Raw genomic sequence first — 57671 nt, forward strand, 5'->3', positions numbered from 1 at the left:
TGGTTCATCCGACATTTCGCGTGATAGTTTATTAAAGAAGAAAAACCGCTGAACAAATTGTATATTTGAATAAGCACAAACAAATGTACAGTAATGAACAGCAGTTTTCTATATCATGCTTGGGGGTTATATAACCACAAATGCACTCGTGAGGAATACAAAGGTAATACAATTATCTTACATATTGAAGCAAAAGAGCGGAAGAAAGAATGTCCTAAGTGCGGGCATCGCCAATTGGTCAAGAACGGTTTTCGAGTTCGTGACTTTATAGGACTCCCGATAGGCGGCAAAAAGGTGATAATCCGCATGAAAGTCCAACGCTATAAGTGCAAGAATCAGGATTGTGATTATGACCGTCAGGAGAGCATACCCTTTGCCACGGGTAGTTGCGGTTACACCCATCGTTTCGCAAAATATGTAGTCGACCTGTTAAGGAGCATGACCTTGAAAGACGCAGCCAATCTCCTGGGCGTATCCTGGGATACCGTCAAGGATATCCATACGCGTCATCTTGAATACCATTACGCGCCTCCCTCCCTTGAAGGAGTGGACAGCATTGGCATAGATGAATTTGCGGTCAGGAAAGGACATGTGTACAAGACAATCGTGGTTGACCTAAAGAGTGGCCGTATTCTCTATGTCGGTAACGGCAAAGGAGCAGACGCCCTGGATGGCTTTTGGAAACGGATCAGAAGAAAAGGCGTTGGCATCAAGTATATTGCAACAGATCTCTCCGCCGCCTTCATCTCCTCTGTATATGAGAATTGCCCGAATGCGGTGCACGTGTTTGACCATTTCCATGTGGTAAAGCTTATGAACGAGAAACTGGATGAAATACGTAGGGTGCAATACCACATGGAAAAAGACATCAACAAACGCAAGGTGTTGAAAGGTACGCGATACCTGTTACTGAGTAATGGGGCGGATATCTTCGACAAGGAGTATAAGACACGGCTTGACAACGCGCTGGATATGAACAAGCCCCTGTCGCAGGCATACTACCTGAAAGAACAGCTCAGGGAAATCTGGATGCAGGTCAATAAGGACGATGCCGAAAGGGGCATGACGGATTGGGTAAAGCAAGCCCGGGAGAGCAAAGTGCCGCAATTGGTGAAGATGGCAACTACGGTAACGGCACACAGGACAGGCATACTCGCATGGTATGACTGCCATATATCAACCGGAAAGGTAGAAGGCATCAACAACAAGATAAAGGTCATGAAGAGAACGGCATATGGATTTAGGGATGAACGATACTTTGAATTGAGGCTATATGCACTGCATGATTGCCGCATCACGCGAAATGTCGGATGAACCAGAGTTTTCATGAGAGTGAGCTTGGCAGGCTTCATTCCGTGTTCCCATTTGACCGTATGGCAAAGACTATGGGCCTGTCGGAACAGCGACTGGGACGCAGGAACATCTTCAGTCCTTCGGCTAAGATTGCCCTCATGGTCCTGAAGGCGTACACCGGCTTCTCTGACAGACAGCTGGTGGAACATCTTAACGGAAACATACACTACCAGATGTTCTGCGGAATCATGATAAATCCGTCTTTCCCCATAACCAACTACAAGATAGTCAGTGCCATCCGCAATGAAATAGCATCCCGTCTTGACATTGATTCCCTCCAGGAAGTGCTGTCCTCACACTGGAAACCTTATCTTGAGAACCTTCATGTGTGTATGACCGATGCCACATGCTATGAGAGCCATATGCGTTTTCCTACGGATATGAAACTCCTTTGGGAAAGCCTGGAATGGCTCTACAGGCATATCTGCCTTCATTGCAGGGATCTGGGTATAAGGCGTCCGCGCAACAAGTATGCGGATGTGGCGAAGTCCTATCTGTCCTACTGCAAGAAAAGAAAGAGGAAGGCTTCAAGGACAAGGATGCTCAGGCGTCGTATGATCAGACTCCTTGAAAAGCTTCTCATACAGAGGGATGAAATCCATAGAGAACATGGGACCTCACTCCGATATACCCGGGATTACCGGAAGCGTCTTTCCATCATCAGAAAGGTTCTTGTACAGGAAAAGGATTTGTTTGAAGGCAGGAAGGTCAGTGACCGTATTGTCAGCATTGACCGTCATTATGTACGTCCCATTGTAAGAGGTAAGGAAACAAAGTCCGTCGAGTTCGGTGCGAAGGTCAACAACATACAGATAGACGGCATATCGTTCATCGAACACCTCTCCTTCAAGGCTTTCAACGAAGGCATACGCCTGAAGGACTGCATCCGCATGCAGCAGAAGCTCATGAATGTGAGAGTAAGATGCGTGGCTGCCGATTCCATATACGCCAATAATGCCAACAGAAAGTTCTGTACAAAATATGGAATATCCACCTCCTTTGTACGCAAGGGAAGGGCGGCCAGGGATGAATCCTTGAGAAAGGTTCTCAGAAGTGAACTCTCAAAAGAAAGAGCTACCCGGCTTGAAGGCAGCTTCGGCACACAGAAGCAGCATTACTCACTCTCAAGGATAAAGGCACGGAACAGAAAGACGGAAATCCTATGGATTTTCTTTGGAATACATACGGCAAATGCCGTACTGATGATTGACAAGATCAGAAACAGAGCAGTTAAAGCGGCATGACATGATTTTACTGACAGAATCAGAAGAGGTCATCTGACTTCTTCCGGAACGTCATGTCCTGCTGATAAGAGTATATGAGAAAATACAGAAGAATGACAATAAAAATGGCATATGAAGTGATTATATTTTGTCATCTTCATATGCCATTGTATTTTATAGGGGCATTTACTGAATATCCCTACATCAAACGGGAAGAAAGCTGTCGTCTCCTTCCCGTTTAAAACATCTGGATAGAAAGTTTGAAAGGAAGTGCACATGCACACTCCTTTTAATAACCATGCAGAGAATAAGCTCTACAGAATCAATCGTTATCAGTCAGTTGAACAAAGAGTTCTCCGTCTTTCTCTGTCACTACCACTTTATCCTCTCTTAGTAACCAGCCTAAGCCAAGAAAAAAATCTTTATCCAACAATTTTGAAGTTGCAGCTTTCTTGATTTGCTTTTGTGTAAGACCTTCTGTCCCATTAAGGGCATTCCAAATGATACCAGCCACGTTTCCAGCTTTTTCTTTCAACATAATTATACCTTTTAGTTATACATAAAGAAGCTCCTTAGGCTTCTCATTAATTGCCTTTTCTCTAAAATCGCCTCAAAATTAGATATTTCAACACTAATAACCTAATATTGGAATAACAAAAACAGCCTATCCCCTATTATCTATCTTGTTTTTTCATGTTTTCGTAACATTCTGCCCATAAACGAGCTGCCAATTCTACCATCCGCACACAAGGACGCTTGGCATAATATTCCGAAGTGCGTTCTTCTGGAGTTGATACGATAGGAGTATCCTTACGCAAGCGAAGCATCTCAGCACAGCAGATGGAACCGGTGCGTGACTTAAACTCCGCAGCCAATTGTTGGACCAAGGCATAGTTTGCTCCTTTACCTTCCCGGTCATGAGGGTCCGTAGCTCCAGTCTCCAGTCCGGCAAGCATAAACATTCCACATGCTGCTCCACACGTCAGTCGCATACGCCCTATTCCTCCACCAAAAGAGGCAGACATACGCATGGCTTGTTCCTGGGTAAAACCATAGATATCTGCAAATGCACCAACTACCGATTGCGAACAATTGAATCCCGACAGAAATAAGCTTTTTGCACGTTCTATGCGTGCTTCCTTATCAAATACCATAGTGTAAACAAAAATAAAGCAGATGACCTCAAGACAAAGGAAATAATCCTGCATCAGTCATTGCAACCAAATGATTTTACAGTTGCAAAATTACTCATTTTTGTGGATGTACATATCAAAAAACACTGTATCTTAGCCATTCCTTATACATATCATAGAAAATAATTATGAAAATATTACCATTCTTCATGCTAGGCTGCCTGACATTTATGTTTGCAGCATGTAAGGAAAGCCCGCAAGAGCGTTGCGCACGTTCTGTAGATGAGGTCAACCGAGGCTGTCCCAAAACCATTGATGCATATACGCAGTTGGACAGTGTAGCCTATTGGGTACATGAAAATGCAATCCACTATTACTATTCTTTACACGGGGCCCCTGACAGTGTGTTGAGAAGTGGTGTGGATGATAGTCCGGAAGGTTGTCGCCGAATGGCGGAACAAATAGCCAATACTCCTGATATGCGCTATTTTGTAGAGCACAATGTTTCCTTCCGTTACCATTATGTATCTAAAGAAACGGGAAAGCAATTGGGAACTATCGTGGTGGACAATTGACTATAAACATTCAAAAGAGAGAAAAAGACTCATGCATTTATGAGACTATAAATGTATGCTAAATACAAATTTTACAACGAACTGACGAGATGTATTACAACAACATTCTGGAAACTATCGGACAAACTCCGATGGTACGAATCAATAGGCTTTCACCCAATCCAAATGTCTCGATATTTGCTAAGTTGGAAGGATTTAATCCTACAGGGAGTATCAAGGACCGGATTGCTCTGAAAATGATTGAAGATGCAGAGCGCAATGGACTGCTCACTCCAGGGAAAACAATTATTGAACCGACTTCGGGCAACACCGGTATCGGCTTGGCTATCATAGGTGTCATAAAAGGATATCCCGTAGAAATAGTCATGAGTAGTGCTGTTTCTGTCGAACGGAGACAGATTATTCGTGCTTATGGTGCCACAGTCCGCCTTACACCGGCTGAAGAAGGCACCGATGGAGCCATCCGCATGGCCCGACGATTGGTACAGGAACAACCGGATAAATATTTTATGCCTGACCAATTCTCCAATGCATGCAACTATCAGGCACATTATGAAAGCACTGCCTTAGAGATCTGGCAACAGATGAACGGACAAATTGATTATCTGGTATGCGCATTGGGAACTTCAGGTACCATCATGGGACTCTCACGCTTCCTGAAAATGATGAAACCAGATATCCAGACTGTGTGCGCCCATCCGGTAAAGGGACACTATATCCAAGGGCTGAAGAACATGGAAGAAGCAATCGTTCCTGCCATTTATGACCCTTCAAAGATTGATATTCAGGAAATGATTGAAAGTGAAGAAGCGATAGCCACAGCACGCCGCATTATTATCAGTGAAGGAATATTTGCAGGAATGAGTAGCGGCGCAGCCATGCTGGCTGCCATGCGTACTGCTGAGAGGATTGATCGCGGCAATATCGTTGTCGTATTTCCCGATCGTGCAGAGAAGTATTTGAGCACCCGTATGTTTCAGGATTTTAAAGGCTAGAACCTTGCCCCCTACTCTAACACATCTTTTGACGGAAAAAGAGATACACAATAAAAGCAGGAATATGAATTGCAGCCTGATTTCAACCATGAAATCACCTTCAATTCGATATTCCTGCTTTTATACATTAGTTCATTGAACCACCAATAATGTCAAGCAATTCGCTGGTAATAGCTTGCTGACGTCCCTTATTGTACATCAGATTAAGCTCTTGTAACAACTCGTTTGCATTATCGGTAGCCTGTTGCATTGCCACTGTACGCGCTGCATGCTCTGAAGCATTTGAATCCAACAAGATTGTATAAATCTTCATTCTCAAAGTCTTAGGCAGCAATCGTGCAACCAGTTCTTCCGGAGAAGGCTCAACAATATAATCTTGAGCCGAAGCACTCTCCTCCCCTTCACTACCGGAATTGAGAGCTAATGGAAGAAACGTTTCATGGGTCACGATTTGTGTAGAAGTTGATTTATAATGCGTATAGATAAGCTCAACCCTGTCTATTTCTTTTTGAAGAAAAAGATTCATCAGGTGTTCGGCCAATTCCGAAGCTTGTTTATAAGCCGGCTTATCACCAATCATCTTGAAATCTTCGCTCAAATCAAAACGTTTACCCAGTGCCTGAGCAACCTTACGTCCGACAGGAAATACCAGCAGCCGGTCTTTCCCCAACTTATGCACGTAATCAGCCAGCACACTGTCAGCTTTGCGGATAATATTGCTGTTAAATCCGCCACAGAGACTGGAATTCGACGCTACCACCACCACAGCCACACGTTCGACAGGACGTTCTTCGGTGAAAGGAGATTCCACCGTCACGCCACTTGCCAGGAAGTTATGCAGGATGGTGCTCAGCTGTCGGTCGTAAGGAAGCATATTCTCAATAGCAGTCTGTGCCCGTCGCAGTTTGGTCGACGCGACAAGCTTCATTGCAGATGTTATCTTCAACGTACTCTGCACTGATCCTATTCTTCCTTTTATCTCTTTCAGTGAAGCCATAACTTATCGTTTTAATTTCAGACAAATGGCTGCTGCAACGTCTGTGATAATCTTGGTTACATCATCATTTATTACACCTGTTGCAAGCACATCCAGCACATCTTTCTGGTGGGCTGCCCGCAAATTCTCCAGGAAGGCATCCTGGAATTCATGAACCTGACTAACCTCAATATCCTTCATCAGACCCTTCGTTCCGCAGTAAAGGATGGCAATCTGTTCAGACACTGGCATCGGTGAATACTGAGGCTGAATAAGCAATTGATTATTCTTACGTCCCCGATCGAGTGCCATTGCTGTTACCGGATCGACATCACTACTGAATTTGGAGAATGCTTCCAATTCACGATACTGAGCCTGGTCTATTTTCAAGGTTCCGGCTACTTTCTTCATTGCTTTGATCTGAGCACTACCACCCACACGAGATACAGATATACCGGCATTGATCGCAGGACGGAAACCTTGGTTGAACAAGTCAGTCTCCAAGAATATCTGACCATCGGTAATAGAGATGACGTTAGTCGGGATATATGCCGAGACGTCTCCTGCCTGTGTTTCGATAATAGGCAATGCGGTTAGTGAACCGCCTCCTTTGACACGTCCCTTCAAACTTGCCGGAAGGTCGTTCATCTGTTCTGCCACTTCCTGCTGTTGGATTACTTTCGCAGCACGCTCCAACAGACGGGAGTGCAGGTAGAAGATATCTCCCGGATAAGCTTCACGTCCGGAGGGACGACGCAGAATCAATGAAACTTCACGATAGGCAACCGCTTGTTTGGACAAGTCATCGTAGACAACCAGTGCGTGTCGGCCTGTATCACGGAAGTATTCACCGATGGCGGCACCGGCAAAGGGTGCAAAATACTGCAATGCAGCAGGGTCAGCAGCTGTAGCCGAAACCACCACTGTATAAGGCATGGCGCCTTTTTCGCGCAAAACGTTTACAATATTGGCCACGGTGGAGCCTTTTTGACCTACTGCCACATAGATGCAATAAACAGGTTTCCCGGCTTCATAGTTGGCACGTTGGTTGATGATCGTGTCAATTGCAATAGATGTTTTTCCTGTCTGGCGGTCGCCAATGATCAGCTCACGCTGCCCACGACCAATAGGAATCATGGAGTCTACTGCTTTCAAGCCAGTCTGCAAGGGTTCAGTTACAGGCTGACGAAAAATGACACCAGGCGATTTACGCTCAAGCGGCATTTCAATCATCTCGCCACCAATCTCACCCTCGCCATCAAGGGGTTCGCCCAAAGGATTCACAACGCGGCCCAACATGTTCTCGCTCACCAGAATGGAAGAAATACGTCCGGTACGCTTCACAACCATACCTTCCTTAATCTTATCAGTCGGTCCGAGCAACACGGCGCCCACATTGTCCTCCTCCAAGTTCATCACGATGGCTTTTACTCCATTTTCAAACTCAAGTAGTTCTTCAGCCTCGGCGTTACGAAGTCCATAGATACGGACTACGCCATCGCTTACCTGAAGCACCGTACCCACCTCCTCAAACCGAAGGCTGGTATCAATGCCTTTCAACTGCTCAAGCAAGACACTGGAGACTTCGCTGGGTTTTATATTTTCAGACATGTTTACTTGTTTAATTATACAATTCTTCTATTCTTCTCCATAAACTGCCGATGAACACGCTTGAACTGTGTAGCCACACTGGCATCCAGTCTGTTGAAGTCTACATCAAGGATGAATCCACCTTCGATGGAAGGCTCCACCTGTGTCTCAAATTCGACAGTTGCTTGAGTACCTTTTACAATCATGGCTCTCATGCGGTCTTCGATTTCTTTGCTAACCGGTATCGCCGTAATCAACCGTCCGATAAGGATGTTGTGTTTCTTGCGATAAAGGTCTATGTAAGCAACAGCCATGAACTGCATGAACTTCTCACGGTGCTCTGTAAGGACCAACATGAAAAAACGCTTGGTCTGCGGACTGACTTTGCCTCCACAGGCATTGCAAAGCAAATCAGTCTTTTCAGCCACCGAAAGCAAAGGATTATCCAGCGCCTTACGCAAAGCGGGTACTTGCAGATAGCTGTCAGCCAAAGTCATCATTTCACGATAGACTTGTTTCTCACATTGACCTTCAGCGGCATACTGATACAATGCTTTTGCATAGCGGTTTGAGATTACTCCTATGTTCATAGCTCATTACTTTTTAGAATCGGAAACTTCATCGAGCATGCGTTCGATCATTCCATTTTGTTCCACCTCGCTCGAGAGTTGTTTACGAAGAACCTTTTGAGCAACTTCTACTGACAACTCTGCCACCTGTTTACGGATATCGCGGATGGCATCATCTTTTTCTTTCTGGATTTGTTTACGCGCTTCTTCCAACAAACGCCCTCCTTCAGCCTTGGCCTTGTCACGCGCTTCGTTGACGATTTGCGTACGAGTGTCCATGGCTTCCTTCAGGATACGTGCTTGCTCTTTGCGGGCTTCAACCAAAATGGATTCACTTTCTTCTTTGATATGCGATAGTTTCTCATTGGCTTCACGTGCCGACTTCAACGAATCGTCAATGTATTGCTTACGCTCATTTACCATATTGACCAATGCGGGAAAGCCGAATTTAGCCAATATGACAAAGACGATGATGAAGGACACCAGCATCCAAAAGAACGTACCGAAATCCGGTGTAAGTAGTTCCATAAACTAAGCCTCGTTTAGAGTTATGCGTAGAGAGCCAACAGACAGATGATAACGGCAAACAATGCTACACCTTCAACCAAGGCACCAATAATAATCATATTCATACGGATGTCGCCGGCTGCTTCCGGTTGGCGACCGATGGCTTCCATGGCAGAACCACCGATTTTACCAATACCAATACCAGCACCAATAGCAGCTAAACCTGCGCCGATTGCGGCACCCAATTGTGAAAGACCTGCAGCTGCAGCTTGCAACATAATTAAAGACAACATAATTTTCAGTTTTTAAGTTTATTACTAAGTTTTATTTCTCTAATGCTTTAAATGATTTAATCAGGCATGTTCTTCATGACGTACTCTTGAAAGACCGATAAATACGGCTGACAACATCGTAAAGACATAAGCTTGAATGAAGGCAACCAGTATTTCCAGACAAGACATAAAGATGGAGAACAGCACAGATACAATGGTCATCGAAGTACTTAACACGGCACCCAAAGATGCAGTGATAAAGATGATGGACACCAATGACAGGATGATGGCATGACCGGCCATGATGTTAGCAAACAGACGGACTGTCAATGCAAAAGGTTTTGTAAAGACACCGAACAACTCGATAACAGGCATGAAGGGAACAGGCACTTTCAGCCACGTGGGAACATCAGGCCAGAATATCTCTTTCCAATATTCCTTTGTTCCGAAGATATTTACAGCCAGGAAAGTCATCAAGGCCAGGAACAAGGTAATGGCTATATTGCCTGTTACGTTGCCGCCGCCCGGAAAAATCGGCACCAGTCCCATAAGGTTGTTGATGAAGATAAAGAAGAAGGCTGTGAGCAGATAAGGAGCATAGCGTTTGTAATCCTTTCCTACACAACTCACAATCACATCGTCATGAATCATCATCACAAACATTTCCATGAAGCCTACAAAACCTTTTGGGGCTTCGGAACTGGGTTTGCGGTTCTTGTACCAACGCGCAACACCGACCATGATAAGAACCAGCAACAAGCTGTTAATCATCAAAGACAAAGCAGTCTTGGTAATTGAGATATCCAATGGGCGGACTTCCTGCCCGTCAGGAGTAGTCTCAACGACCTTACCGGCATAGCTACCTTCAGACGCTATATGGAAACCTTCATATTCAGCTCCGTGTCCTAACCTTGAAGATGAAAAGGCATGCCATCCTGTGGTCTGACTGTAGACAATCACAGGAAGAGGAATGGACACATGCTTTTCGCCCAAAGTAAACAAATGCCACTCATAGGCATCACGAATGTGACCAAAGACGATTTCCTGTACGTCTACCGTACTTTTTTCTCCGGCTACCTCCTCTCCTGCAGCATGCAATGGCATGACACCCAGGAGACAGGCTAACAGAAATAGTCCAAAATGGCGTAATAGTTTCATTGTTTCTTATTCACTTTTTTCATTTCCATCTCAAAACGGAGGAAAAAACAACTTTCAAATATCAGATATATGACATAATAGATAAGGAATGTCCATAAGTAAGCTTTCGTGTGAATGCCTATAAACATTCCATAAAGCACCATGAACACCAGTCCAATAAGTAATTTGGCTCCCTTATTAATGACATATACCATCAAAGATTTGTCAGGCATGTGCTTGTGCATATATTCGAACAGATAAATAAAAATAAGTCCGAACACATAAAAGAACAAGGGAATCAGCGGATAATAGGGCGAATAGGATTCCTCAAAGAAATGATGGAATATCATGGCTCCACCCCATCCGAATGCCAGCATCAGCAAAGTCAAAGAAATGATAAATATTCTTTTTACTTTTGACAACATAGCACTCGCCGATTATTGTTCCACACAAACTGACACCTCATTTTTCCTTACTTCCACGAAACCTCCTGTAATTTCCAGTGACTGTTCGCCTTCCGCTGTAGTATAAGTGAGCGTACCTTTCTCAAGCGACGAAATCAGAGGTGCATGCTTGGGCAATACCATAAATATTCCTTGTGAGCCCGGCAATGTCACATCAGTAACTTCACCTTTGAACAATGTCTTTTCAGGCGAAACAATCACTAAATGCAAGTTTTTCGTTTCCATAATCAGTCATTACTTTGCTTGGCAGCAGCCAACAAACGGTTTCCTTTCTCAATAGCATCCTCAATTGTACCGACATTCAAGAATGCCTGTTCAGGCAAGTGATCAACTTCACCATCAAGAATCATCTTGAATCCCTTGATTGTATCGGCAATAGGCACCATTACACCTGGAACGCCCGTAAATTTCTCAGCCACAGTAAATGGTTGCGACAGGAAACGTTGTACACGACGAGCGCGGTTAACCGTGATGCGGTCTTCTTCAGACAATTCATCCATACCCAAAATAGAAATGATATCCTGAAGTTCCTTGTTACGCTGCAAAATCTGCTTTACACGTTGTGCAGTTTCGTAATGCTCATTTCCGACTACAAGCGGGTCAAGAATACGGGAAGTTGATTCCAACGGATCTACAGCCGGATAAATTCCCAATTCTGTAATCTTACGGCTTAACACAGTGGTTGCATCCAAGTGGGTAAATGTTGTGGCCGGAGCAGGGTCTGTCAAGTCGTCGGCAGGCACATACACAGCCTGCACAGATGTGATAGAACCATTCTTTGTAGAAGTGATACGCTCCTGCATCTGTCCCATTTCTGTAGCCAAAGTCGGTTGATAACCCACGGCGGAAGGCATACGACCCAACAAAGCCGACACCTCAGAACCGGCCTGAGTGAAACGGAAGATGTTATCAATAAAGAGGAGGATATCACTGGACTTGCCATCCTTTCCACCTTGATCACGGAAAGATTCGGCGATGGTCAGTCCGGACAGAGCCACAGAGGAACGTGCACCGGGGGGCTCATTCATCTGGCCATACACCAATGTTGCCTGTGACTTGTTCACCTCCGAATAATCTACCTTCGAAAGATCCCACTCGCCACGTTCCATTCCTTCTTCGAACTCCTTACCATAGCGGATAACGCCTGACTCAATCATTTCCCGCAACAAGTCGTTACCTTCACGGGTACGTTCACCGACACCGGCAAACACTGAGAAACCGTTATGTCCTTTGGCAATGTTGTTGATGAGCTCCATAATAAGTACCGTCTTACCCACGCCGGCACCTCCGAACAGACCAATCTTACCACCTTTTGCATAAGGTTCAAGAAGGTCGATGACTTTGATACCTGTGTAGAGCACTTCACGGCTCGTTGACAGCTCTTCAAACTTAGGAGGCTCGCGGTGAATAGGATAAGCACCATGACGATCCAGCTCTTTCATACCGTCGATAGGGTCACCGGTGACGTTCATCATACGTCCTTTCACCTGCTCACCCACCGGCATTGTAATAGGCTGTCCTGTGGGGACAACCTCCATACCTCTTCGCAAGCCGTCGGTACGGTCCATTGCGACAGTACGCACCGTGTCTTCTCCGATGTGTTGTTGTACTTCAACCACCAAGATACGACCATCGGGACGCTTAATCTCCAAAGCATCATGGATGCGTGGGAGACGCAATTCGGCATCCACATCTTTTCCTTCAAAAAGGACATCGACTACCGGACCGATAACTTGCGAAATATGTCCTACTAGTTGTGACATAAGCAATCTTTTATTGTTAATGAATCAATTTTTCGTTATCGAGTTCAAAGATAGAAAAAATTTCTCCCATAAAGCTACCTTAAGCAAACCATTTTTAGAAAAAATAAACATGAAGTATATGCCCTTAACTTTCATTTTTCCACTTGCTATATATACTTACCTTTAGGGCATGAATAAAGTATATTCAACTAACACTTTGCTATATACCTTATTATTTTAGTGACTTTTATCTATTAATATATCCTAAGTTTTTCCACGTATTAAAGCTAGTTTTTCTTTCGCTTTTAACATATAAAAGGATATTCCCTCCACGATTCGACACTTGTATTGCGTTTTCTCTTCTTCCCCTCCCTATTTCTCTCATGAACCCGAGTATCCGTGTTTTACAATAACATGACAAGAAATGAAACGGAGGATAAAGAACTCAAGATATATTCCTGTACCTGATGAAGAAATAGCAAAATGTCAAATGGGATGTTACTAACATTCCGTCCACATGCCTAGGAACGAATTGGTGAGTAAAGCGGGGCTCTTTACTTGAGTGCCTATCTACATATTGAAAGTTATAATTTCCCTTTCCAGCTCCTGTAGTCAGCTTTGAGTTGACAGAGGTACATTGGCGACACACCTGCCCGCTTGAGGATATCATTTTATCAGTTTTCAGGATTCATAGTCCACGCAGCTTCCAGAAGAGAAAACCCACTCAGACCATCTTCGCTCTGCCTTTTTTGCCTCTTCCTGATATCATTTTTGGCATTACACAGGCAAAAACTCATCCATTCGTCGTCGCATTTTTTAATTTCGTGCCGGGGGATCATCGAATTCGTCCCTACTATTTCGACTTTTTATGGCTATAAATTATTAAGTTTTCTGAAATAATATATCCAAAAAGAAGAAAGCAACTAATATAAGTTAATATCCCATTTACACTTTGTCCTGAGTTTTCCTATTACCTGCTAGCAGAAATAGACTATTCGGATAACCCTGTCAAGCAGAATCAGCCAAATCCAAGCTTTCTGCCAATATCTTGTTTTTCGCTTGAACTCGACGCCCACTACGTCTTCAGCAAAACGAGTGACACAAGTATCCATATATCTACTTATGTCACTCGTACAGTTCCAGAATTCATACGCCTGTCATGCAGATGCTGCCTGATAAGCCGTATAATTTATCAGAATACTTTCACCTTTGCGGCTGTCGCCTTACATTTCTCCCGCAAATCAGTCAGATTGCTTCCAAGGGGAGCATAACAAAGTGCCACTCCCATACGGCGATTAAGCTTGGTGTACGGCTTACCGAAGATACGTAAGTCCGTACAAGGTTCTGACAGAGCATCAGCCTCTCCTTCATAACGCGGTTTCTCTTTTGAAGCTATCGGCGACAGGATAACAGCACTTGCTCCCATACGTTCTTGAGTTATCGCCGGAATAGGCAATCCCAGTACGGCACGACAATGCAATTCAAATTCATTCAGATTTTGTGTACCGGCAAGCGTAACCATTCCTGTGTCGTGTGGTCGCGGCGATAATTCAGAGAAATAGACGCCCTTGTCATGACTCAGGAAAAATTCCACGCCCCACAAACCGGCGCCTCCTAAGGCACGGGTCACTTTATCAGCCATCTCTTCAGCTTCTTTCAGATGCTCAGATGAGATGGGTGCCGGTTGAAAACTCTCCCGATAGTCCCCTCCCTTCTGGACGTGTCCAATGGGGGCACAGAAAAGCGTACGTCCCTCGCGTTGGGTCACAGTAAGCAAAGTGATTTCGCTATCAAAACGGATAAATTCTTCAATAATAAGCTCCTTGATGTCGCCACGGCTTCCATTACAACCATATTCCCATGCATGTTCTAGTTCATCCGCACTCTTCACTATGGATTGTCCTTTACCAGATGAAGACATCAATGGTTTTACAACACACGGGAATCCGATCTTGGCGGCAGCCTCACGTAATTCTTCGAGACTCTTCGCGTAAAAATAACGGGCAGTACGTAGTCCTAATTCCTGGGCTGCAAGGTCACGGATTGCCTTACGGTTCATGGTAAAGTTGACAGCGCGGGCACTGGGAACCACCTGTATGCCTTCCTTTTCACAATCATAAAGACGTTCTGTACGTATCGCTTCAATTTCAGGAACAATGATATCCGGTTTATGTCTGTTGACTACTTCCATGAGGCTGTCACCATCGAGCATATCAAAGACTTCACACTCATCTGCCACTTGCATGGCGGGTGCACCGGCATAGGAATCACAGGCAATGACGTACTGGCCGAGCCGTTGAGCTGCAATCACAAACTCTTTACCCAGCTCTCCAGAGCCTAACAAAAGGATTTTCTTTGTCATAATGATTTGTATTTTGATGAATTGATGTTACAAAAGTAGAACTTTTTGAAAGAAGAATAAAAGATTGGAGCCGACTTCATGAGGGACAACGTATAAATAACAGAGGCGGACACCATGGCCCGCCCCCGAAGTTCATAGTTAAGTATCTGTCCTTACAGGTTGTCATCAGAAAAGACGGCTAACCTCTATCTAGTCCTTTTTCGTAGTAGTCTTCCGAGTGGAAGCTTTGCGCGGCTTTTTAGCTGCCGGTTTTTCAGCCGTCTCTTCAGTCGACGGGACCGGCTGTTCAGCCTTAGTCAGCTTCATCTGCAAATTCTCTACCTCCTTCTTCAATGCGGAGATTTCTTCATCTTGGTTACGGATGGTTGTCAACAGAGCATTGAGTTCCTCGTTATCCATATCAGCCGGATAGAGAGCATTGACGCGACGGATAAAGTCACCCAGAATATTCATGTAGTTAGTAAATGCATCATAGGGAGAATCATAAATACCACGGTTCATCGTCAAGCCCGTATGCTTGGTTGTCATGAAGCGGAAGTTGTTGCTTGCTTGCAGATAATCCCAGTCCTGCTTAATGCGACGGTCATCGCACAAATGTACCCGTTCTGCTACACTGTACAATTTGTTGAAAGCTTCACGTTGCATGACATTACCCAGCCAGCAACTGATATCACGCTCTTCATCCACCCAAGACATCGGATAAGCGACATCAAGAGGAGCTACAGAGTGCAACTTGGTGCAAAGTTCTGTCGGTGTCGAGAAGGTAATACCCCGCTCTTTAGCCACTGCCGGAAGCGCCTTGATAAAGTCAAGTATATTTGATGACAACGGCTGGTAGATGCCCAAAGCGCACAGTTCCATAAAGATATTGATGACTTGTTCTTCTTCGGGCAGTGCTTCAATCCAGTTCATATAAGTATCTGCAAACAACGGATACTCATTCCACTCGGAATTAGAGAAACGCAGGCTGATATCATCTGAAAGTTTATAGTCACGCAACAGAAGTTTCAGATTCGGATTCATATTGCAGTGGTAGAGATAGTGAGGACTCTTCCAACCCAAAATATGACGTGCTCCTTCTGTCAACATGCCCTTGAATCCCATATCGGCAACAATAGCACCAATCTCATCCGAATAAATCAAACTGGAATTGCGGCATACTTTAGGCGTCTGTCCGAAAAGCTGACGCACTTTCTTGCGCATACGTTCCAAATCGGCCCGGAAACACTCTTCATTAGCCAGTGAAGACAAACCATGCGAATAAGGCTCCGCCAGGAACTCACAGCATCCGGTCCCGTTGAGCTGGTGCAAAAGTTCGATGACCATGGGCGCATGAATTTCCAATTGTTCCAAAGCTACACCGGAAATTGAAATTGCAACTTTGAAATAGTCGCCGTGCTCACGCGCCATCTCAATGAGCGTCTTCAAGGCCGGGATGTAAGAACGTTCAGCTACTTCTGTAATGGAACGTTCGTTTTCATAATCATCGTAGTAATAATGGTCGGTACCAATATTAAAAAAACGGTACCGTTTTAAATGGATAATCTGATGTATTTCGAAATAAAGGCAAATTGTTTTCATAATCTTCGTGTGTTTTTGATATGTGTTGTCAGCTATTTCTTATCACTTGTTCGTAGATTCCACGAATCTTCACTCCCACTTTCTCCCAAGTAATGGCATCGACTTCTTTCTTCCCTTCGTCCTTAAGATATTCATAGAGTGACTGGTTGGTACAAAGTGAATAAATGGCATCTGCCATGGCATGAATATCCCAATAGTCCACTTTAATACACTTATCAAGAATCTCAGCACAACCCGACTGCTTGGAGATGATTGAGGGCACACCACATTGCATGGCTTCCAACGGTGAGATACCAAATGGCTCCGATACGGAAGGCATTATATACACATCGCTTGCCTTCAGACATTCATAAACCTGTTTCCCCTTCTGGAAACCCGGGAAATGGAAACGATCCGCAATGCCACGTTCAGCTACCAGCTGTATCATGGCATTCATCATGTCTCCGCTACCCGCCATAACAAAACGAATATTATGTGTACGCTGAAGAACCATGTTCGCTGCCTCCACAAAATATTCCGGTCCCTTCTGCATTGTGATACGGCCCAGGAAAGTCACCAGCTTCTCATGTGGGAACTTCTGCGGAACAATAGCCTGGATTTCATCCGACAAAGGAGAAACTGCATTATGTACGGTAGATACTTTACGCGGATCCTGGAAGTATTTATTGATAACAGTCTGTCGCGTCAGTTCGCTCACACACATAATGTGGTCTGCATGATCCATACCATTCTTCTCAATGGCATATACAGTCGGATTCACATTACCACGGCTTCGGTCGAAATCAGTTGCATGTACATGGATGACAAGAGGCTTCCCCGATACCTGCTTGGCATGAATACCTGCCGGATAAGTCAGCCAATCGTGCGAGTGAATGATATCAAACTGCTGTTGACGTGCCACAACACCTGCCACGATGGAATAGTTATTAATCTCCTCGTGCAAATTATCCGGGTAGCGTCCGGAGAATTCCAAACAGCCCAAGTCGTTGGTGTTCATATAATTGAAGTCGGCATAAATATGGTCTCGCAAATCATAATACAACTGCGGATCCATATAGGAACCTACACGGCCTTTTACATAGTCCCATTGTACATCACGCCATACAATAGGGACACTGTTCATACCTATGATACGTAAAAAGCTTTGATCTTCATCCCCCCACGGTTTAGGGATGCAGAAGGTGATTTCCATGTCAGATTGTTGGGCCAGTCCCTTTGTCAGACCATAACTTGCTGTACCCAGTCCTCCAAGGATGTGAGGAGGAAATTCCCAACCAAACATTAATACTTTCATAGTTCTATTCCTCCTTTAATGATTCGTTATACATTTGGTTATATTTAGTCAACAGCTTGAGGATACGCAACAGTTCAGCCACATTCATGGCAAAGGACACAGCGCCTCGACCTTTAAAAGGAGGATTCCCGTCAAATAATTCGGGTATTGTACCAATACAATGAAGGTTCATCTCATCCTCATAGGCTATGAGTTGTCGTTCTATAAAGGAGATGGCGCTCATCTTATGTATCTTCATGTAAGCTTCCAGATAGAAACCTTCCAACCAGGGCCAAGCTGTACCTTGATGATAAGCATAATCACGTTGTGTCTGTGGTCCCACATAGTTAGGATTATAACCCCCACTCTTAGGACTCAGAGAACGTAGTCCTTTAGGAGTAAGCAATTCGCGAGTGACAATATCCAAAATTCCTTTTTTCTGTGGAAGTGACAAAGGAGAGTAATCGAAGGCTACCGGGAAAATCATGTTCGGGCGTACACTCCAGTCCATCATCGTCCCGTCAACATAGTCAAACAAATACCCGTGTTCATTCAGGAACACTTCAACAAACGAGTTTCCAGCCGTAGCTGCCAATGCATCCAGCGTATCGGCATAGGTCGGATTACCACCTTCACGCACCAGGTCTGCCGTGAATTTTAAGGCGTTATACCACAAAGCATTTATTTCTACTATATAACCTGTACGTGGAATTACAGGACGTCCGTTGACAGTGGAATTCATCCAAGTCACCGGTCGTTCGATACCATTCGTATATAGAAGCCCGTTATCATGCAGGAACAGATTGACATGTTTGCCATTCCGGATATATTCTATAATGTCTTCTATCAATTTACCGTACTTGTCCCGGCATTGTTCACGCGAAAGCATTTTAGCATATTGCTGCAACGCCCAGATAGCCCATAACAACACGTCTGGCTGTTCCATCTCACTGATTTTGCAGGTCGACGGACGATCCTCAATATACTCGTAAATAGCTTCACGGGCCGTGTTCATGATTTCATCAAACACTGAATTTTCTTCAATTGCCAATGTCAAGCCCGGCAAAGAAACAAACATGTCGCGAGCACGACATTTGAACCAGGGATATCCAGCCAAAATATAACGTTTGTCACCCTGACGGTTATGGAACTGGTGGGCAGAGTTATATAAGCAATGGAGAAAACTGTCGCGCGGGATACGTTTGTCTACTTCTGTTTGGAAAACGGTTCCAAGAGTTGCTATATCAGCCGGAGCAATTCCACCGGAGAATATAATGCTCTCTCCTTTCTTTATAGGCATCTCAAAATAACCGGGAACGTAAAGGTCTTCATTTGCTGCATAACCTCTCTCCTGCTCTTTGGGATATTCTATATTCTTATACCAGTTGGGATCAAAGTGATAGTCCACAGGTTTGCTAAACTGCATGTGTAATTCCGGATATCCCGGATACATGCATGTCTTAATGCCATTCTCTACCTGCTGATAATCGCGACTGGCTTGTGCATTTTCGTGAGTAAACTGCCGTACACTGCGGAAAGCCAAAAATGGCCGAAGCCGTAATATTGTGTCTGAATGGGCATCAACCAATGTATAGCGAATCAGAATGCGATTCTCATGATGAACGAACACCTTCTCTTTCTTCAACACAACGCCACCAACGCGGTAAAACGTTGTCGGCACTTTTTCGCAGTCAAACTCCCGAATGTACTTATGTCCTTTAGGACTGAAATTGTTTCCTTGGTATTTATGAAGCCCAAGATTGAACTCTGCACCATGCTGTACCACCGTTTCATCAAGAGATGATAGCAGGACATGGTTTTCATCATCCAATTCAGGAACCGGTATTACCAGCAGACCGTGATACTTGCGCGTATTACAATCCACAATCGTCGAGCAATGATACGCACCCGAACGATTGGTCCGCAATATCTCTCTGGGCAAAGATTCCTCCAAATTGGTCATCAGAGTCTTGTCAAATCTCAAATAACTCATAGCTTATATTTTAAGGTTCTCGAATTCATTTTCGTAAATCAATATTATTTTTCTCCCGTCATGTAGGAGTGTTCAAAAGTAACAATTTTCATATAAAAAAAAGAAAAGGACTGGATTTATTTTCGAAAAAACGACCATTTGGATAGAAATATACAAATTAACACCCTATAAGAGTATACATATGCTAACTGGAGTAATCAATCAGCGAAATAATTCAAAAGCAAATTTACAACCGAATGATTCGTATTTTCCATTGACAAAACTAACAAATGCCGCACAATCAAAAATATGGGTTCCGATGCCATAACCTAACTCAATATAAGGCAACAAGCGTGGCATAAGTAAGACCCCACCATAAAGTCTCTCCGATTCAATAAGATTTACATATTTCCTCAAATGACGAAATACGAGAAAAGGAGTCTCGTAGGACACGTGTCCGCGTACATACTTATTAGACCAGTTATACCAACGAGAATCAAGCAGCTGAAAAGTTCCTCCCAAATCATCATTCCAATCGTCCGGGAGATTGTTTCTACGCAGATTAAAGAAGTCTACAAAATACATATCTTCCTGATCCGTAAATGCCCCACATCCGACTCGGTAAGAAAGATATCGAATGCCTCCGAAACGGAATTTCTGCTGCATATCCAACTCTATACGCTCATACTTTCCACTACTACCGAATACGCCCTGTATACCTCGTTCCCAATCGACTGAAAACGTCGGGTAATGAGAATATAAATTGACCTTTCTATGTCCATCCATATAGTAATACTGTCCAGGAGTCCACTCCACACGAATACGAGGGGCAAAACTTGAATACGTGTCACGAAGTTTACCTGACAAATATTGTTGTAAGTCGGGATTGTACAAATTGACTTTGTCAACCAAAGTACGACGGTGATAAGACAAGCCGACACTTAGCAGTAACCCATTGGTTATTTCAATATCATTACTGAGCTGTACATACAAATCCTTAAAGTAATCAAGTTTCAGCTTGTTAAAATCCAGCACGCTGTCCGAAGGTAAATCCAGTCGGTCCACTACTTCGTTGCTGTAGATCCGGTTTCCATTACCCATGTGTAGGGTTATACGCCCCAGTTTCTCCGGATAGTAGGTAAAGTCTGCATCACACCGCCAATAAAATTCCTTATGCCGAAAATAGTAGCCAATACGCGGCGACACATACAGGCTTCGCCCATTCGCATAATACTGATTGTATTTGAACCGCTGTACATAAGACACTCCGTTCGAATGGCTATAGCGAAGTTGCAAAGGATTCAGTAGCGGATAGAACTTCACACTCGTCAAATCATTGAAACGAAAGGTATAATCGCTAATCAACATGTCTCCTACTTCCCCCCAAAACACCCGACTTTTCGACTTTGGCTCGGGAGGAGTATTGCGCCGATATTCTTCGCGCTCAGCAAATACGTCATATAAACGCTTCTCAATGCCAGTCAAAGGAATCGGACGCAAGGTATCCATATTAGCAATATGCGTGTTAGTCGTATCCGTATTCACACTCAAACGATATAAGTCCGACAAATTGTAGTCACGTTTACGAGGCAATGTTTCAGGTAACGAACCGGAAAGCTTTATGTCCTTATAGGTATATAAAGCCGTATAGTCGGCACCTATTTTATTGCCGATAAAGTTGAAAAGCATTTTGACATCTATCCGCTGAGGAAGATACATCTCACTACCTTCCGCCCCCATTTTGACGCGAACCTTAAACTTGACCTGATCGACTTGTCCAGCCATATAGCCTTCGGATACAGTCCAGCTACGGTCACGCACCGTAACATAGCCATTTACCAACTGATTGCTTTTATAACGAGGAACAAGGAGTACTTTATATTCCACAGGAGTGCGCTCCGTAAAAATCGAATCAAGAATATAGTAGTAGTAACGGTGTCCATTTGAAGTAAAAGGGGAAATCAGTTTGTCAGGCAACAAATCATTGGAATAGATATTCATATTAAAATACTTCATTGCGTTACCCACTTCTCCATTATTACGGCGAAATGTTCCGGTCAGTGCCTGTACTTTAACATCATAGATATCGGGAGCAGAATAATGTACTTCATTCTTTGATTCTATGATATAATCTTTTACCCCCTTATCAAACCGGAACATGGAAGGGACAACCCGTAAAAGTATATTACGACGATATGCCTTGAAATGCCCCTTTACATAGAGGTCTGCCCGATAGTCTCCCACAATGCGTGCATACCAATCGGCGGACGCCACCACATTATGAATGATGGAGTCGCCCGTCAAAGGCTCACCCAGTTGAGGTTGTAAGGTCGTTTGCCCTCTTAACGGAACAATTACGAACCACAGGAGCCAACAAATATGTAGCAAGCGTCGCACTTTTCGACCAATTTAAAGAGACATTTGTGCCACTTAAAGCTTATAAAAGCCTCATGTAGTAGCAAAAATATAGAAAAGACTGAAGGTGGCACTCCTATAAGTCAGAATTTACGTTAATTTATCTATAAATAGAGAATGGAACACTTTTTCTTGTCGTTTAGAAAGATTGAGAAGCTAAAGTTTTTGCTATTTTTGTGCCCTATAACATAGTTTTGTAACACAGATATGGCTAAAAAAGATATCACAGAAGCAGAAATCATTGAAAGTATTGCTGATATATGGACGCTTCTCACTGATGAAGAACGCGTCACTTTGAGGCAGAACTTCACCATCCAAAAATACAAAAAGAATGAGACGATCTATTGTGAAGGAGAAACTCCTACTCACATGCTGTGTCTGCTTAACGGCAAAGTCAAAATCTACAAAGATGGTGTTGGTGGACGCAGCCAAATAATCAGAGTCATCAAACCTGTAGAATACTTTGCTTATCGTGCCTACTTTTCTGGAGGAAATTTTGTAACAGCCGCTGCTGCTTTTGAGCCGTCACTCATCTGCCATATCCCGATGGATGTCATCAATCACATGGTCATGGAAAACAACCGCCTAGCCATGTTCTTTATCCATCAGTTAGCTACAGACTTAGGTATCGCAGACGAACGCACCGTCAACTTGACACAAAAACACATACGGGGACGACTGGCTGAGTCTCTTCTCTTTCTAAAGGACTGCTACGGTGTAGAAGAAGATGGATGCACATTGAGCATCTACCTCTCCCGAGAAGACCTGGCCAACTTGTCAAATATGACTACATCCAATGCCATCCGTACACTATCCAACTTCTCTACAGAGAAATTAATTATCATAGACGGGAGAAAAATTAAAATCATCAATGAAGACAAGCTTAAAAAGATAAGCAAAATCGGATAAACTATCAGTTGAGGATTGAAAGATTTAATTTTGGAGACCTTTCAATTCTCAACTAACGTAACAACTCTTCTATCTTATCCAGCTTCTCTTCCATCGTCAATGCCGCATTAATCCAATGGATTGTAAATCCCCGACGTTCCATCCCCCTAAACCAAGTCATTTGTCGCTTAGCAAACTGATGAATTGCAATTTCTAATCCATGCACCATCTCTTCGTAGGTCAACTCTCCAATCACATATTGGGTAAGATACTTATATTCTAACCCATAATACATAAGATCCTCTGGAGAAACACCTTGATCCAGCAAATGACGTACCTCATCTACCATGCCATCCTCCAAGCGTTGACGCAAACGACGTGATATTTTCTCCCGACGTGACTCCCGGTCAATATCTACCCCTATGATCAAACTCTTCAGTTCAGGAAATTCCCTTTCTTTAACAGGCATATTTCTGTAGTACTCTTCAATCTCGATAGCACGAATCGCGCGCTTTACCGTATCGACATCCGTCAAATTATGGAGCTTTTTATAGGAAGAAAGAATGTCTGTCAGTTCTGTAAGAGAATATTTTGCCAACCGCTCACGAAGCTCCGGATTTTCTGGGACAGGAAGAAGGCGATATCCCTTCAGAACCGACTCAATATACATCCCGGTACCACCACATAAAATTGGCAGCTTTCCCCGATTGCGAATGCCTTCATAGACCGACAGAAAATCACGCTGATATTCAAACACATTATATTTATATCCGGGATCTACTATATCAATAAGGTGATACGGTACTTGAAAGCCATCGAAAATATAGTCCTCAAGATCTTTCCCAGTACCCAAATCCATTCCACGATACACCTGCCGGCTATCGCCACTGATAATTTCAGCCCCCTTCCGATATGCCAAAGCTGCAGCCAACGCCGTCTTTCCGGAAGCAGTCGGTCCTATTATAGTTAGCAAATCAATATCTGCCATACGCTCCATATAAAAAAGAGAGGCCATGTCAACTCTATGACACGACCCCTCCTGATTTAAAAACAAATTGCGAATAATAAATTAGCAGTTTACAGATGCCATATGAGCAATCAAATCAAGAACCTTGTTAGAGTAACCGATTTCATTGTCATACCAGGAAACAACTTTTACGAAGGTGTCAGTCAAATAAACACCAGCGTTTGCATCGAAAATTGAAGTCAACGGGCAACCCAAGAAGTCAGAAGAAACAACTGCATCTTCAGTGTAACCCAAAACGCCCTTCAATTCACCTTCAGAAGCTTCTTTCATGGCAACGCAGATAGCCTCTTTAGATGCAGGCTTAGCCAAGTTTACAGTCAAGTCAACAACTGAAACATCCAAAGTCGGAACGCGCATAGAGATACCAGTCAATTTACCGTTAAGTTCAGGAATAACCTTACCTACAGCCTTTGCAGCACCGGTTGATGACGGGATAATATTGCCAGAAGCAGCACGACCACCTCTCCAGTCTTTCAAAGACGGACCGTCAACAGTCTTCTGAGTAGCAGTAGTAGAGTGAACAGTAGTCATCAAACCATTCACAATACCGAATTTATCATTCAATACCTTGGCAATCGGAGCCAAGCAGTTGGTTGTACAAGAAGCGTTAGAAACGAATTGAGTACCCTTTACATAAGTTTTTTCGTTTACACCACAAACAAACATCGGGGTATCATCTTTCGAAGGAGCAGACATTACGACATATTTTGCGCCAGCTTCGATGTGAGCTTGAGCTTTCTCTTTGGTCAAGAACAAGCCAGTAGATTCTACTACGTATTCAGCACCAACTTCGTTCCATTTCAAATCAGCCGGATTTCTTTCTGCTGTTACGCGGATTTCTTTTCCGTTAACAATCAGCTTGCTGTTTTCAACGTCAGCTTCAATAGTACCATCAAACTTACCGTGCATTGTATCATATTTCAGCATATATGCCAAGTAATCAACCGGGCAGAGGTCATTGATACCTACAATCTGAATATCGTTTCTTGTTTGAGCTGCGCGGAATACGAAACGTCCGATACGTCCGAATCCATTAATACCTACTTTAATCATTTTGTTTAAACTTTTAAGGGTTCTATAATGTTTAGAAATAAACTCTCGTTTAATTCACTACCTCGTCCTTATCGAAGTGCGCTGCAAAAGTAAGAAATTGTTTTCTAAATTCATATTTTAAGAGAACTTTTTTAAATGTTGAAGGATGATTTAACCCAAATCAATCATCAGCCTTTAAATTGTATTTCCATCAGACCAAGACAGCTTCTACCGACTTCTCCTAAATGCAACATTTTGCCCACAAGGGAAAGGAAGCAACTCAATTCTTTGTCATTATTCCTGTACTATCCAATTTTTTCCTGACTTCGTCAACGTGTCACCCAAAACTCCTCAGAGAATAATTGCGCGATACGTTGATGTCGTTTCATCAGCATAGTTCGATTGATTACCTGTTTGTTCTTGGGCAATGTCATCTGTATTGTTACAATCGTCTGCGCAAGTGCCAAAACCTTGTCGACACTCATATTGACATTGGATAGTTTCAGCAGCCTCTCCAGTTCCTTATAAACTTTCAACGCCACAAAACAGATGCATACGTGTGCCTTTATTCTGCGGTGGGTGAAGTGGAACATTGGTCGTATCTCTATCTTCGATTTTGAGATGCGGAAAGCCCTTTCGACATGCCATAGGTTATGATATGCGGCATATACTTCACCGGTCGGGATATTTGTATTGGTAAGATATCCTTTCAGCCCGTCCCATTTCGCATCAGCCTCAAGTTTGTCGTAATTGATGGTCACCTTAATGTCGCCCTCCATCTTCAGGAACTTGTTATAACCTCGCTTGTTTATGTTGTCTTTCGTCAGGGTGTCACGTTGGTATGCCTTTTCCAGACGTTGTATCCCCTTTTCCCTGTTGTGGGCATCCTTGCGGGCACGGTCGTCTGTATATCCCACAAGCAGACGTCTGCTGCCTCCCTTGTCGTATTCCACCATCTGCTTGTCAACTTTGGGCTGACTGAGTATCCATTCCTGTATCCTTTTGCTTTCGTTCTTGATTTTCGCACCGATAATATATTTGTAACCGTTTGCTTCCAAGTCTGCTATATTGTCGCTGTTCATCAGTCCGGAGTCGGCTACGACAATAAAGTCTTCCAATTTATATTTCCGTACAAATTCCGTCACTACCGGCAGCATCGTGTGACCTTCATACTTGTTCCCTTCATGTATGCAATAAGCCAGCGGATAGCCTCCGACGCTGACGAGCAGTCCGAGGATGATCTGTGGATTCCTGTGCCGTCCTTCTTTGGAAAATCCTGTCTTTCGCAATTCATCTTCATAATCCGCCTCAAAATAAAGAGTGGTCACATCATAGAACAAAACACCGATGCGGCCGTTCAACACCTGCCTTGTATGCAGTACGCTTATATCCTGGACAATTTCATGCTGACTGTCGCTGAGCTTGTCCAAATAACGGTATATTTTCGACAGACTGACATCCTCATCGAAATGGTTTTTCAGGTACTCGGCAGTAGCCGCCTTGCTTGCCGGATAGGCCAACTGCGCCTTTACCAGCTGTCGGAACACCGGATCCTCGATCCGGTTGAAGCCCACACTGTCAAACACACGGTCAAGTATCAGGTCTGCCCCGTTAATCGATATGTTGGTAATACATGAAAGCATTTGCTCGGCATTCAGAAGTTCCGTTTCACACCCCTTACGATCCTCGCCGAAAAGATCCAGACGGGGATGCCGACGTTCTTGCTCCCTCTCAATCCACTCACGGGCTTTAGATATGAGTGAGTCAAGATCTTCGGGTTCCTTGGCTATGCCGATTGTGGCAAGTTCATTCATTTTGCCATTAATCTTCTCTGTGACAATTATGCCAACATTGCCTGAGGGATATTTTTTTCTTCGTATAAACATATTTTTGAACCATGTCACCCTAAAATAGGTGACACAAAATTACAAAATTCTATTTATCAACGCTTTGCAAAATTAGGCTTTTTTGAGTGACGAAGTCAGGACCAAGACAGCTTCTACCGACTTCTCCTAAATGCAACATTTTGCCCACAAGGGAAAGGAAGCAACTCAATTCTTTGTCATTATTCCTGTACTATCCAATTTTTTTTGTTACTTTTGCAATCTATTCATAAAACCCAGAGACTAAAACAATATGCAAGAAAAGATCATTATTCTTGATTTCGGTTCTCAGACGACCCAGCTTATCGGACGCCGGGTGCGCGAAATGAACACGTATTGTGAGATTCTGCCGTATAACAAATTTCCCCATGATGATCCTTCGGTTATCGGTGTCATCCTTTCAGGAAGTCCTTTTTCTGTCTATGATGAGAGTGCTTTCAAGATTGACCTGACCCAAATCCGTGGTAAATATCCTATCCTCGGAATATGTTACGGAGCACAATACATGGCTTACACCAACGGTGGACGTGTAGAGCCGGCAGGAACTCGCGAGTATGGACGTGCACACTTGGCACATTTTGAAAAAGACAACCCTCTTTTCAAGAATGTGCGTGAAAATTCACAAGTATGGATGAGCCATGGAGATACTATCACCGCAATTCCTGACAATTTTAAATGCATTGCCTCGACTGACAAAGTAGCGATTGCAGCCTATCAGGCCCAAAACGAGCTCTTGTGGGGAGTACAATTCCATCCGGAAGTGTACCATACCGAAGACGGAACTCAGATGTTGCGCAACTTCGTCGTAGATATTTGCAAAAGCAAACAAGACTGGAGCGCTGCCTCATTTATTGAAAGTACTGTAGCACAGCTGAAAGAACAACTGGGTGATGACAAGGTCGTGTTAGGATTGAGTGGCGGTGTAGACTCATCAGTGGCTGCCGTCTTGCTGAATAAAGCGATCGGGAAAAACCTTACTTGTATTTTTGTGGACCATGGCATGCTCCGTAAGAACGAGTTCCAAAATGTGTTGCATGATTATGAATGTCTAGGACTCAACGTCATTGGTGTAGATGCCAGCCATAAATTCTTCAAAGAATTGGCCGGAGTCACAGAGCCGGAAAGGAAGCGAAAAATTATTGGCAAAGGCTTCATTGATGTATTTGATGAAGAAGCCCATAAGATTAAGGATGTAAAATGGCTGGCTCAAGGCACTATTTATCCGGATTGCATCGAGTCGCTTTCTATCACTGGAACTGTTATCAAAAGCCACCATAACGTCGGAGGTCTTCCCGAAAAGATGAATCTCAGACTTTGCGAACCGTTGCGTTTGCTCTTTAAAGACGAAGTGCGTCGTGTGGGCCGTCAGTTGGGAATGCCTGAACATCTCATAACTCGCCACCCGTTCCCGGGACCAGGATTGGCAGTACGCATTTTGGGAGATATCACTCCGGAAAAAGTCCGTATTCTACAAGATGCCGATGATATCTTTATCCAAGGATTGCGTGATTGGGGACTGTATGATCAAGTTTGGCAAGCAGGAGTAATTCTATTGCCGGTGCAGAGTGTTGGTGTGATGGGCGACGAACGCACTTATGAACGCGCCGTAGCCTTACGCGCCGTAACCAGTACAGATGCTATGACAGCAGATTGGGCTCATCTGCCCTATGAATTCCTGGCTAAAGTATCCAATGACATTATAAATAAGGTAAAAGGAGTTAACCGTGTCACCTATGACATTTCCTCAAAACCACCTAGCACAATTGAGTGGGAATAATCCTTGTCTATAGTATCAATTTTGATTAGATTATGAAAATCGCTGTAGGAACCATGTATAGAGTATATAGTCCTACAGCGATTTTTAGTTTCGCCTATTCAAACATTAAGGAATCTGGAAATCCTGGCATATCGTATACGGGATCATAAGTTCATCAACTTCTCTATCTCTTTTCCTCTACAGGGAACAAATTCATGTCAGTAGCTACAGATGATACAGAGTTACCTGCTGTTCCAAGATGAAATATACCTGTAGGAAGACTACGCCTGAGAGGGATAACCTGTATATCCTCTCCTACTCGAATGCCTAACTCACCCAAACGCATCTCAACTGTTTTATAAGCTAAATCCGGGTGATTATTGTCTTTGCTCAAATGGCAGAGCCAAACATAACGCCAACGAGGTGAATAATGGGTTACAAGGAATTCTGCCGCTTCACGGTTGCTCAAATGTCCGGTAGAACTGAGAATTCGCTCTTTCAAATAAGCCGGATAAGGTCCCATACGGAGCATTGTCTCATCATAGTTTGCTTCAAGAACGAGATAATCCGCATTACATAAAAAAGCAATAATGCTTTCGGTCAAATGCCCAACATCGGTAGCCAGACAGAAATTGCCTTCTGTTGTCTCAATGAAATACCCAACATTATCTGTAGAGTCATGAGGTACATCAAAAGCCGTAATACGTAAAGAACCAATCATAAACGGTTCTTCTTTTTCAATAAAATGCGCACTGGTTTTCAAACGTTCTGTCATACAATAACTACGGCTGATACCTGAATGCACCTTGCGTGTAGAGTATATCGGAATTCCGCTCTTCTCACCCAAACTACCTACGGCCTTGATATGATCTACATGGTCATGAGTCACAAGAACAGCCTGAATATTCTGGAAGTCCAGATCCAGTTCTTTAAGGCGTTTCTTAATAGTTCGCGATCCAATACCGGCATCAATGAGTATAGTCGTATGTCCGTCTGATAAGTAATAGCAATTGCCACTACTTCCACTAGCCAAACTTACAAAATGTATCATATTCTAATACTTATGTTTAGGTCTTTATTCATGACAGGAAACAAGCTGCTTCAAAATGGATATCCTACAGCAAAATGAAAAGCAAAATCACGCCCGAAATCAGGGCGGATTAACGGATAACGGTCCTTTCCACTCTCGTAGGCAGGATTGATAGCTTTCATTCCTCCATCAAAACGTAATATGAAATAGTCAAAGTCGAAACGAAGCCCTAATCCATAGGCAACAGCAATCTCTTTATAAAAGCTATTGAAGCGGAAAGCTCCTCCAGGCTGTTCTTCATAATCATGAATGGTCCATATATTTCCGGCATCAATGAAGAAGGCTCCATTGAGTTTCCAGAATAACTTCGTGCGATATTCCAGATTCACATCAAGCTTGATATCTCCAGACTGATTAATAAAATCAATGTTGCGATCATTACCTGCAAATTTTCCAGGTCCCAGCCTTCTGACCAACCACCCACGTACACTATTCGCACCACCTGAGAAATAACGCTTTTCGAAAGGCAAAATTCGAGAATTACCATATGGATAAGCAACCCCTAGACCTACATGAAAAACGATGGAGTTCCGATGGTCAATCAAAAAGCTTTTTGTAAAGTCCACATCTGTCTTCAGATACTGGGCATAAGCAATATTCATCACAGTATATTGATGACTATCGTTACGTTGAGCTTTGAGTAAATGTGAAAAACCATAAAGCAGATTACCGGCCGATTCGACATTGAAACGAACCGAATAAGCATTTCCTAATGTTGCGCGGGACTCTCCCCCCTCAGACCGATAGGTAAATCCATAGCCCATCTTCATAATCAGAAGGTTCTCATAGTTGTATTTCAATATTGAATTCTGATTATTTATATTATCGAGATACTCCTCTCGAAAAGTCGTCGAGATCCAAGGCATATAGACATAGTTAAGGTCAACAACATCGATGGAATGCCGCCACTTATGATTATACGACCAACGATACCCCCATGTCATGGAAGCTGCCCGTCGCCCAAATTCCGGTCGCTCTTGTGAGTTGTATTGTAAGGCAATCTCTGAAGTAGCCTGTATACGTCGGCGTACATCCGGCGAAATAAAGGGAAACAAAAAACGTGGAAAATTTATACTGGCTTCGACTCCATATTCTACATAGTTCCCATTAGAATAACCTTGCAAACCGGTCACTGCCTCATAAGCACCACGCACCTTGAACGTGAAAAGCTCAGAACCATTGAAGAGATTGCGATTCTGGTAAGATAATGAAGCCGCAGCTCCCAAGTCTCCAGCAGAATTCGTTCCTTCCAGCTCTGCACTAAAAGAGTTGGGTTTATTACGCGACAGCAACACATAACAGTCCAACAGTGTAGAGTCATTATGGTTCTCTACAAAACGTATGTCGGAATATTTGATGGCATGCAGACGTCCTAACATCGATTGAGTCTCCTGTAAACGGGCCTCACTGTAAAATCGCCCCGGCTCAATAGTAATATTTTGGGACAGAACTTCCGGACGCAGGAAAGAGTGCCTGCGAGTATAAATATTCAGATCCTTATAGTGGAGAGAATCAAAATGAGACAAGTCACGTTCACGAGCGGCTTCAGCAAGGTCGTAATCTGTTAATACATTGACTTTTCCTATTCGAAAACGTTCGTGCATGCGTCCGGACCGGGCATCATAAGGAGCTACGTGATAAGTCAAATCAACGATATGTGTGCCTCGCACTGTATCAGCCGTACAGGTAATGTACTCTTTATTGAAACGGTAAAAGCCCCTATTCTGCAAATGATTGGTCATCTGTTGACGCTCCGCATCCAAGATGTTGACATTAAACATCATGCTGTCTTGCATGAGATGTGACTCATAATCCGCCAATTCTTCACGGACGCCTTCATCTCTAATATCATATTTCCATGAGCCTATACGGTAAGGAGCTCCTGCATGCAGCTGGTAGGTAAGCTTAAGTTTCTTTTTCCGGATCTCTTCATTGAGTTCAACATAAGCCTGCATATACCCCATGTTTCTCAGAGCGCGTTCCATATCAGTTCGGGAACGTTCAGCATAATATGCATCATAAATCACAGGTTCATCCCCAATTTTCTGAATAAACCGATTTATCCATTTAGTCGTGTCTGTTCCTGAAAAAGCATATACGTAAAGCGGCACTTTCATTAAACTGAACCACCTGCTGTTAGGGTTCTGGCGAATATACCCACTTACGTCTGACGGCTTTACATCCTTATTGTCAGATACTACCTTTACATCATCAAGCAGATAACGTCCCTCGGGAATAAATTTCGACACAGAGCAAGCCGTAAAGACTCCCGAAATCGAAAATAGAATACATATATGCTGCCATTTACTGCTCATGATCAAAATCCGAAGGTGATAATGGGCACAAAATTACGGAATTTGGCTCAATAGAGGCACACGCTTCTTCTTAAATGATATGAAGGAGAAGCACCCAATTAAAAATTAGTTCGTAATTTTGTTGATACATTCAAACTCAATCCTATGCTTAGTAAAGCCAAAATAAAATACATACGTTCGCTAGAACTAAAGAAATACCGCAAAGCCGGTAATGTCTTCTTAGCTGAAGGTCCCAAGTTGGTTGGAGATTTATTGGGACACTTTACATGTAAACTAATTGCAGCTTCCCCTGAATGGTTTGCTACACACCCATCTGTTCAGGCTGACGAATGCATTGAAACAGATGCTACCGAACTTGCAAAAGCCAGTCTGCTTAAATCGCCCCAAGAAGTGTTGGCCGTATTCGAACAACCATCTGATCCTCTTGATTATTATTATCCTCAACAATCATTATGTCTGGCACTTGATGACATACAGGACCCTGGCAACTTGGGTACAATCATTCGCCTTGCCGATTGGTTTGGCATCGAACACATCTACTGCTCACTTTCTACCGTTGACGTATACAATCCCAAAGCAGTACAAGCCACAATGGGTGCATTGGCACGAGTAAAGCTCCATTATACCTCATTGACCGACTGCATTGAGGCTCTGAATGCACACACACCCGTTTATGGCACATTCCTGAAAGGTGATAATCTTTACACACAGAAGTTATCTTCTAATGGATTGATTGTCATGGGTAATGAAGGTAATGGGATATCTCCAGATGTAGAAAAACTCATTAACCGCCGCCTCTATATCCCGAATTATCCAATGGAACGGTCAACTTCCGAATCACTCAATGTCGCCATGGCTACCGCTATTGTATGTGCTGAATTCAGAAGACAGATTCTACAACAATAAGGGTGGAAATCATTTAAAGATGTTTGCTAAAAAAGCCAACCACAGCATAAGCTGTAAGGTTGGCTTTATCAATTCGTTTCGTAAAAGAGCCTTACTTCATTTCTACTTCTTCTTTCATATCAATTTCTTCTCCTTTCATGTCGTAGAACTCGTATTGAAGCAGAGCCAGCTTCTGGCTGGGAATAATCTTCACTCCGAATCCATACTTCAACTGCCATTGACGTTTCAAGGAGACAAGACCCTGATTGACATAAGCAGCCACATAAGGATGAATATGAAGCTTGAACTTCTTAATGCCCAATTTATTGACCAAATAATCAATTTTACTCTCCAGAGTATCGGTGAACAGAATGGAAGGCTTAATGGTACCTTTACCAAAACAGGTCGGACACGTCTCAGCTGTATTGACATCCATTGCCGGACGCACCCGCTGACGGGTAATCTGCATCAATCCGAATTTACTAAGTGGTAAGATATTATGTTTTGCCCTATCTTTCTGCATGTTATGACACATGCGTTCATAAAGTTTCTGACGATTCTCAGCTAAACTCATATCAATAAAGTCGACAACAATAATACCACCCATATCACGCAGTCGCAATTGTCGGGCAAGTTCGTCAGCAGCCCCCAGGTTTACATCCAACGCATTGGCTTCCTGGCCATTATTTGCTTTAGAACGATTACCGCTATTCACATCGACCACATGTAAAGCTTCGGTGTGTTCAATAATCAGGTATGCACCATTCTTATAAGATATAGTCTTTCCAAATGATGACTTGATTTGCTTGGTGATGGCAAAATTATCAAAAATGGGAAGTTGCCCTTTATAAAGCTTCACAATGTCAGCTTGCTCCGGAGCTATCAGAGAGACATAATCCTTCACTTCATGGAATACACTTTCATCATTGACATAAATGTTTGTGAATGAAGGACTGAACAAGTCACGCAACAATGCTACCGTACGGCTGGTTTCTTCATAGACAAGTTGCGGTAACTTACTGGATTTTTGAACACGGGTAATGCTTTCTTCCCAATGCTTAAGCAGGATTTTAAGTTCCGCATCGAGTTCGGCCACTCGCTTGCCTTCAGCTACTGTCCGCACAATCACTCCAAAGTTCTTGGGCTTGATGCTTTGCAAGAGCTGCTTCAAACGAGCACGTTCCTCACCCGATTTAATTTTTTGTGAAACAGATACCTTGTCGTTAAAAGGTATCAATACAAGATAACGCCCGGCAAACGACAGCTCACACGTCAGTCTGGGTCCTTTGGTTGAGATGGGTTCTTTGACAATTTGTACAATCACCTCTTGCCCCACCTGGAGCACGTTGGAGATACTCCCATCTTTTTCAATATCCGGAAGAACTGACGCCCGGGAAATAGGGAACAGCTTTTTACGGTCGCTTAATACCTGCTTGATATACTTCTGATAAGAGTGAAATTGAGGTCCTAAATCGAGATAATGTAAAAAGGCATCACGTTCGAAGCCAACATCTACGAAACAAGCATTCAGTCCAGGCATGAGTTTCTTCACTCGTGCCAAGTACATGTTACCCACCGAAAACGAAAGATTCCGTCCTTCACGCTGAAACTCTACCAAGTTCTTGTCTTCCAGCAATGCGATAGAAATCTCTTTCGGCTGTACATCAACTACTAATTCGCTTGTCATTATCTACAGTTAAGTTTATAATAAACCTCGGTTAAACAAAGAACAAACCCGAAAGACAAAGCTTTGCAAGTTTGTTCTTTATTTCAGTCGTAACAGACTAAGTTTTATTTACTTTTATGTCTGTTCTTTCTTAGTCTTTTTTTACGCTTGTGGGTAGACATTTTATGTCTTTTTTTCTTCTTTCCGCTTGGCATAGCTTCAAAAATTTAAAGGGTTAATACTATATTGTTATCTGTTTATTTCTTCACTTGAATGGTGAAAGTCTTGGCAGGCTTAAATGCCGGAATATTGTGTTCAGGGATAATAATCGTGGTGTTCTTGGAGATGTTACGAGCAGTCTTTTGCGCTCTTTTCTTCACAATAAAGCTACCGAAACCACGAAGATAGACATTTTCTTCCTTAGACAAAGAATCTTTTACAGATTCCATGAATGCTTCTACTGTGGCCAATACGGTTGCTTTGTCAACACCAGTCTTTTTGGCAATTTCGTTTACGATATCTGCTTTAGTCATCTTGATAAGTAATTATTGTTACACGTTTATCTTAATTTTTTGGTCTGCAAATATATAGCTTTTCTAGCTCTCTAAGAAATATATTCCGAACTATTTTTCAAAAAAACATTTCTCATCTATGTCATTCTTATCTATTTTTGCGTTCCGAAAATCAAAATATAAGAATGTGTAATGAATGAGTTTGCAACGACCATAGAACGATGGTATAACGAACATAAACGAGACCTGCCTTGGCGAGAAACGACCGATCCTTATCAGATATGGATTTCGGAAATCATACTCCAGCAAACACGTGTAGCTCAAGGCTATACCTATTTTCTGAGATTCATGGAGCGTTTTCCTACGGTAAAATCTCTGGCTGAAGCTCCGGAAGATGAGGTCATGAGGTTGTGGCAAGGGCTGGGGTATTATTCACGTGCCCGAAACCTTCATGAAGCGGCTCGTATGATTGCGTCCCGAGAAGATGGATTTCCGAAAACCTATGAAGAAGTACGAGCCTTGAAAGGCATTGGTGAGTATACTGCAGCTGCCATCTGTTCATTTGCCTACGGGCTGCCTTATGCAGCGGTTGACGGGAACGTCTACCGGGTACTGTCACGTTGGCTGGGCATAGACACCCCTATTGATACGGCTACCGGGAAAAAGCTGTTTTCCAAATGGGCGAACCAGTTGCTTGATACACAGCATCCAGGACTGTACAATCAGGCAATCATGGATTTTGGAGCATTACAATGCCTGCCTCAGTCTCCAGATTGTAGTACTTGTCCTTTGGAAGTATCCTGTGTGGCACGGAAGGAAGGATGCGTAGACAAATTACCCGTAAAATCGCACCGAACCAAGGTCCTTCCCCGATACTTTAATTATATATATGTTCGCGCGGGCGCGTTTACCTTTATTCATAAGCGAACGGATGATGATATTTGGAAGAATCTGTATGAGCTTCCACTCGTTGAAAGTGACACCCCTTGGACGGAAGAAGAATTATATGGCTCCGACAAATTACAGGCGTGGATTGTCCCGAGAGAGACTCCGACATTCCGTTGCTTGCAGCGGGAAATAAAACATGTACTTTCCCATCGTGTAATCTACGCGACTTTTTATGAAGTGATACTTCCGGAAGATACTCATTCGTTTGCTGGCTTTGAACGTATAAAAATAAACGAATTGGAGGAGTACGCCGTTCCTCGGCTTTTGCATCGGTTTTTTGAACAATTCATCTTTCAGCCGTGAGCCACACGATTAAAATTTTGAAAGTCATCTATGGATGTGACCTGACAAAGGCAAGCATTTTGTACCTTTTTACGAAATAAATATTTCCTCCTATGCTTTTTTCTTGTATTTTTGCGCGTTATTAAAAGTGACATTGTAAAAAATAGATAACAGCTATGGGTAAGAGATTTGCTGAACATGGTCAGCTCGACCTATCACAAGTAAACAAAGATGTATTGAAGGAATGGGATGAAAACGATGTTTTCTCCAAAAGTATGACAGAACGTGAAGGCTGTCCTTCTTTCATTTTCTATGAAGGCCCTCCTTCGGCCAATGGTATGCCGGGTATACACCATGTGATGGCACGCTCCATCAAAGATACGTTTTGCCGTTATAAGACCATGAAAGGCTATCTGGTGAAACGCAAAGCCGGATGGGATACACATGGACTTCCTGTGGAACTTGGCGTGGAAAAGAAACTTGGAATCACCAAAGAGGCTATCGGCAAGACCATCTCCGTAGCTAATTACAATAAGGAATGCCGCCAGGACGTGATGAAATACACCAAGGAATGGACAGACCTGACCCATAAAATGGGCTATTGGGTGGATCTGGATAATCCCTACATCACGTATGACAACAGATACATCGAAACGCTCTGGTGGCTTCTGAAACAGTTGTATAATAAGAATCTCCTTTATAAAGGTTATACCATTCAGCCGTATTCTCCGGCAGCCGGAACAGGATTGAGCTCACACGAACTGAATCAACCGGGATGCTATCGCGACGTGAAGGACACGACGGTTGTGGCACAATTCAGAATAAAAAATCCCAAACCGGAAATGACACAGTGGGGTACTCCTTATTTCCTGGCATGGACCACTACGCCGTGGACATTGCCTTCAAATACGGCTCTTTGTGTTGGACCGAAGATTGATTATGTAGCTGTTCAGACCTATAACGGATATACCGGAGAGAAAATCACGGTCGTTCTGGCCCAAGCACTTCTCTACAACCACTTCAACAAGAAAGCGGAAGGTCTTCCTTTGGAAGAATACAAACAAGGAGATAAACTCATTCCCTTCAAGGTGATTGCAGAGTACAAAGGTCCCGAATTGGTGGGCATGGAATATGAGCAGCTCTTCCCTTGGGTTAATCCGGGTGAAGGTGCCTTCCGCGTAATCCCCGGTGATTATGTAACGACTGAAGACGGTACGGGTATTGTACACATCGCACCTACTTTTGGTGCGGATGATGCCATGGTAGCCAAGGCTGCCGGTATTCCTCCCTTGCAAATGGTTGACAAGAAAGGGGAACGTCGCCCGATGGTTGATTTGCAAGGTAAATTCTATCTGTTGGACGAGCTGGACGAGAACTTCGTCAAAGAGTATGTCAACGTAGATTTATATAAGGAATATGAGGGCCGCTTCGTGAAGAATGCCTACGACCCGAATCTGACCGACAAGGACGAAACACTTGATATCTCCATCTGTATGCAGATGAAGGCTGCCAACCAAGCATTCAAGATTGAGAAGCATGTACACAATTATCCGCATTGCTGGCGTACAGACAAACCGGTACTCTATTATCCGCTGGATAGTTGGTTCATCCGTTCTACGGCTTGTAAAGAGCGCATGATAGAACTGAACAAGACCATTAACTGGAAACCTGAGTCAACCGGAACCGGACGCTTCGGCAAATGGTTGGAGAACTTGAATGACTGGAATCTGAGCCGTTCGCGCTATTGGGGTACTCCGTTACCTATCTGGCGTTCGGAGAATAAGGAAGAGATCTGCATCGGTTCTGTTGAAGAGCTGTACAACGAAATTGAAAAAGCTGTTGCAGCAGGTTTTATGAAGTCCAATCCCTATAAGGATAACGGCTTCGTCCCCGGTGTTTACACCAAAGAGAATTATGACAAGATAGACCTGCATCGTCCTTATGTGGATGACATTATCCTGGTATCTGAGAGCGGTCTGCCGATGAAACGTGAAACAGACCTTATCGACGTGTGGTTCGACTCAGGTGCTATGCCGTATGCACAAGTTCACTATCCGTTCGAACATAAGGAGGAACTTGACAGCCGTCTCATTTATCCGGCAGACTTCATCGCCGAAGGCATTGACCAGACCCGTGGATGGTTCTTCACACTCCATGCCATCGCAACCATGGTGTTCGACAGTGTAGCCTACAAGGCTGTTATCTCTAACGGACTTGTCCTGGATAAGAACGGTAACAAGATGTCCAAACGTTTAGGCAATGCCGTTGACCCGTTCGGTGCTATCGAAGAATACGGCTCTGATCCGTTGCGCTGGTACATGATTACGAACTCCTCCCCGTGGGATAACTTGAAGTTTGACGCAAAAGGAGTGGATGAGGTTCGCCGGAAATTCTTCGGAACCCTCTATAACACCTACTCTTTCTTTGCCCTCTATGCCAATGTTGACGGCTTCGAATATGCAGAGGCTGAAGTCCCGATGAACGAACGTTCGGAGATTGACCGTTGGATTCTCTCGGTACTCCACTCCCTGATTCAGGATGTTGATGCATGTTATGCCGATTATGAACCGACAAAGGCGGGACGTCTGATTCAGGACTTTGTCAATGACAATTTGTCCAACTGGTATGTACGTCTGAACCGTAAACGTTTCTGGGGCAGCTCGATGTCAACCGACAAACTGTCTGCTTACCAGACTCTTTATACCTGCTTGGAAACAGTAGCCCGCCTCATGGCACCCATCGCTCCATTTTATGCCGACCGGCTATACAAAGATCTGGTTGCTGTTACCGGACGTGGTAATGCTGTTTCTGTCCACTTGGCACAATTCCCCGTCTTCGATGCTTCTTTCGTGGATAAGGAACTGGAAATGCGTATGCAGATGGCACAGGATGTCACCTCTATGGTACTTGCCCTGCGCCGCAAGGTAAATATCAAGGTACGTCAGCCCCTGCAGTGCATCATGATTCCTGTCACGGATGCTAAACAGCGTGAACGATTGGAAGCTGTACAATCACTTATCTTGAGCGAAGTGAATGTCAAGGAATTGAAGTTTGTTGAGAACGACCGCGCCATTTTGGTGAAAAAGGTAAAATGTAACTTCAAGAAAATGGGTCCGAAATTCGGAGCACAAATGGGAGCTGTAGCTGCCGCTGTGGCAGGATTGACCCAGGACGCAATTGCCGAACTTGAAACCAACGGCAGCTATACACTGGCACTGCCAACGGGAGAGGCTGTCGTCGAAGTAGCCGATGTGGAAATCCTCAGTGAAGATATCCCGGGATGGCTGGTTGCTAACGACGGAAAACTGACCGTTGCTCTGGATGTGGTGGTGACTGAAGAGCTGCGTCGCGAAGGTGTAGCACGTGAACTTGTCAACCGTATTCAAAACATCCGTAAAAGCAGTGGCTTCGAAATCACGGACAAGATAAGCATCTGTCTGTCCAAAAATTCACAGACCGATGATGCCGTGATAGAATATAATGACTATATTTGTAACCAAGTTTTAGCCACCGGACTGGAACTGGTAGATGAGGTAGAAGACGGTACGGAACTTTCATTCGACGACTTCTCCTTGTTTATCAAGGTTGTAAAAAACTAAATCTTAATCTTAAAACTATAAATACTACTATGGCTGAGAAGACTAGATACTCAGATGCAGAGTTGGAAGAATTTAAAGCAATTATCCTTGAAAAACTGGCTACCGCACAAAAGAATTACGAACAGTTGCGGGCAAGTATGATGAACGTAGACGGCAACGATGTGGACGACACATCCCCTACCTACAAAATCTTAGAGGAAGGAGCCAACACCTTGTCCAAGGAAGAGACAACACGTCTGGCGCAACGGGAACTGAAGTTTATCCAAGGATTGCAAGCCGCATTGGTACGCATCGAAAACAAGACTTACGGTATTTGCCGTGAAACCGGCAAACTGATTCCCGCCGAACGTTTGCGTGCCGTTCCTCACGCAACATTAAGTATCGAAGCCAAACAAGCTAAAAAGTAATTGGGAATTGAAAGTGAGTGAGCTGACGGGTATTTTAGTATGAGCCTTGACAAAAGACTTGGAACTAAAGGACTCGTCAGCTCTAAGACTTTCAGCCCAACAACTTACAGATCCAATGAAGAAACTATTGACTCAAGGCAAACTTTCCCTGATAATCATCTTTTTGGTATTGGTCATCGACCAACTTATCAAGATTGCCGTAAAGACAAACATGTATTTCCACGAAAGCATCCGGGTCACTGACTGGTGCTATATCTATTTCACCGAAAACAATGGGATGGCATTCGGTATGGAAATATTCGGCAAGCTGTTCCTGACCACTTTCCGCATCGTTGCAGTCGCCGCTATCATCTATTACCTGCATAAGATGATCAAAAGAGGCACCATGAAGACAGGCTTCATTGTCTGCCTGTCACTCATTCTTGCCGGTGCAGCCGGAAACATCATTGACAGCGTGTTCTACGGGATGATATTCTCTGAAAGTACCCCGTTCCAGCTGGCGCAGTTCGTTCCTTGGGGAGAAGGCTACACATCCCTCTTCCACGGTCGTGTGGTCGACATGTTTTATTTCCCGATCATTGATACCTATTGGCCCGACTGGATGCCTTTGGTTGGTGGCAACCGCTTCATCTTTTTCAGTCCAATCTTCAACTTTGCAGATGCTGCCATCAGCTGTGGCATCATTGCTTTGCTGCTGTTCTATAGCAATTATCTGAACCAACACTCTTCAACCCAATCAACCGATAAGAATGAAAAAGCTGCCTGACCTGCTTCTGTGGTTGGCCGTAGGCGGTTGCCTCACGCTGACTTCATGCAAGAAACGGATGCCCTCCGATGTCATTCCACCCGACCGTATGGAAGACATTCTCTATGATTATCACCTGGCGCAAGCTGTGGGAACGGAGTTCAATGGAGAAGAACGTTACAAGCGTGAGTTACTCACCGACTATGTCTTTGAGAAACATCACATCACTGAAGCGCAGTTCGACAGTTCCATGGTGTGGTATACACGCAACATGGAGAAGTTGGATGACATCTACCAGAATCTCAGCAAGCGGTATGAAGATGCCAACAAGAACCTCGCCACCTTGTACCAGGAACGGAAACAACAGACAACGGTTTCAGGTGATACCGTATCGCTGTGGCAAGGAAAAAAGATGTATGTACTTACTCCGGCAGCACTGACCAACAGACTGACATTCAATCTTACCGCCGATACAACCTATCACCAGCTTGACCGATTCACATGGGAAATGGATGTGTTACGTCCCGATTCGCTCCCCATAAACCTCTATGCCGGTCTCACGTTGAGCTACCGCAATGACTCCACACAGGCAGTCATGCGTACTGTTACGAGAAACGGACGTCTCGTTCTCAACATCAAGGCCGATACCTTGCAGCTCAGAAGCATACAAGGCTTTATCTATCTGTCGGACTCGGTCAAGTCAGCCCTGCGCCCGGTAGTACTCGGCAATGTATCACTGACACGCATCCATCCGACTTCCGTCGAGCTGAAACATCTGGAAGCAATGCGGCGTAAAGCAGCAGAGAAAGCCGATTCCATCGCCCAATCAACGACAGATACCTTGAACTCCAAAAAGGAGAAGCAACCGGAGACTCCTGACACTACGTCAGTTACAAAAACACCGCAACGCCTCTCTCCTGCCGAGCTGCGTCGTCAGCAACAACGCCAACGCTAATGTCCGGTCCCGTCAGACAATATGCAGTGCATCAGTTATGGCGCAACGCCACAACTGCGGAAAGTCTGCAAGTAGTGGTTGTGGAAGGCGGACGATACGTACGCTCCTTCCCGCTTCGTGAAGAGATGGCATCTACCGAATGGCTGGGAGGTATTGCTTTTTTGTCAGCGCAACCAACGCTTACTCTTCAATTGCCTGCTCCCTTCGAGACCTTATTTGCTGCAATGTTCTCCCCTGCGGGCCCCTACATCTGGCACATAGTTCCGGAAGAGGGACGTGGCGGAATGCCTATCCATCGGTTGCACCGACTTCTGTAATTCTTTTCGGCTGGAAAAGTCTTTCCTCTCCTTCCTTTAATATAAGAAAGATGAGCATTACATCCGAACAGATACTGGACTTATGGATTGGTAATCCGGACGTAATGACTCCTGTACTTCAGTCAAAGTTCCCCATCATTTAGCTTTTTTGTGTTCCGGGAGAAAAGCTTATCGGAAGTTTGTTTGTATTTTTACCACGATTTGTTTAGTACAAAAAAATAAGATGAACAGAAAGACTTATCTGATTGCTGCCGTGTGCATGATGGCGTTGTCCGGATGCACACAGAAGACAGAACTCCCCGAGAATCCGAAAGACAAAGAAGAATACCGTGACTCACAAGGCAACCAATGGATTTACAATGCCATGCTGATGCGTTGGGCACTGATGCCATCCATTGCCAACGGACTTTCCACCACTCATTATTATTATCCGGGCAGCGGAACATGGCGTAATGCACAAGGAGCTACCGTCGATGCCCCTTCAGGTGTGAAGATGAGTACTCCATCAGCCAAGACCAAAGGTTCGGTGTTTGGCTCGACCGGACGTTCACGTAGTATTTACGCTTAAATGACCTGATGCACCATGGACAGAATATCTGTAACACCCCGCCCCAATTACCAAGAAAAGATTGAGCAACTTGGATTTGATTTCCACGCAGCATACTGGAAAGAAGAAGCCTACTATCTCCTCCGTGCAGACGAAGTGGAGAAACTGGAACAGGCTACCCGCCAGGCTTACCAGATGATGTGTGAGGCTGCACGACATATTATCGAGGAACGTCCACAATGGATGGAACAGGTCCTGAAGATTCCACCACACGTCTGCAGACGCATCAAATATGCCTGGGATGAAGACGAGCCCAGCCTGTACGGACGTTTTGATTTTCTGATTGCTCCGGATGGAACGCCCAAAATCCTGGAGTTCAATGCCGACACGCCGACCTCCCTGCTGGAAGCCTCACTCATTCAGTGGCAATGGAAGGAGGATTTGTTTTCCTACCGTGACCAGTATAACGGCATCCACGAAGCCCTGGTCCAATCGTGGAAAGATATGTACAAGCCTCACAGCAGCGTACATTTTGTGGGTTCGTTGGAAAACAGTGAAGACACCGGGACCCTGCAATACCTAGCAAGCACCGCCATGGAAGCCGGCATCTCCACACGAGTGATGGACATCGCCGATATGAACCTGAACGAAGGCCGGTTCTTCGACCCCAGTGGCGAACGCATCACCGACTGCTTCAAGCTCTATCCGTGGGAATGGATGATAAACGAGAGCGAAGTAGGCTGTCTGGCCGACATCCGTTGGATTGAACCCATCTGGAAAGCAGTCATGTCAAACAAGGCAATTCTCACTATCCTCTATGAACTGTTTCCCAACTCGCCTTACGTACTTCCGGCATTCCTCTCACGTCCGCAATTCGGCATTTTCTGCAAGAAGCCTATCTACTCCCGCGAAGGTCACAACGTAAGCATCGTCGATATCCATGACTGGAACGAGGAGGTCCGCATCGCCGAGACGAAGGGCGACTACGGAGAAGAAGGCTATGTCTACCAGTCCTACATCCGCCCGACTTCCTATCAGGGACGTTACCCCATCATTGGCTCATGGGTTATTGGCGGCGAACCTGCCGGAATCGGTATCCGCGAGAATACCAGCGAAATCACAGACAACCTTTCCGAGTTTGTCCCGCATGTATTCTAACCTCTATCCCACTCTACCTTGACTTCATTCGGGGAACTGGATACGGAAGCGTGTCAGTCCGTCCGTGTCCGTTCGCAAGGAGAAAGTGCAATGATGCTTAAGCAGGACATCACGCACCAGCATCAGACCGATGCCCTGTCCGTTGGGTTTGGTGGAGAAGAAGGGTGAGAACAGCTTCGACGCCGTTTCTTTATCGATACCTTTGCCGTTGTCGGTCACTTCCAGCAACGGCAAAGTTTTTTGTGTACGGATATAAATCGTTCCTCCACATCCGATGCTCTCCACCGCATTCTTGAAGATGTTTATCAGCACTTGCTGGAAGAGTACGACATCCATCTGTACCCATACGGGAGTCTCGGAGAGCGATGTTCGCAGCGTGATGGCATGCTGATTGCAAAGATTCTCCATGAACTGCATGTTCACACGCACCACCTCGTTGAGATCGGTACGAACCAGGATGGCATCGGGTATCTTGACCACATTGGCAAAGTTGGTGATGAAGTGTGCCATGTTGTAGCTACGCTCGATACAGATACGTATCACCTCCCGCATCTCTTCGCTGTCCTGCATGCCCTCGCAGGCAGCATCCAGAGTATCCAGCGTGGAAGTCACCCCTGCCACCGTATTGTTCACCTCATGAGCAATCATGCGGATCACTTTCTCGTATGCCTTCCGCTCGGCTTCGTTCACCTCCTCCGTCAGCAGTTCTATCAGATAAAAGGTATGGCGGAAACCATTGTTCAGGAACGACAGGCAGCTGCACCGGTAAATGTTCGAATCGTCCAGACGCACGGTCCTTACCTCGTTCATCGTCAGTTCCAGCAAGGCATCTTTCAAGTCAAAATCGCATTCGTCCAGTGTCTTGCCGCCCGCAGACTGAAAGGGAATGCCCAAGAAACGTTCTGCCGCAGGATTCATGGAGGAGATTCGCCGGTCCAAGTCCAGGATGAGGATACCCATCGGCGACGAATGGGCTATCAGGTCGAACAGCTGGTTCTGCTCCCTCACATGCAGACGCTCGGTCTTCAGGCGTTCCATCATACGGTTGAATACCTGGACGATGCGATCGGCATCATATTGCCCGACCGTACGCAACCTTGAGCTGAAATCCTGTTCCTTCAGCAGTAACATGCCATTCTCAATGGAGTGAAAAGGCTTCATGATGCGACGGTAGAACAACCACAGGAAGACCAGGGTTACCAGGCTTATCCCCCCAAAGACCGCATCTGCCACCCAGGCGACTCCTGACAGACGAATCACCCACAATGCTCCCGTCGTCACCAGCAGCAGGGCAAAAATCAAAAAGAAAGTCCGTACACGCATAGCTGTTCCTCCTAACCTTCAATGCCGTACTTCTCCATCCGGCGGTACAGTGACGCCCGGCTCAGTCCCAGCTGCAACGCTGCCTGCGACACATTGCCGTCATGCTGGCGCAAGGCCTGCACTATCGTCTGCCGTTCCATCTCTTCCAGTGTCAGCCCTGATGCGGCAACTGCCAGAATCTCGGGAGCCTGCGTCGGATGATAGTTCGCCTCAAAGTCGGCAGCACGCAACACACGGTGTCCTGACACCAGGAGCGTGCGCTCCACCAGATTCTTCAGTTCACGGATGTTCCCGCTGTAAGGAAGGCGTTGCAGGAATTCCATGGCTTCGGCTTCCACCTCGACCGGCTGTAGTCCGTTTGCTTCGACCTGACGGAGAATGAAGTGATTGACCAGGAGAGGAATGTCTTCCCGACGTTCACGCAGTGCCGGAAGGTGAATAGTGATGAGGTTGATGCGATAGAAAAGGTCTTCACGGAAGGTATGTCCGGCAACCATCTGTGCCAGGTTACGATTGGTAGCACTCACCACGCGGACGTCCACTTTCCGCGGACGGCTGTCTCCCAGCACCTCGAATGTCTGATCCTGGAGGACGCGCAACAGCTTCACCTGACATGAGAGGTCAAGTTCCCCGATTTCATCCAGAAAGATGGTGCCGTGGTCCGCCATCTCGAAACGTCCCGTACGGTCTGTATAGGCATCGGTGAAAGCCCCTTTCTTGTGTCCGAACATTTCACTCTCAAACAGGCTCTGCGACACACCACCCAGATTGACCTTGACAAAAGGTGCCGCACTCCGCGGGCTGTTCGTATGGATGGCTTCAGCAATCAGCTCTTTTCCGGTCCCGCTTTCTCCCATAATCAGTACCGGAGCATTCGTCGGCGCAATGCGCTCCACCAGTCCGAGCACTTCCTGTAACGCTTTCGAGCGTCCGATGATTTTGTCGAATCGCGCCTTCCCGATTTCTGCCGGAGGTGCATTCAGCTCAAGAGCCGTCTTGACAATCTTCAGCAAGGCACGGTTGTCCCACGGCTTGGTGACAAAGTCGAAGGCACCGGTCTGCATCCCCTTGACGGCTAGCTGGATGCTTCCCCAAGCTGTCATCAGGATGACCGGGACATGCGGCTGGAATATTTTCACCTGACGCAGGAGCACCAGCCCTTCCTCACCGGTAGTGGACAAGGTGAAGTTCATATCCATCAATATCAGTTCAAAGGCTTCCGAGCGCACAGCCTGCAAGGCCTCTTTCGGACCGGGAACAGCCGTCACCTGATAGCCTGCCCGCTTGAGCAGGAAGCTAAGTGAAGTGCGGATGGAGCTGTCATCGTCTATTATCAGTATCATTATAGTCTAGTTCTTAAATTGGTGTGAAGACGCACGGACTGTGCGTCAGCGTCCCTTCCGAGTCCCGGTATCGGGGAAGAAGGTCGGCAACCTGTTAACAAAAATAAAGCCAAATCTTCAACTTTGCAAGCCTGGGCTGTAGCCGGCAAGGCTTCAGTAGGCAAAAAGAGAGGGATAAGTCGCTTGCCAACTACAGCTTAAGCCTGCAAGATTCCTGTCAATTCTTTATCACCTGCTCGAAGTCTTCGGTCAACTCCTGATTCCGCTCATAATCCCAAAGGGTCAGGCTGCGGAGCTGGTAGAAGTAGTTCCAGTAATTGTACAGTTCGGAGATGCGCGTCTGACGGGCATCATCTTTTGACGATTGCGAATCGTTGAGGTCGAGCGTACTGATCTGGCCAATCATAAAAGCCTGTACGTTGGCATTGTAACGCTGTTGGGCTACGGAATCCGCCTCATTTGCGATACGCACCTGCATGGCCTGATTGTTGAAATGCTCCACGAGCAGGAACATGTCCTGGTTGAAGTCCATCTCCTCCTGGCGTATCTGTGCACGCACCGTCTCCCGCTGGCTCTCTGCCACCTTGACCTTTCCCCGACGTTTGCCCCAGTCAAGAATGGGTATCTTCACCCCTACCTCGACCACCTGATTGTTTCCCCATGCGGACGAGTGGTAGACACGCCGCAGCCCGTCATCCTGCCCCGTCAGCCCGACGGAAGCATAGAGGTCAATGCTCCTCAGGTTTCCTTTTGCTTCGGCCACGGCATAGTCGGCTTCCAGCTTCCGACGGTGAATGTTCTGAGCAAAGGAATTGTTCTGCAGAGCCTTCTCCAGGGCATCGGCATAACGGATTTCCACATCGGGAACCGACTCGGGCAGCACAGGTTCAATCTCCTCCTGCTCGCTCAGCCCCAGAAAGGCACGGAGCTGAAACATCTTGGAGTTCAACTCGCTCTCACTATCCGTCAGTGCCGCCCTTGCCTTCAGCATCGACAGGCGGAGTTGCAGACGGTCGTTCTCCGATATCTGTCCGATGCTGCGTTTGGCTTCGGCTATCTTGTACAGTTTCTCGGAATTCTCCAGGTTCTGATGGGCGATGTTCAGCTGCTCCCGGGCAAGCAGAAGTTCGAAGAAGTACGTCAGTGCCTTCCGGGTCACTTCCTCAGTCGCGGAAAGGAAGTCGGCCTTTGCCTCCCGATAGCGCACCGGAGCGATGCGGCGCTGCCACTTCAGGCTGTTCACCCCGAAGATGGGCTGTGTGAACGTGAGCGACAAGGGCACATTCATGTATTGTTCCTGCTTCGAGCCGTTAAGCTGCTTGATATACGACAGCGAAGTGGTGAGCGACAGCTTGCCGCCGGTGAGCCAGACGTTCTGGTCAATGGAGAGTTCGCCGTCCATCCCCAGGTTATTATTCTTGACAAAAGTATAGGAACCGTCGTTCTGCTGGTAGCGGTTATAGCTCTTGTTGAATGAAGGTAAAGTAGCGGTAAAGTTGACTTCAGGCAGGAGGTCGGCACGGTAGGTCCGATACTCCCAATAAGCCGCCTTCAGCTCATTGAGCGCCACGGCTGCATCCACACTCTGCCGACGCGCCAGGGCGATGGCTTCCGACAGGGACAGTTGACGTTGTGCCGTGGCTGCCAATACCGGCAGACAAGCAAAAGCCGCAAGGAATAGAATCTTCATAGCATACGATTTTATCATGATCAAATCAGAAATGAAAAGTGAACGTCTCAGAGGCCATTGCCTATTCGTAGTGCAAGGCATCGACCGGATTGATGCGCGACGCTTGCCGGGCAGGAATCCAGATACCGGCCACGATGAGCAGCATCAGAAGCACCGTGGTAACGGCTGTCAGCGTGATGAACAGCACCGTATCTGACAAAAGCGTTTCATTGTCCCAGACTGCCGTACGCAATACATAGGAGACAATCACTGCCGGGAGCCATACGATGCCAAACAGCATCAGCCCTTCGCCAATCATCTGCCAGCGCACCTGCCGACGCGTAGCACCCAACGCCATGCGCAAGCCGATTTCCGACGTACGTGATTCCGTGCGGAACCAGAACGTACCGATGATGCCCAGAAAAGCACAGATGAAAAAGAACGCCGCCAGGAAGTAGCCTGCACCATACATCAGATTGATACTGCTCAGGTTGAGGATATAGGTGCGGTAGTCCTCCATCCTGGTCAGGTTGACAATGGAAAGGTTTCCCGCCGTCAGCTGTGCCCGCATCGTTGAAAGGAAGGTCTCGCGAAAGTCGTGGTCGGCATCAGGATGCACCCGGATAAGCATTGTCAAGTCCTTGTTGGCATTCTTCTCGATCATCCGTCCCTCGCTCCATATTTCCCAAAGGGCACGGTTATCATTATTGTCCGCGTATTCATTCGTCAGGTAACTGCAGAGGATGCCTGGATACGCCTTGTCCCGTTCGTCCTTCGTATAGATGCGGCAACGGACCGTGTTCTTGTCGTACAGCTGCTCCATGGCTTGCGGTGACACCAGGAAGCAGGTCTGACCCGTGGAAGTCTCTTTCACCAGGTCAACCTCCGGCGAGGGGGACGTGATGTGCAACACCCGTATCACGTCCGGAGTCAGCTGTCCGCGCAGGGCAGTCGTCCGGGTCGTGTCGCCAAAGTAAGACCGTCCGTTGGTCGAACCGGTATAAGGGAAAGCCGTGTAGGATGTCAGACCGACGCTTTCCACTCCGGGACAACGGCGGACACGCTCGACCAGCTCCTTCCAGTCGTCCGTCAACGGACTGTCCGGGTCATACGATGGGGAGTCTTTCTCACGGATGGCAGTTGTGACCCGGTAGACATGTTCCAGGTCAAAGCCTGTGTCTCTCAGCTTGTGACTGAGCAATGACGAGAACACATTGCCCACCTGCCAGATACAGATGAAGGATATAAACAGCTCTGCCAGAATCCAAAGGTTTCCACGCCACTGGTTGATGATGAGTTTGAGGATATGCGAAAACATGATTATCTTCTATTTAGTGCTTCCACGATGGAGATGCGGGCATAGCGCCAGGCAGGCAACAGGGTGGAAATGAGGTTTAACAAAAAGCAAATGAGTATGACGTAACAGATGGTGGAGAAGTTGATGATGTGGAAGAAGTTCAGCACATCGACTCCTTTGACCGACAGGTCATTCCCTGCCGTCCGATAAGATACCAGCAACGTGTTGCGTACCAGCTGGAACAGTCCGCATGACAGACACAGACCGATGATTCCCCCAATCAGCATCTGCACAAAGTTCTCCAGGAACAGCTGCCCCATGATGTTCCACACGGACGCCCCGAAAGCCTTGCGGACACCAATCTCCTCGCCGCGCTTCTTCATCCGTGCCACAATCAGTCCCGACAGGTTCAGTGCCGGGAGAATCAGCAACACAATGATGACGACCAGTACCACCTGCATGCGGGTATAAATCTTGTCATAAGGGTCACTGGACATGCGGAAGAGTGATTCCAGCGCCGTGTCGGGCTGATGGTTGAGCGTGAAATGGCTCTTCTTTGCCGGCGCATTGAGCTTCTGGATCTGGTGCTCCATCTCCTGTCGGATCAGTTCCTGGTCACTGCGTTCGTAGCCCAAAAGATACATCTTGGCAGGTCCCTGGATGTCCCTCAAATCATTATTGCCTCCCCGGAAGAAGCGGCTGGTGGCCGTCGTATAAGGGAGCCATAGGTGGGCATAGGCATCGCTCAGGTAGGAAGGCACATCCTCCACCACACCACAGACGCGGTACTCCTTCCAGTCGATGTCGATGGGATAGTTCACCACATCCGTCTTCCCGAAGAGTGCACGGGCGGTGGACTCGTCGATGACCACCTTGCGGGCATTGCTCTTCACATCCACATCGGAGAACGGGCCTCCGGCCAGAAAGCGCATGGAGAACATCTTCCAGAAATCGGCATCTGTAGAGATTGCCGACATCTCTTCATTAACCTGCTTCGTCTTGTTGTAGACCACACTCTGCATGTTGACCACCAACGACTTGGCTTCAGGTGTCTTCAGGGGATACATGTACTTCTCAATCAGCTTGTGCCCCACCGGTGAACTGCTCTGGAGGCCATCATAGAACTTGTCACCCGTCGCGTCAGTTCCGGGCTTCACGACATAGGCGCGGGTGAAGAAGAACATGCGGTCGCGCTTGTCCTCCACGCCGATGTTTGCCGTGTTGATGTAGTAGGTAATCAGGATGAGCATGATCATCGTGATACTCAAGGCAGTTCCGAGAATATAGACCAGACTGAAGAACTTGTTTTCCTTCAGCAGGTAGCGTATCTGTCGTAAATAGGTTTTCCACATAAGCCTTCCTCCCTCAATTGATTTGGTGTCCGTCAAAGAAGCGGATGATGCGCGACGTCTGCCGTGCCTGTTCCTCGTTGTGTGTCACCATGACGATGGTGCGGTGGTCCTCCTGATTGAGTGAATGGAGGATGTTCATCACCTCGGCTCCCATGTTGGAGTCCAGGTTACCGGTAGGCTCGTCGGCAAGAATAATCTTCGGATTACCGATGATGGCACGGGCTATGGCGACACGCTGGCACTGTCCGCCGGAGAGCTGCCCCGGATGGTGCTTCATGCGATGGCTCAGCCCGACGCGTGCGAGTACCTCTTCAGCCAGCCGGCGTCGTTCCTTCGAGGGGACGTGGCGATAGAATAGCGGAAGTTCCACATTGTCGAGTACGTTCAGCGAGGGAATCAGGTGGAAACTTTGGAACACGAACCCCAGCGTACGGTTGCGGAATTCAGCCAGGTGGCTGTCCTTCATGCCGTCCACGCGACGTCCGTCTATCTCGATACTGCCCGTGGTCGGAGCATCCAGCAGCCCAATCAGGTTGAGCAAGGTAGACTTGCCACATCCCGAGGGACCCATGATGCTGACAAACTCCCCTTCATCTATATGCAAGTTCACGTTTTCCAATGCCTGTGTTTCAATTTCTTCGGTGCGGTACACCTTCGATAAGTCTCTTACGGTTATCATAGATTTCTAGTTTTTAGATAGTTCAATGGACAGGGACGCACCTTGGTGCGTCTGTTTGAATAGTCTGTGGTCACTGCGTCCGTTGCCGGGACGGAGTTCACCCCAGGGTTTGCCCTCCTCAAGTGCAGGGAAGGACACGCAACAAGCCGGGCTTATACAGAGCTAAGTATAATACTTAGGGGGTCTAAGTATAATACTTAGGTAGGCTAAGTATTATACTTTGGTCCGTCTAAGTGGCGGTTCATGCGCGTCTATCCCTGCCTTCAATGCGAACGAGCTGCACCTTATTTAATCTTCAAATCGGATTTTCCTTTATAAGCATTCATGTCGCTTACCACCACCCGGTCGCCGGGCTTCAGGCCGGAAATGACCTCCACGTAATCCCAGTTGCTCTCCCCCAACTCCACTTCCCGCCTTTCCAGGTGGTTGTCATCGGTCATGACGAACAGTTCATACTTGCCGGCTCCCAGGTAATAGGTATCGTTGGCAATGCGCAACACATTGTCCTTCACGCCATAAATCACGTGTACATCGACCTTCAGACCGGAACGGAGATTCCCGTTGTCCGTCTTTTCCAGCTGCACGGTAAAGCCGATGGTGCCGTCCTCGGACGTAGGGACCACATGGTTTACCACTCCCTTGCACAAGGCATCTCCCACCTTGACAATGGCTTCTGCTCCTTGCGACACCCGGTCAATGTAGGAGTCCGCAATGGTTCCTTTCACCTGGAACCGGCTCAGGTCTGCCACCGTGGCAAGCTGTTCACCTTTTGCCACACGGACGCCAATCTGATCGTTCAGAAACGTCAGGACTCCGTCGCGCGGTGCAAAGACCTGCGCTTCCTCCAGCGTCCGTTTCATCTCTGCCACTCCTTTCCGGAAGATACTCAGGTCCAATGCCTTCACCTGCTCTTCGGCAGCCATCACCTTCTGTTCATTGGCATATTGCTGACACAGCTGCTCGTGTTCCAGCTTGCTGACCTTGTAATTCAGTTCCACCTGACGCACCTTGTCGGGGGTGCCAGCACCCAGGCTGTCAAGGAACTGTTCGTTGCGCAGTTCCACCGCCATGCGGTTGAGCTTCATCTCCGACACGCGTATCTGCATGGCAAGGTCCTTCAGCTTGGTCTCATTGTTGATTTCCAGCTGCTTCATCTGATGCTGGCGCATCTGTTCTTCATCGAGCAACTTGTTGTAGTCAGTACTTGCCGTCTGCAAGTCAAGCTTCAGCAGGGGCTGCCCCGCCTTCACCGAGTCTCCCGGCTTTTTGTAAACCTCCACGACACGGGTATCCAGTGGCGAATTGATTATCTCCTCATAGGCCGGGGCTACGGTGCCTGCGGCATTGATGGAGATTTGGAGCGTTCCCACATCGGCCGTCGACACAGAAAGGCTGCTGCGCGACACCGACGGCTGTAAAGCCATGGCACCCACAATGACGAGTGCAAAGAACCCTACGCCTCCCCCGCTCCACATCATCATCCGGCGGCGACGCTTCTTCCGTTGTACTTCTTCTGGTATTGTTCGATCCATAGTTGTATAGTTTAATTTATTTATTTCATTCGTACAGCTACAGAAAGGCAAAGCGCGTGCCAAAAACACATAGCACTGATTTTCAATGTATATATAAAAAGAAAGGTGTCCGATATCGGACACCCTGTACGTTTTCAGCCCTTGCTGACTGTTCATTTTTCATAACGGATGGTCGTGTGGTCATAATAATACCAGTAATGCCTGCGGTCTTCGGGAGAAGCTTTCCGGTAGTGCTCATAAGCCTGCTCCAGGTCTGCAAAGTCATAAGGCGGCGTCAGAGACGGACGCTGGCGGTAGTAAAGGTAAAGTGCCTCCGCGTATGCCTTGGGCAGTCCCTCCTCCACGTAACAGAAGTAATCCAGCTCCTTGACAAACACCTCCAGTTCCTTGCGCAACAGGAGTGCACAGAGATAGTAGTCGAGCACCGGATGATTCCCGGTATCCGTATAACAAAGCCGACGCAGATAGCCGGTGATGGATTCTCCCTGTCGGGGAGTTCCACCCAGGTAGGCATACAACGAGTCTGCGCGCAGCCAAGTCGTAGCCACCCCTGCATCCAACAGCAGTCCGCGTGTCCCGTCATGCAATGGATAGTCAAACAGACGGTCCGGCAACGAATCCATCCGGCTCAAGGCGTATACCCTCATGACCGTCAGTTCACGTGACGTCCGTCCGGAACCGGCACCAATCTCCGTCACTTTGCGATAGTCACCATGCAACAAGGCAGCGTCGGCAGCGGCTTCGTAGTGGAACAGTTCGTCGGTGTTGCCCAGTGACACACATCCGACGGAGAGCAGATACATGGTCAGGAGATTGGGCATCAGCGTGCTCCAGCCCTTCTGGTTCCGATAGTCCCCCAACAGCATCTCCAGCCTGCGCATGCCCCATGACAGGAGCCAGAACAGCAACAAGCTCAGGGGCAGAAGCCATATCCACCGTCCCAATGTAACGGCTTCGTAAATGTCTTTATGCACATCGGTCACGAAAGAAAGCAGCAGGAACGAAGGTATGTAGGTCAGTGCATGCCAGCGTTCCGGCAAGCGCATCCACGCACTGATGCCCCATTGTAGCAGGCAGAGGATGAGCGTGATGATCCATGTGCCCCACTGAGGCGAATAGGTCGTCTGTCCTTCCGAGAGCACCTTCTGCAACATCTCAAGCAAGGGACTCTGGAAGCACAAGTAACATACACTGAAGAGAATGAACAAAAGACCGCATGCAATACGGATACTGCGTGCGGTCTTATAGCGTGTCGAGGAGCTTTCTGTCATGATTTCATTAAGCTGTGAACGAATGCAGGAGCACTGGGATAGAAGTGTGTTAGAGACTTGCTATCTTCGTGTCGTGCTTTCAACATAAACAATTTTCAATCTTTTACCTTTTTCAGAACTACAGCCGAGCGTGCAGGGATGTAGAGCTTCAGCCATCCCTTCTTGTCCTTGGCATAAACCGGGTCAAAGTTGGTCAGGTGGCGTACACTGTCGTCAGCCAATCCGTTGCCTCCAAACTCCGGAGCATCGGTATTGAGCACGACATCATAAGCACCCTGCGGAACAAGGAAGCCATAGTCCGTAAAGGAACGTGTGGGACTGAAATTGAACACAAAGATATGGTCACGGCGCATATAGGCGAGCACCTGGTCTCCATCGTTGTGCCATATTTCCACCACATCCGTCTTCTGGATATTCCGAACGGACTTCACAACCTCCAGCATTGCCCGGTCGAAATCGCCCAAGTAATGATAGCATAAGTCCTTGTTGTCAACCAATCCCCACTGGCGGCGGGCATACTTGTAACTCCATCCGTTGCCTTCACGGGGGAAGTCAATCCATTCCGGATGCCCGAACTCATTGCCCATGAAGTTCAGGTATCCACCATTGATCGTGGAGGATGTCAGCAAACGTATCATCTTGTGGAGTGCAATGCCACGGTGAACCCGTTCGTTCTCATCGCCCTTCTTGAAATGCCAATACATGTCGGAATCAATAAGGCGGAATATAATCGTCTTATCGCCCACCAGTGCCTGATCATGACTTTCGGCATAAGAGATGGTCTTTTCGTCCTTGCGACGGTTGGTCACCTCCCAGAACATGCTGGACGGCTTCCAGTCCTCATCCACCTTCTCCTTGATAATCTTAATCCAATAATCAGGGATGTTCATTGCCATCCGATAGTCAAAGCCGTAACCTCCGTCATGGAAAGGCAGTGCCAATCCCGGCATACCGGACACCTCTTCGGCAATCGTAATCGCCTTTGAATTGACTTCATGAATCAGCAGATTGGCAAGAGTCAGGTAGCAAATCGCATTATCATCCTGGTGTCCGTTGTAGTAGTCATCATAGTTGCAGAAGGCTTCTCCCAGACCATGACTGTAATATAGCATGGACGTGACTCCGTCAAACCGGAACCCGTCAAACTTGAACTCTTCCAGCCAATAGCGACAGTTCGACAACAGGAAATGAAGCACCTCATTCTTTCCATAATCAAAGCACAACGAATCCCACGCCGGATGCTCATGGCGCTCACCCGGATAGAAATACTGGTTGGGATCACCGGCAAAATTACCCAGTCCCTCCACTTCATTCTTGACCGCATGTGAGTGTACAATATCCATAATGACCGCAATGCCATTCTGGTGTGCCTCATCGATGAGCTGTTTCAATTCCTCAGGAGTACCGAAACGGGAAGAAGGAGCGAAAAAGCTCGATACATGATAGCCAAAGCTACCATAGTAAGGATGCTCCTGTATGGCCATAATCTGAATACAATTATATCCATCGGCAATCACACGGGGCAATACTTTTTCGCGGAATTCCGTATAGGTCCCGACCTTCTCTTCCTCCTGTGCCATACCCACGTGGCATTCATAGATTAGTAAAGGAGAAGTATTGGCACGAAAAACCCGTTTACGGAATTTATAAGGTTTTGCAGGCTCCCAAACCTGTGCACTGAAAATCTTAGTCTGTTCGTCCTGGACTACACGACGTGTCCACGCAGGAATGCGCTCGCCACAACCGCCGTTCCAATAAACTTTTAACTTATACAAGTCGCCGTGTTTCAAGACATCGGGTTTCAATTTGATTTCCCAATTGCCGGTGTTACGCACCCGCTTCAATCTGAATTCCGGCTTCTCTTGCCATCCATTAAAGTCGCCCACCAAGTAAATCTCGGTAGCGTTAGGTGCCCATTCACGGAACACCCAGCCCTTGTCCGTACGATGCAATCCAAAGTAAAGATGACCCGATGCAAATTCTGACAGTGTCTTGCGTCCATTGTTGGTCAGTTCCTTCATCTTGTCCAGCGCATGCTGATGCCGTCCATTGATTGCCTTTTCAAAAGGATCCAACCAAGGGTCATTCTTTACGAGTCTCAGCTTCAGTTCCATAGAGCCATGAGAAATGAATTAGACGCGAACCTTTACAATCACCTTCCGTATGCTTTCTTCCTCGGAGATGCAGGGAGCATGCCCGTCCTGCGGAAAGAAAATGGCAAACATGCCCGGATGTACAGGGATGTATGCCTCAGAAGGCATCGCAAATTTGGTAATATCTTTTTCTGCATTGTATTCGCCTTCAGGCAAATTACAAGCGGGAGTATAGCCCATCACCTCCGTACAGGAGAGAGGTATTTGTATATCAATGAAATTCTTGTGAGTTTCGAGTTGAGCCTGTTCTTTGGTTTTTCCTTTGGCAATAGAGAAGTTGACAACCAAGTCCTTGCCGTCCAATTCCACTTTACCGGGTTCTTGTGCATTGAGGTCTGTAGACTTCAAGTATTCGATAGCCTTGGCAAAGCGCGGATTTACTGAAGCATATTGTTCCAGGTTTTCAAGTGTGTCAATAATCATAATTCGTTAGATTTTTAGTATAGTTATTTTATTCAGTCGCACAAATATAGAGATTTTTGTACAACTTGCAGCATCTTTTCATGTATTTTTCCATTTGTGGCAAGAACTTCCCGGCCTGAATAAAAGTCATTTCCGCCGGTAAAAGTCGATAATCTGCCGCCTGCCTGTAATAAAATCAGTGCACCGGCAGCTATGTCCCACGGACCAAGAAAGGCCTCCAGGCGTGCTTCAAAACGTCCGGATGCGACGTAACATAGTTCCGCTGCAGCCGAGCCTTGCACACGCAGCCCTCCCACATGTCCATAAAGGTTATGAACCAGTTCCGCCATGAAATTACGGCTACGTTCCGATTCATAGGGGAATCCCAGTTGAATGAAGGCATCATCCAGAGCAGAAACATCCGATACGTGTATCTCCTTCCCGTTCAAACGCGCCGCTGCTCCTTTCCATGCCCAGTAACATTCATCGCGGCACACTT

General features: G+C 46.0%; 45 protein-coding genes and 2 pseudogenes (1 of these 47 only partly in view). 14 read left to right on the top strand and 33 right to left on the bottom strand.

All coding sequences use genetic code 11. The features are described from left to right. Nucleotides 1-93 precede the first annotated feature (93 nt). Both C8275_RS09720 and C8275_RS09725 read left to right on the top strand, forming a co-directional pair. A complete protein-coding gene (locus tag C8275_RS09720) occupies nucleotides 94-1314 on the top strand; it encodes an ISL3 family transposase (protein ID WP_106483757.1) in 1221 nt (406 codons plus the stop codon). A gap of 5 nt (nucleotides 1315-1319) precedes the next feature. After that, a pseudogene (locus tag C8275_RS09725) lies at nucleotides 1320-2597 on the top strand (transposase); the annotation flags it as partial. 301 nt (nucleotides 2598-2898) lie between these two features. Here C8275_RS09725 and C8275_RS09730 read toward each other — a convergent pair. Then, nucleotides 2899-3114 (bottom strand): winged helix-turn-helix domain-containing protein, encoded by a 216-nt coding sequence (locus tag C8275_RS09730; protein WP_022385282.1) that lies wholly within the window; start codon nucleotides 3112-3114, stop codon nucleotides 2899-2901. Between the two features lie 136 nt (nucleotides 3115-3250). Next, nucleotides 3251-3730 (bottom strand): C-GCAxxG-C-C family protein, encoded by a 480-nt coding sequence (locus C8275_RS09735; protein WP_106625795.1) that lies wholly within the window; start codon nucleotides 3728-3730, stop codon nucleotides 3251-3253. Nucleotides 3731-3897: 167 nt separating this feature from the next. On the opposite strand from C8275_RS09735, the gene C8275_RS14650 reads away from it, so the two are divergent. Both C8275_RS14650 and C8275_RS09740 read left to right on the top strand, forming a co-directional pair. Then, nucleotides 3898-4284, top strand: a complete 387-nt coding sequence (locus C8275_RS14650; protein ID WP_022385284.1) for a hypothetical protein — start codon at nucleotides 3898-3900, stop codon at nucleotides 4282-4284. Between the two features lie 89 nt (nucleotides 4285-4373). Then, nucleotides 4374-5279: a PLP-dependent cysteine synthase family protein gene (locus C8275_RS09740; protein ID WP_106484984.1), complete on the top strand. Its 906-nt coding sequence runs from the start codon at nucleotides 4374-4376 to the stop codon at nucleotides 5277-5279. Between the two features lie 127 nt (nucleotides 5280-5406). On the opposite strand, the gene C8275_RS09745 is transcribed toward C8275_RS09740, so the two are convergent. The 13 genes from C8275_RS09745 to C8275_RS09810 form a co-directional block, all read right to left on the bottom strand. After that, nucleotides 5407-6276: a F0F1 ATP synthase subunit gamma gene (locus C8275_RS09745; protein WP_022385286.1), complete on the bottom strand. Its 870-nt coding sequence runs from the start codon at nucleotides 6274-6276 to the stop codon at nucleotides 5407-5409. 3 nt (nucleotides 6277-6279) lie between these two features. Further along, nucleotides 6280-7866 (bottom strand): F0F1 ATP synthase subunit alpha, encoded by a 1587-nt coding sequence (atpA, locus tag C8275_RS09750; protein ID WP_022385287.1) that lies wholly within the window; start codon nucleotides 7864-7866, stop codon nucleotides 6280-6282. 14 nt (nucleotides 7867-7880) lie between these two features. Beyond that, entirely contained in the window at nucleotides 7881-8435 is a 555-nt protein-coding gene (locus C8275_RS09755; RefSeq protein ID WP_022385288.1) for a F0F1 ATP synthase subunit delta, read from the bottom strand. Nucleotides 8436-8441: 6 nt separating this feature from the next. Continuing rightward, nucleotides 8442-8942 (bottom strand): F0F1 ATP synthase subunit B, encoded by a 501-nt coding sequence (gene atpF, locus C8275_RS09760; RefSeq protein ID WP_022385289.1) that lies wholly within the window; start codon nucleotides 8940-8942, stop codon nucleotides 8442-8444. A gap of 20 nt (nucleotides 8943-8962) precedes the next feature. Next, nucleotides 8963-9214, bottom strand: a complete 252-nt coding sequence (gene atpE / locus C8275_RS09765; protein ID WP_106484985.1) for an ATP synthase F0 subunit C — start codon at nucleotides 9212-9214, stop codon at nucleotides 8963-8965. Between the two features lie 60 nt (nucleotides 9215-9274). After that, the gene (gene atpB, locus C8275_RS09770; RefSeq protein ID WP_106484986.1) at nucleotides 9275-10351 is read right to left on the bottom strand and encodes a F0F1 ATP synthase subunit A; all 1077 of its coding nucleotides are present in this window, start codon (nucleotides 10349-10351) and stop codon (nucleotides 9275-9277) included. A gap of 416 nt (nucleotides 10352-10767) precedes the next feature. Continuing rightward, entirely contained in the window at nucleotides 10768-11019 is a 252-nt protein-coding gene (gene atpC, locus C8275_RS09780) for an ATP synthase F1 subunit epsilon (protein ID WP_022385293.1), read from the bottom strand. Between the two features lie 2 nt (nucleotides 11020-11021). Then, nucleotides 11022-12557, bottom strand: a complete 1536-nt coding sequence (gene atpD, locus C8275_RS09785) for a F0F1 ATP synthase subunit beta (RefSeq protein ID WP_022385294.1) — start codon at nucleotides 12555-12557, stop codon at nucleotides 11022-11024. Nucleotides 12558-13728: 1171 nt separating this feature from the next. Beyond that, nucleotides 13729-14898, bottom strand: a complete 1170-nt coding sequence (purT, locus tag C8275_RS09790) for a formate-dependent phosphoribosylglycinamide formyltransferase (RefSeq protein WP_022385295.1) — start codon at nucleotides 14896-14898, stop codon at nucleotides 13729-13731. 189 nt (nucleotides 14899-15087) lie between these two features. Continuing rightward, nucleotides 15088-16479: a glycoside hydrolase family 57 protein gene (locus C8275_RS09795; protein ID WP_106484987.1), complete on the bottom strand. Its 1392-nt coding sequence runs from the start codon at nucleotides 16477-16479 to the stop codon at nucleotides 15088-15090. 28 nt (nucleotides 16480-16507) lie between these two features. Beyond that, nucleotides 16508-17773 (bottom strand): glycosyltransferase family 4 protein, encoded by a 1266-nt coding sequence (locus tag C8275_RS09800; protein WP_022385297.1) that lies wholly within the window; start codon nucleotides 17771-17773, stop codon nucleotides 16508-16510. A gap of 4 nt (nucleotides 17774-17777) precedes the next feature. Further along, nucleotides 17778-19745: a glycogen debranching enzyme N-terminal domain-containing protein gene (locus C8275_RS09805; protein WP_022385298.1), complete on the bottom strand. Its 1968-nt coding sequence runs from the start codon at nucleotides 19743-19745 to the stop codon at nucleotides 17778-17780. A 201-nt stretch (nucleotides 19746-19946) separates the two neighbouring features. Further along, nucleotides 19947-22121 carry a DUF5686 family protein gene (locus tag C8275_RS09810; RefSeq protein ID WP_234395741.1) on the bottom strand — a complete coding sequence of 725 codons (2175 nt, stop codon included), beginning with the start codon at nucleotides 22119-22121 and terminating at the stop codon, nucleotides 19947-19949. Between the two features lie 225 nt (nucleotides 22122-22346). Between C8275_RS09810 and C8275_RS09815 the strand changes: the two genes are divergently transcribed. Continuing rightward, on the top strand, nucleotides 22347-23048 hold the full coding sequence (locus C8275_RS09815; protein ID WP_022385300.1) for a Crp/Fnr family transcriptional regulator: 702 nt from the start codon (nucleotides 22347-22349) through the stop codon (nucleotides 23046-23048). Between the two features lie 52 nt (nucleotides 23049-23100). Here C8275_RS09815 and miaA read toward each other — a convergent pair whose 3' ends face one another. From miaA to C8275_RS09830, 3 genes are all read right to left on the bottom strand, one after another. Continuing rightward, nucleotides 23101-24015, bottom strand: coding sequence for a tRNA (adenosine(37)-N6)-dimethylallyltransferase MiaA (gene miaA, locus C8275_RS09820; RefSeq protein ID WP_106625797.1), 915 nt, complete (start codon nucleotides 24013-24015; stop codon nucleotides 23101-23103). 81 nt (nucleotides 24016-24096) lie between these two features. Next, on the bottom strand, nucleotides 24097-25107 hold the full coding sequence (gene gap, locus C8275_RS09825) for a type I glyceraldehyde-3-phosphate dehydrogenase (protein ID WP_106484988.1): 1011 nt from the start codon (nucleotides 25105-25107) through the stop codon (nucleotides 24097-24099). Between the two features lie 308 nt (nucleotides 25108-25415). Beyond that, on the bottom strand, nucleotides 25416-26972 hold the full coding sequence (locus tag C8275_RS09830; RefSeq protein ID WP_106484989.1) for an IS1634 family transposase: 1557 nt from the start codon (nucleotides 26970-26972) through the stop codon (nucleotides 25416-25418). Between the two features lie 250 nt (nucleotides 26973-27222). On the opposite strand from C8275_RS09830, the gene guaA reads away from it, so the two are divergent. Then, entirely contained in the window at nucleotides 27223-28746 is a 1524-nt protein-coding gene (guaA, locus tag C8275_RS09835) for a glutamine-hydrolyzing GMP synthase (protein WP_022385303.1), read from the top strand. Nucleotides 28747-28987: 241 nt separating this feature from the next. Here the strand turns inward: guaA and C8275_RS09840 are convergent. Continuing rightward, a pseudogene (locus tag C8275_RS09840) lies at nucleotides 28988-29776 on the bottom strand (MBL fold metallo-hydrolase); the annotation flags it as partial. A 50-nt stretch (nucleotides 29777-29826) separates the two neighbouring features. Further along, nucleotides 29827-32130, bottom strand: coding sequence for a BamA/TamA family outer membrane protein (locus tag C8275_RS09845; protein ID WP_106625798.1), 2304 nt, complete (start codon nucleotides 32128-32130; stop codon nucleotides 29827-29829). 144 nt (nucleotides 32131-32274) lie between these two features. Here C8275_RS09845 and C8275_RS09850 point away from each other — a divergent pair, with 144 nt between their 5' ends. Beyond that, nucleotides 32275-33036: an RNA methyltransferase gene (locus C8275_RS09850; RefSeq protein ID WP_106484991.1), complete on the top strand. Its 762-nt coding sequence runs from the start codon at nucleotides 32275-32277 to the stop codon at nucleotides 33034-33036. Nucleotides 33037-33127: 91 nt separating this feature from the next. Here C8275_RS09850 and C8275_RS09855 read toward each other — a convergent pair whose 3' ends face one another. Together C8275_RS09855 and C8275_RS09860 are read right to left on the bottom strand one after the other, a co-directional pair. After that, nucleotides 33128-34702 (bottom strand): Rne/Rng family ribonuclease, encoded by a 1575-nt coding sequence (locus tag C8275_RS09855; RefSeq protein ID WP_022385307.1) that lies wholly within the window; start codon nucleotides 34700-34702, stop codon nucleotides 33128-33130. Nucleotides 34703-34938: 236 nt separating this feature from the next. After that, complete coding sequence (locus C8275_RS09860) at nucleotides 34939-35214, bottom strand: HU family DNA-binding protein (protein WP_022385308.1); 276 nt, start codon at nucleotides 35212-35214, stop codon at nucleotides 34939-34941. A gap of 171 nt (nucleotides 35215-35385) precedes the next feature. Here C8275_RS09860 and mutY point away from each other — a divergent pair, with 171 nt between their 5' ends. The 7 genes from mutY (at nucleotide 35386) to C8275_RS09900 (ending at nucleotide 44151) form a co-directional block, all read left to right on the top strand. Continuing rightward, a complete protein-coding gene (gene mutY, locus C8275_RS09865) occupies nucleotides 35386-36444 on the top strand; it encodes an A/G-specific adenine glycosylase (RefSeq protein ID WP_106484992.1) in 1059 nt (352 codons plus the stop codon). Between the two features lie 155 nt (nucleotides 36445-36599). Beyond that, nucleotides 36600-40022, top strand: coding sequence for an isoleucine--tRNA ligase (gene ileS, locus C8275_RS09870; RefSeq protein WP_106484993.1), 3423 nt, complete (start codon nucleotides 36600-36602; stop codon nucleotides 40020-40022). A 29-nt stretch (nucleotides 40023-40051) separates the two neighbouring features. Further along, the gene (locus tag C8275_RS09875) at nucleotides 40052-40429 is read left to right on the top strand and encodes a TraR/DksA C4-type zinc finger protein (protein ID WP_022385311.1); all 378 of its coding nucleotides are present in this window, start codon (nucleotides 40052-40054) and stop codon (nucleotides 40427-40429) included. A 115-nt stretch (nucleotides 40430-40544) separates the two neighbouring features. Next, nucleotides 40545-41195 carry a lipoprotein signal peptidase gene (locus C8275_RS09880; protein WP_106484994.1) on the top strand — a complete coding sequence of 217 codons (651 nt, stop codon included), beginning with the start codon at nucleotides 40545-40547 and terminating at the stop codon, nucleotides 41193-41195. Further along, entirely contained in the window at nucleotides 41179-42129 is a 951-nt protein-coding gene (locus C8275_RS09885) for a DUF4296 domain-containing protein (RefSeq protein ID WP_022385313.1), read from the top strand. Before C8275_RS09880 ends, C8275_RS09885 begins: the two co-directional genes overlap by 17 nt. A 540-nt stretch (nucleotides 42130-42669) precedes the next feature. Beyond that, nucleotides 42670-43014: a hypothetical protein gene (locus C8275_RS09895; protein WP_022385315.1), complete on the top strand. Its 345-nt coding sequence runs from the start codon at nucleotides 42670-42672 to the stop codon at nucleotides 43012-43014. Nucleotides 43015-43029: 15 nt separating this feature from the next. Next, nucleotides 43030-44151 (top strand): glutathionylspermidine synthase family protein, encoded by a 1122-nt coding sequence (locus C8275_RS09900; protein ID WP_106484995.1) that lies wholly within the window; start codon nucleotides 43030-43032, stop codon nucleotides 44149-44151. A gap of 24 nt (nucleotides 44152-44175) precedes the next feature. Here C8275_RS09900 and C8275_RS09905 read toward each other — a convergent pair whose 3' ends face one another. The 11 genes from C8275_RS09905 to C8275_RS09955 form a co-directional block, all read right to left on the bottom strand. After that, nucleotides 44176-45474, bottom strand: a complete 1299-nt coding sequence (locus C8275_RS09905) for a PAS domain-containing sensor histidine kinase (RefSeq protein WP_106484996.1) — start codon at nucleotides 45472-45474, stop codon at nucleotides 44176-44178. Nucleotides 45475-45485: 11 nt separating this feature from the next. After that, on the bottom strand, nucleotides 45486-46817 hold the full coding sequence (locus C8275_RS09910) for a sigma-54 dependent transcriptional regulator (protein WP_106484997.1): 1332 nt from the start codon (nucleotides 46815-46817) through the stop codon (nucleotides 45486-45488). Between the two features lie 217 nt (nucleotides 46818-47034). Then, nucleotides 47035-48507, bottom strand: a complete 1473-nt coding sequence (locus C8275_RS09915) for a TolC family protein (RefSeq protein WP_106484998.1) — start codon at nucleotides 48505-48507, stop codon at nucleotides 47035-47037. A gap of 61 nt (nucleotides 48508-48568) precedes the next feature. Continuing rightward, the gene (locus C8275_RS09920; protein WP_106484999.1) at nucleotides 48569-49804 is read right to left on the bottom strand and encodes an ABC transporter permease; all 1236 of its coding nucleotides are present in this window, start codon (nucleotides 49802-49804) and stop codon (nucleotides 48569-48571) included. Nucleotides 49805-49806: 2 nt separating this feature from the next. Then, a complete protein-coding gene (locus C8275_RS09925) occupies nucleotides 49807-51135 on the bottom strand; it encodes an ABC transporter permease (protein WP_106485000.1) in 1329 nt (442 codons plus the stop codon). Nucleotides 51136-51148: 13 nt separating this feature from the next. Then, nucleotides 51149-51814 (bottom strand): ABC transporter ATP-binding protein, encoded by a 666-nt coding sequence (locus tag C8275_RS09930; RefSeq protein WP_022385322.1) that lies wholly within the window; start codon nucleotides 51812-51814, stop codon nucleotides 51149-51151. 284 nt (nucleotides 51815-52098) lie between these two features. After that, nucleotides 52099-53346: an efflux RND transporter periplasmic adaptor subunit gene (locus C8275_RS09935; protein ID WP_106485001.1), complete on the bottom strand. Its 1248-nt coding sequence runs from the start codon at nucleotides 53344-53346 to the stop codon at nucleotides 52099-52101. 152 nt (nucleotides 53347-53498) lie between these two features. Then, nucleotides 53499-54617 (bottom strand): DUF6057 family protein, encoded by a 1119-nt coding sequence (locus C8275_RS09940; protein WP_106485002.1) that lies wholly within the window; start codon nucleotides 54615-54617, stop codon nucleotides 53499-53501. Nucleotides 54618-54712: 95 nt separating this feature from the next. Further along, nucleotides 54713-56731 (bottom strand): alpha amylase C-terminal domain-containing protein, encoded by a 2019-nt coding sequence (locus tag C8275_RS09945; RefSeq protein ID WP_022383964.1) that lies wholly within the window; start codon nucleotides 56729-56731, stop codon nucleotides 54713-54715. Nucleotides 56732-56749: 18 nt separating this feature from the next. Further along, entirely contained in the window at nucleotides 56750-57193 is a 444-nt protein-coding gene (locus tag C8275_RS09950; protein WP_106485003.1) for a YhcH/YjgK/YiaL family protein, read from the bottom strand. A 32-nt stretch (nucleotides 57194-57225) separates the two neighbouring features. After that, nucleotides 57226-57671: the 3' portion of an inositol monophosphatase family protein gene (locus C8275_RS09955; protein WP_106485004.1), read on the bottom strand. Its footprint extends 358 nt past the window's final position; only the last 446 of its 804 coding nucleotides appear in the window; its start codon lies beyond the right edge, outside the window; the stop codon is at nucleotides 57226-57228.

Source organism: Bacteroides sp. Marseille-P3684 (genome assembly GCF_900291465.1).
Lineage (GTDB): Bacteria > Bacteroidota > Bacteroidia > Bacteroidales > Bacteroidaceae > Phocaeicola_A.

Coding starts and splice junctions, on each gene's coding strand:
- C8275_RS09720 (WP_106483757.1), top strand. CDS start 94: ATGAACAGCAGTTTTCTATATCATGCTTGGGGGTTATATAACCACAAA.
- C8275_RS09730 (WP_022385282.1), bottom strand. CDS start 3,114: ATGTTGAAAGAAAAAGCTGGAAACGTGGCTGGTATCATTTGGAATGCC.
- C8275_RS09735 (WP_106625795.1), bottom strand. CDS start 3,730: ATGGTATTTGATAAGGAAGCACGCATAGAACGTGCAAAAAGCTTATTT.
- C8275_RS14650 (WP_022385284.1), top strand. CDS start 3,898: ATGAAAATATTACCATTCTTCATGCTAGGCTGCCTGACATTTATGTTT.
- C8275_RS09740 (WP_106484984.1), top strand. CDS start 4,374: ATGTATTACAACAACATTCTGGAAACTATCGGACAAACTCCGATGGTA.
- C8275_RS09745 (WP_022385286.1), bottom strand. CDS start 6,276: ATGGCTTCACTGAAAGAGATAAAAGGAAGAATAGGATCAGTGCAGAGT.
- atpA (WP_022385287.1), bottom strand. CDS start 7,866: ATGTCTGAAAATATAAAACCCAGCGAAGTCTCCAGTGTCTTGCTTGAG.
- C8275_RS09755 (WP_022385288.1), bottom strand. CDS start 8,435: ATGAACATAGGAGTAATCTCAAACCGCTATGCAAAAGCATTGTATCAG.
- atpF (WP_022385289.1), bottom strand. CDS start 8,942: ATGGAACTACTTACACCGGATTTCGGTACGTTCTTTTGGATGCTGGTG.
- atpE (WP_106484985.1), bottom strand. CDS start 9,214: ATGTTGTCTTTAATTATGTTGCAAGCTGCAGCTGCAGGTCTTTCACAA.
- atpB (WP_106484986.1), bottom strand. CDS start 10,351: ATGAAACTATTACGCCATTTTGGACTATTTCTGTTAGCCTGTCTCCTG.
- atpC (WP_022385293.1), bottom strand. CDS start 11,019: ATGGAAACGAAAAACTTGCATTTAGTGATTGTTTCGCCTGAAAAGACA.
- atpD (WP_022385294.1), bottom strand. CDS start 12,557: ATGTCACAACTAGTAGGACATATTTCGCAAGTTATCGGTCCGGTAGTC.
- purT (WP_022385295.1), bottom strand. CDS start 14,898: ATGACAAAGAAAATCCTTTTGTTAGGCTCTGGAGAGCTGGGTAAAGAG.
- C8275_RS09795 (WP_106484987.1), bottom strand. CDS start 16,479: ATGAAAACAATTTGCCTTTATTTCGAAATACATCAGATTATCCATTTA.
- C8275_RS09800 (WP_022385297.1), bottom strand. CDS start 17,773: ATGAAAGTATTAATGTTTGGTTGGGAATTTCCTCCTCACATCCTTGGA.
- C8275_RS09805 (WP_022385298.1), bottom strand. CDS start 19,745: ATGAGTTATTTGAGATTTGACAAGACTCTGATGACCAATTTGGAGGAA.
- C8275_RS09815 (WP_022385300.1), top strand. CDS start 22,347: ATGGCTAAAAAAGATATCACAGAAGCAGAAATCATTGAAAGTATTGCT.
- miaA (WP_106625797.1), bottom strand. CDS start 24,015: ATGGCAGATATTGATTTGCTAACTATAATAGGACCGACTGCTTCCGGA.
- gap (WP_106484988.1), bottom strand. CDS start 25,107: ATGATTAAAGTAGGTATTAATGGATTCGGACGTATCGGACGTTTCGTA.
- C8275_RS09830 (WP_106484989.1), bottom strand. CDS start 26,972: ATGTTTATACGAAGAAAAAAATATCCCTCAGGCAATGTTGGCATAATT.
- guaA (WP_022385303.1), top strand. CDS start 27,223: ATGCAAGAAAAGATCATTATTCTTGATTTCGGTTCTCAGACGACCCAG.
- C8275_RS09845 (WP_106625798.1), bottom strand. CDS start 32,130: ATGAGCAGTAAATGGCAGCATATATGTATTCTATTTTCGATTTCGGGA.
- C8275_RS09850 (WP_106484991.1), top strand. CDS start 32,275: ATGCTTAGTAAAGCCAAAATAAAATACATACGTTCGCTAGAACTAAAG.
- C8275_RS09855 (WP_022385307.1), bottom strand. CDS start 34,702: ATGACAAGCGAATTAGTAGTTGATGTACAGCCGAAAGAGATTTCTATC.
- C8275_RS09860 (WP_022385308.1), bottom strand. CDS start 35,214: ATGACTAAAGCAGATATCGTAAACGAAATTGCCAAAAAGACTGGTGTT.
- mutY (WP_106484992.1), top strand. CDS start 35,386: ATGAATGAGTTTGCAACGACCATAGAACGATGGTATAACGAACATAAA.
- ileS (WP_106484993.1), top strand. CDS start 36,600: ATGGGTAAGAGATTTGCTGAACATGGTCAGCTCGACCTATCACAAGTA.
- C8275_RS09875 (WP_022385311.1), top strand. CDS start 40,052: ATGGCTGAGAAGACTAGATACTCAGATGCAGAGTTGGAAGAATTTAAA.
- C8275_RS09880 (WP_106484994.1), top strand. CDS start 40,545: ATGAAGAAACTATTGACTCAAGGCAAACTTTCCCTGATAATCATCTTT.
- C8275_RS09885 (WP_022385313.1), top strand. CDS start 41,179: ATGAAAAAGCTGCCTGACCTGCTTCTGTGGTTGGCCGTAGGCGGTTGC.
- C8275_RS09895 (WP_022385315.1), top strand. CDS start 42,670: ATGAACAGAAAGACTTATCTGATTGCTGCCGTGTGCATGATGGCGTTG.
- C8275_RS09900 (WP_106484995.1), top strand. CDS start 43,030: ATGGACAGAATATCTGTAACACCCCGCCCCAATTACCAAGAAAAGATT.
- C8275_RS09905 (WP_106484996.1), bottom strand. CDS start 45,474: ATGCGTGTACGGACTTTCTTTTTGATTTTTGCCCTGCTGCTGGTGACG.
- C8275_RS09910 (WP_106484997.1), bottom strand. CDS start 46,817: ATGATACTGATAATAGACGATGACAGCTCCATCCGCACTTCACTTAGC.
- C8275_RS09915 (WP_106484998.1), bottom strand. CDS start 48,507: ATGAAGATTCTATTCCTTGCGGCTTTTGCTTGTCTGCCGGTATTGGCA.
- C8275_RS09920 (WP_106484999.1), bottom strand. CDS start 49,804: ATGTTTTCGCATATCCTCAAACTCATCATCAACCAGTGGCGTGGAAAC.
- C8275_RS09925 (WP_106485000.1), bottom strand. CDS start 51,135: ATGTGGAAAACCTATTTACGACAGATACGCTACCTGCTGAAGGAAAAC.
- C8275_RS09930 (WP_022385322.1), bottom strand. CDS start 51,814: ATGATAACCGTAAGAGACTTATCGAAGGTGTACCGCACCGAAGAAATT.
- C8275_RS09935 (WP_106485001.1), bottom strand. CDS start 53,346: ATGGATCGAACAATACCAGAAGAAGTACAACGGAAGAAGCGTCGCCGC.
- C8275_RS09940 (WP_106485002.1), bottom strand. CDS start 54,617: ATGACAGAAAGCTCCTCGACACGCTATAAGACCGCACGCAGTATCCGT.
- C8275_RS09945 (WP_022383964.1), bottom strand. CDS start 56,731: ATGGAACTGAAGCTGAGACTCGTAAAGAATGACCCTTGGTTGGATCCT.
- C8275_RS09950 (WP_106485003.1), bottom strand. CDS start 57,193: ATGATTATTGACACACTTGAAAACCTGGAACAATATGCTTCAGTAAAT.